Source organism: Pseudomonas fildesensis (assembly GCF_001050345.1).
In the GTDB taxonomy this organism is placed as follows: Bacteria; Pseudomonadota; Gammaproteobacteria; order Pseudomonadales; family Pseudomonadaceae; genus Aquipseudomonas; species Aquipseudomonas fildesensis.
Window position 1 is genome coordinate 115,344 of the sequence record NZ_LFMW01000005.1, and the last position, 57,671, is coordinate 173,014.

A 57,671-nucleotide genomic window follows, 5' to 3' on the forward strand; every position below is an offset into this window, starting at 1 on the left:
CCGCCGCTGCCTGAAAAAAACCCGACCCTGACCTTGCCCTTGCAACTGCACGTGCAGCGCCTTATGGACGGCCAGAGCCAGGACTGGCTGCTGGTGATCCAACGCGAAAGCGGTGGGATTCGCTGGTCGATGATGGACCCGCTGGGCATCCCCCTGGCCCGGCAAAAATTGATCAATGGTCAGTGGCAAGCCGACGGCTTGTTGCCGCCCAACCCCCAGGCGCGCGAACTGTTTGCCGCCTTGCTGTTTGCCCTGACCTCGGCGGATGACGTGCGCGCGCTCTACCCGAGTGCCCAGGCGATGGACCTGACCCGCACCCTGCCGGGCCATTGGCAAATCGTTTATCAGTCTTCAGAAGTGTTCAGCGTGAACATCATCGGGCAGCCGTTGAGCTATCGCATTACTCCGCTGGGAGCCGCACGGTGACTGCCTATCTCAATGCGCTGGGCGTGATCTGCGCCCTGGGCCGGGGCCAGGCCGACGTCAGCCGCAGCCTGTTTGCCGGCGACTGCTCGGGCATGCGCGCCGAAAGCGGCTGGGTGCCGGAGCGTATATTGCCGGTGGGCGGCGTGCACGGCGAGCTGGCGACTATCCCGCCCGAGTTGGGCCAGCAGAGTAGCCGCAATAACCAGTTGCTGCTGGAGGCGGCGCTGCAGATTGAGGATGAGCTGCGCCAGGCGATCCACACCTACGGTGCATCGCGGGTCGGCGTTGTGCTGGGCACCAGCACCTCGGGCATCGACGAAGCCAGTCACGGCATTGCCCACTACCTGCGCGATAACCAGTTCCCCAGCGACTACGACTACCAGCAACAGGAACTCAGCGCCCCGGCCAACTTCCTCGCAGACTGGCTGCAACTGAGCGGCCCGGCCTACGTGATTTCCACCGCATGCACCTCCAGCGCCCGCGCGCTGATGAGTGCCCAGCGCCTGCTGGACCTCGGCGTGTGCGATGCGGTGATCTGCGGCGGCGTCGACAGCTTGTGCAAGTTGACGCTCAACGGTTTTACCTCGTTGGAAGCCGTGTCCAGCGAGCGCTGCAATCCGTTTTCGGCGAACCGCAACGGCATCAATATCGGCGAAGCGGCGGTGCTGTTTCTGATGAGCCGTGAGGCAGCGCCCATCGCGCTGTTGGGCAGTGGCGCAAGTTGCGATGCGCACCATATCTCGGCGCCAGAACCCACCGGCAAAGGCGCGTTGCAGGCGATGCGCAAGGCCCTGGCCAGCGCACAACTTGCACCCGAACAGATCGGCTACCTGAACCTGCACGGCACCGCCACCCAACACAACGACGCCATGGAAAGCCTCGCCGTCGCCAGCCTGTTCCCAGGTGGCGTGGACTGTTCGTCGACCAAACCCATGAGCGGCCACACCCTGGGCGCCGCTGGCGCACTGGAAGCGGCGTTTTGCTGGCTAAGCCTGACCCACCGTTTGGTGCCCCCGCACCTATGGGATGGCCTAGCTGACCCGGCGCTGCCCGCGTTGCAATGGGCACTGCCAGGGAACGTTCTGGAAAAACGCTGCCTGATGAGCAACTCGTTTGCCTTCGGCGGCAACAACGTCAGCCTGATTATCGGAGAGGCTCCATGATCCCTTGGCCACTCGCCGAACTGCTGCCGCATGCAGGCGACATGATCCTGATCGACCAGGTGCTGTCGTACGATGAAGAGCAGATTCACACCCGCGTCACCGTCAAGCCTGGCGGCCTGTTCAATCGCCCTGACGGCAGCCTGCCGGCCTGGGTCGGCATCGAGCTGATGGCGCAAAGCGTCGCCGCCTACGCCGGTTGCCGCGCGCGCCGCAAAGGCGAAGCGGTGGAACTGGGCTTCCTGCTGGGCACACGTAAGTTCGAGTGCAACGTCGAGCACTTCCCGGCGGGCGCCGAGCTGGTTATCCACGGCCTGCGTTCCCTGGAAGACGACAACGGCATGGGTGTGTTCGAATGCCACCTCACCGGGGACGGTATTCGGGCCAGCGCGCGCTTGAACGTATTTCGACCGCCCCAGGCGGCCAACTATTTAGAAGAATCGAAGGACGAAACGCCATGACTGAATCCGTACTGGTCACCGGCTCCAGCCGTGGCATCGGCCGCGCCATTGCCCTGCGCCTGGCCCAGGCAGGGCATGACATCGTGCTGCATTGCCGCAGTGGCCGCGCTGAAGCCGACGCGGTGCAGGTCGAGATCCAAGCGCTGGGGCGCAAGGCGCGTGTCCTGCAATTCGACGTGGCGGACCGCGCGGAGTGCAAGGAAATTCTCGAAGCCGATGTGGAAGAACACGGCGCCTACTACGGCGTAGTGCTGAATGCCGGCCTGACCCGTGACGGCGCGTTCCCGGCCCTTTCGGAAGACGATTGGGACGTGGTGATGCGCACCAACCTCGACGGTTTCTACAACGTGCTGCACCCGGTGATGATGCCGATGATTCGTCGTCGCGCCGCCGGGCGTATCGTGTGCATCACCTCGGTTTCCGGGTTGATCGGCAACCGTGGCCAGGTCAACTACAGTGCCTCGAAAGCCGGCCTGATCGGCGCCGCCAAGGCCCTGGCCATCGAGCTGGGCAAGCGCAAGATCACCGTCAATTGCGTCGCGCCCGGTTTGATCGACACCGCCATGCTCGATGAAAACGTGCCGGTGGAAGAGTTGATGAAAATGATCCCCGCGCAGCGCATGGGCACCCCGGAAGAAGTGGCCGGTGCGGTGAATTTCCTGATGTCGGCCGAGGCCGGCTATATCACGCGCCAGGTATTGGCCGTGAACGGAGGCCTGTGCTGATGAAGCGCGTAGTGGTAACCGGCATGGCCGGCATGACCTCCCTGGGCAGCGATTGGGACACCATCGCGGCCAACTTTCGCGCCAACCGCAGCGGCATTCGGCGCATGGACGAGTGGGACCGCTTTACCGAATTGAACACGCGCCTGGCCGGGCCGATCGACGATTTCGTCGTGCCCGCGCACTGGACGCGCAAGCAACTGCGCAGCATGGGCCGCGTCTCGCGCCTGGCGGTGTGGGCGGCGGAGCAAGCCCTGAAGGACGCTGGGTTACTCGGTGATGCGTCGATCAAGGACGGGCGCATGGGCGTGGCCTGCGGCTCGTCCACCGGCAGCACCGATGAGATCAAGGCGTTCGGCAATATGCTGCTGAACTCGGTGGCCGAGGGGCTCAACGCCAACTCGTATGTGCGCATGATGCCGCACACCACGGCGGCGAATATCAGCATCTTCTTTGGCCTCACCGGGCGGCTTATCCCGACGTCCAGTGCCTGCACCAGCGGCAGCCAGGGCATCGGTTATGCCTACGAGGCGATCAAGTTCGGGCGCCTGCCGTTGATGCTCGCCGGCGGCGCCGAAGAGCTGTGCCCCACCGAAGCCATGGTGTTCGACGCGCTCTACGCCACCAGCCTGAAAAACGATGCGCCGCAGACCAGCCCACGCCCTTACGACAGCGGCCGTGATGGCCTGGTAATCGGCGAAGGCGGCGGCATGCTGGTGCTCGAAGAACTCGAACACGCCCTGGCGCGCGGTGCGCATATCCACGCCGAGCTGGTCGGTTTTGGCAGCAACGCCGACGGCCAGCACACCACCCGCCCGGAACAGAAAACCATGCGCCGCGCCATGGAGCTGGCCCTGGAAGACGCCGGGCTAGAGGCGTCCGCCATCGGCTACGTCAACGGCCATGGCACGGCTACCGACCAGGGTGATATCGCCGAGACGCTGGCAACCAGCAGCCTGTTCGGCAGCCGTATGCCGATCAGCTCGCAGAAGAGCTTCCTCGGTCACACGTTGGGCGCCTGCGGGGCGCTGGAGTCCTGGTTCAGCATCGAAATGATGAACCGCGACCAGTACGTGCACACCTTCAACCTGGATTCAGTCGACCCGCAGTGCGGCGAACTGGATTACCTGCAGGGTGGGTTTCGCGAGATGCACCACGACTACGTGATGAACAACAACTTTGCCTTTGGCGGCGTCAACACGTCGCTGATTTTCCGCCGCTGGTCCTGACTTTTTAATTGATTGGAGAAAACGGAATGTCTTCCTTGCTACGCGCCACCCTGATCACCCTGGCCCTGCTGACCACCGCCGGTTGCACCAGCAAACCGGTGCTCAACACCCAGCACGACCTGCCGGCGAACGCCCAGGTCAGCGAAGAAAAAATCAAGCAGGTGATCGTCGCCGCCCTGCAAAAACGCGAATGGACCGTGCAACGCCTCAGCCCGCAACTAGTGCAGGCCGAGATCACCGTGCGTAATCAGTTCTACGCGGCAATCGACATTCGCTACACCCGCAACAGCTACGCCATCACCTACCGCGACAGCCGCGACCTGGGCTACAAGGACGGCAAGATCCATCGCAACTACAACCGTTGGATCAACATGCTGGACCGGGATATTTTGGCGGGGTTGCGTAACTATGGGGTGAATGAAGCGAATACTTCGCCGCAGAATTGAAACCTTCCAAACTGATGCAGTACCTGTGGCGAGCGGGCTTGCCCCGCGTTGGGGGGCGAAGCCGCCCCAATAAACTCACCGCGTTGCTTCAGGCAGAATGGGGGTGTTTGGTTTTGGGGCGGCTTCGCCCCCCAACGCGGGGCAAGCCCGCTCGCCACAAAAGCCCTGCTCGCCACAAGAATCAACTCACCACAGGGAGCTGGATCGCCACAGGTTATTGAACGGCCTTGCGCGTCAGCAGCTCCACAAACGCTTTCGCCATCGGCGTTTGCGCGCCTTTGCGCTGCACCAGCCATACCGCCGTCACCGCCTCCTGATCCAGCAAGGTGCGATACACCACGCCATCGATCCGTATGCGCTGGTAAGACGCCGGCAACACCGACACCCCCAACCCCGCCGCCACCAAACCGATAATGGTCATCGCTTCCCCTGCTTCCTGGGCGAAGTGCGGGCTGAAGCCGGCATCGCGCGCCAGGTTGAGTAACTGCGCATACAAGCCGCTGCCGTAGCTGCGCGGGAAAAACACAAACGGTTCCTGCGCCAACTGCGCCAGGTGCAACCCGCGCTCGCTGCCCTGCACCAGCGGATGACCGGCGTTCAATACGGCCACCAAAGGTTCGCGCATCAACTCGACGACACTCAACGAATCCGGCAACGGCAGCGGGCGCATCAGACCGACCTGGATGGACTCGTCTACCAGCGATTCGGCCACCTGAGTGCTGCTCATTTCCTGCAAATGCAGATGCACCGCCGGGAAGGCCTGGCGAAAGGCAAAGATCGCCTGGGGGATGCTGGAATTGAACGGCGCGGAAGAAGTGAACCCTATCTTCAATTCCCCCAACTCCCCCAACTGCGCCCGCCGCGCCACATCCGCCGCCTTGTCGACCTGCGCCAACACCAAACGCGCCTCGTGCAGGAACAACCGGCCCGCCTCGCTCAGCTCGACCCGACGATTGGTCCGCTCAAACAAACGTGCTCCCACTTCATGCTCCAGCGCCTGGATCTGCTGGCTCAGCGGCGGTTGCGAGATGCCAAGCACCTTCGCCGCGCGACCAAAATGCAGCTCTTCGGCGACGGCGATGAAGTACCGCAGGTGACGTAATTCCATGCAAGCCCCATTAGGTCGTAAAAGCTATCAAACAGGTCGAACAATATATTGGAAAGAATCATTAGGCAGCTATATTCTTTTTTGCATTGCCGGTCCTGGCACGCTCTTCCTCCCCGAGGTCCCCGTGAAGTCTGCTGTCGCTCCATACGCTCAAGAAGTCCCGCCTACCGCCCTGGATGAGGTGGTAGCCCAGCTCAACGAGCAGTACATCGAAAAAGGCACGCCGATGTTCATGCGCACGGTGCTGGCGCTGTTCTCCGGCGGCTTCGCGACGTTTGCCCTGCTGTATTGCGTGCAACCGATGATGCCCGCGCTGTCCCACGAATTTTCCATCAATGCCGCGCAAAGCAGCCTGATTCTCTCTGTAGCGACGGCGATGCTCGCGTTGGGCCTGTTGATCACCGGACCGATTTCCGACACCTTGGGGCGCAAGCCAGTGATGGTCGCCGCGTTGTTCTGCGCCGCCCTCGCTACCATCGCGAGCGGCTTGATGCCTTCCTGGGAGGGCATCCTGCTGATGCGCGCATTGGTGGGCTTGTCACTGAGCGGCCTGGCCGCCGTGGCAATGACCTACCTGAGCGAAGAGATCCACCCGCAGCACATCGGCCTGGCCATGGGCCTCTACATCGGCGGTAACGCGATTGGCGGCATGAGCGGGCGCTTGATCATCGGCGTGCTGATTGATTTCGTCAGCTGGCACACCGCGATGCTGATCATCGGCGCCCTGGCGCTGATCGCGGCCACGGTGTTCTGGAAGATCCTCCCCGAGTCGCGCAACTTCCGCGCCAGCAGCCTCAAGCCGCGCAGCCTGATGGACGGCTTTGTCATGCACTTCAAGGACGCGGGCCTGCCGTGGCTGTTCCTCGAAGCCTTCCTGCTGATGGGCGCGTTCGTGACGATGTTCAACTACATCGGCTACCGCTTGCTGGCCGACCCGTATGACCTGAGCCAGGCCGTTGTCGGCCTGCTGTCGCTGGTGTACCTCTCGGGCATCTACAGCTCGGCGAAAATCGGCTCCCTGGCCGACCGCCTCGGCCGCCGCCGCGTGTTGTGGGCCACCATCGTGCTGATGCTCGCGGGCATGGCCCTGACCTTGTTCACCCCGCTGTGGCTGGTGGTGCCGGGCATGTTGATCTTCACCTTCGGCTTCTTTGGCGCCCACTCGGTGGCCAGCAGCTGGATTGGCCGCCGCGCGGTCAAGGCCAAGGGGCAGGCGTCATCGCTGTATCTGTTTTGTTATTACGTGGGATCAAGTGTTGCCGGGACGGCGGGCGGGTTCTTCTGGCACTTCGCCGGGTGGAACGGGATTGGCGCGTTTATCGTCGCGTTGTTGATCGGCGCGCTGTTGGTAGCGTTGAAGCTGGCGAAGTTACCGCCGCTCAAAACGGCATGACATACAAAAACGCCCGGCATAAGCCGGGCGTTTTTTATCGGGCAGCGATCACTCGTGATACTGCGCCGACAACTCATGCACCGCCTGCAGGAACGCACCAGCGTGGTCCGGGTTCACTTCCGGCGTAATGCCATGACCCAGGTTGAAGACGTGCCCTGTGCCCTTGCCGTAGCTGGCCAGGATGCGGCCGACTTCGGTGCGGATCGCTTCCGGTTTGGCGTACAGCACGGTCGGGTCCATGTTGCCTTGCAGCGCAACCTGATTACCGACGCGACGGCGGGCATCGCCGAGGTCGCAGGTCCAGTCCAGGCCCAGTGCATCCGCACCGGCATCGGCGATGCTTTCCAGCCACAGGCCGCCACCCTTGGTGAACATGATGACCGGTACTTTGCGGCCTTCGTGTTCGCGGATCAGGCCGCTGACGATCTTGCGCATGTAGGCCAGGGAGAATTCCTGGTACGCCGCGGCCGACAGGTTGCCGCCCCAGGTATCGAAGATTTGCACGGCTTGTGCGCCGGCCATGATCTGGCCGTTGAGGTAGGAGGTGACCGACTGCGCCAGCTTGTCGAGCAACAGGTGCATGGCTTGCGGGTTGTCGTAGAGCATGGCCTTGGTCTTGCGGAAGTCTTTCGACGAGCCGCCTTCGACCATGTAGGTGGCCAGGGTCCAAGGGCTACCGGAGAAGCCGATCAGCGGCACGCGACCGTTAAGCTCGCGGCGGATGGTGCTGACGGCGTCCATCACGTAACCGAGGTCTTTGTGCGGATCGGGGATCGGCAGGGCTTCGATGTCGGCCAGGGTGCTGACGACTTTCTTGAAACGCGGGCCTTCGCCGGTCTCGAAGTACAGGCCTTGGCCCATGGCGTCAGGGATGGTCAGGATATCGGAGAAGAGGATGGCCGCATCCAGTTGTGGGTAGCGGTCCAGCGGTTGCATCGTGACTTCGCAGGCGAACTCCGGGTTCATGCACAGGCTCATGAAGTCGCCGGCGTGGGCGCGACTGGCGCGGTATTCCGGCAGGTAGCGACCGGCTTGACGCATCATCCACACGGGCGTGACGTCTACGGGTTGCTTGAGCAGGGCACGAAGGAAACGGTCGTTCTTGAGGGCAGTCATGTCGGCATCCGCAAAAAAAGTGCGGGCATTTTCTCAGAGCGCGACGCAAAAGGCACGGAGTGTGCCGTGCCTTTTGTCTATCGGGTCAATTTGTCGCGGCTGATCGTTCCCACGCTCTGCGTGGGAATGCATCCTGTGACGCTCGGCGTCACGCCCCTAGAAGCAGACGTGGAGCGCCCTGGGCGGCATGCCCACGCAGAGCGTGGGAACGATCTATCGGTTAGACGCCCAGGTAATCCAGTATGCCTTCGGCGGCGTTACGACCTTCGAAGATCGCAGTTACCACCAAGTCAGACCCGCGCACCATATCGCCACCGGCGAAGATTTTCGGGTTGCTGGTCTGGTGCTTGTACTGGCCTTGTTCCGGGGCTACAACGCGGCCCTGGCTGTCGGTCTGGATTTCGAACTGCTCGAACCACGGTGCCGGGCTTGGGCGGAAACCGAAAGCGATGACCACGGCGTCGGCCGGGATGATCTCTTCGGAGCCCGGGATCGGCTCGGGGCTGCGACGGCCACGGGCGTCCGGCTCGCCGAGACGGGTCTCGACTACCTTCACTCCTTCAACGCGATCTTCACCGACGATAGCGATCGGCTGGCGGTTGTAGAGGAATTTCACGCCTTCTTCCTTGGCGTTCTTCACCTCTTTGCGCGAGCCGGGCATGTTGGCTTCGTCACGGCGATACGCACAGGTCACCGACTTGGCGCCCTGACGGATCGACGTCCGGTTGCAGTCCATCGCAGTGTCACCACCGCCCAGCACCACGACCTTCTTGCCTTTCATGTCGACGAAGTCTTCCGGCGACTTTTCAAAGCCCAGGTTGCGGTTGACGTTGGCGATCAGGAAGTCGAGCGCGTCGTACACGCCCGGCAGGTCCTCACCGGCAAAGCCGCCCTTCATGTAGGTGTAGGTGCCCATGCCCATGAACACGGCATCGTATTCTTCGAGCAGTTGCTCCATGGTCACGTCATTGCCGATTTCGGTATTAAGACGGAACTCGATACCCATGCCGGTGAAGACTTCACGACGGTGGCTCAGTACGGTTTTTTCCAGCTTGAACTCGGGGATGCCGAAGGTCAGCAGACCACCGATTTCCGGGTTCTTGTCGAACACCACCGGCGTCACGCCGCCACGCACCAACACGTCAGCACAGCCCAGGCCCGCCGGGCCCGCACCGATGATCGCGACGCGCTTGCCGGTCGGCTTGACCTTGGACATGTCCGGGCGCCAGCCCATGGCGAACGCGGTGTCGGTGATGTACTTCTCGACCGAACCGATGGTCACCGCGCCAAAACCGTCGTTAAGGGTGCAGGCACCCTCGCACAGACGGTCCTGCGGGCACACCCGGCCGCAGACTTCCGGCAGGGTGTTGGTCTGGTGCGACAGCTCGGCAGCGGCGAGGATGTTGCCCTCGGCAACCAATTTGAGCCAGTTGGGAATGAAGTTATGCACCGGGCACTTCCATTCACAATACGGGTTACCGCACCCCAGGCAGCGGTGGGCCTGGTCGGCCGAGTGCTGGGGTTTGAAGGGTTCGTAGATTTCCACGAACTCTTTCTTGCGTTGACGCAACAGTTTCTTCTTCGGATCTTTGCGCCCGACATCGATGAACTGGAAGTCGTTATTCAGACGTTCAGCCATGTTAAAACCTCATCAAATCTTCAGGCGCATATCACTGCGGGTTGGCACGGATGCTGGAAAGCAACGATTTCAGGTTGGCAGCCTTGGGCTTGACCAGCCAGAAACGACGCAGGTAATCATCGAGGTTCTCGGCGAGGTTACGGCCCCATTCGCTGCCGGTCTCCTCAACGTACTCGTCCAGCACGTGCTGCAAGTGGTTCCGGTAGGATTCCATCGCTTCGCCGCTGATCCGCTGGATCTCGACCAACTCATGGTTGACCTTGTCGACGAAGGTGTTGTCCTGGTCGAGCACGTAGGCGAAACCACCCGTCATGCCCGAACCGAAGTTGTAACCGGTCTTGCCCAATACCGCGACAAAGCCCCCGGTCATGTACTCGCAGCAGTGATCGCCAGTGCCTTCCACCACAGTGTGGGCCCCGGAGTTACGCACGGCGAAACGCTCACCGGCAGTACCGGCGGCGAACAGCTTGCCACCGGTGGCGCCGTACAGGCAGGTGTTGCCGATGATCGCGCTTTCCTGCGACTTGTAGACGCTGCCTACAGGCGGAACGATCACCAGCTTGCCGCCGGTCATGCCCTTGCCCACGTAGTCGTTGGCATCACCTTCCAGGTACATGTGCAGGCCACCGGCGTTCCACACGCCGAAGCTCTGGCCTGCAGTGCCTTTGAAGCGGAAGGTGATCGGCGCCTTGGCCATGCCTTGGTTGCCGTGCTTGCGCGCGATTTCGCCGGAGATGCGTGCGCCGATCGAACGGTCGCAGTTGCAGATATCCAAGGCGAATTCGCCACCGCTGGCGTCGTTGATCGAGGAGCCGGCCATGTCGACCATCTTCTCGGCCAGCAGGCCTTTGTCGAACGGCGGGTTGCGCTCCACCTGGCAGAATTGTGGCTTGTCTGCCGGGATGTGATCGCTGCCCAACAGCGGCGTCAGGTCCAGGTGTTGTTGCTTGGCGGTCTGGCCCTGGAGAATGTCCAGCAGATCGGTACGGCCGATCAGCTCTTCGAGGGAGCGCACGCCCAGCTTGGCCAGCCACTCACGGGTTTCTTCGGCGACGTAGGTGAAGAAATTCACCACCATGTCGACGGTGCCGATGTAGTGATCCTTGCGCAGCTTTTCGTTCTGAGTCGCGACGCCGGTGGCGCAGTTGTTCAGGTGGCAGATGCGCAGGTATTTGCAGCCCAGGGCGATCATCGGTGCGGTACCGAAGCCGAAGCTTTCGGCGCCGAGGATCGCGGCCTTGATCACGTCGAGGCCGGTTTTCAGGCCGCCGTCAGTCTGCACCCGGACTTTGCCACGCAGGTCGTTGCCACGCAGGGTCTGGTGGGTTTCCGCCAGGCCGAGTTCCCACGGTGCACCGGCGTACTTGATCGAGGTCAGCGGCGAAGCGCCGGTGCCGCCGTCGTAGCCGGAGATGGTGATCAGGTCGGCATAGGCCTTGGCCACACCGGCGGCGATGGTGCCCACGCCGGCTTCCGCGACCAGTTTCACCGAGACCAGGGCCTGCGGGTTGACTTGTTTCAGGTCGAAAATCAGCTGCGACAAATCTTCAATCGAGTAGATGTCGTGGTGCGGCGGAGGCGAGATCAGTGTCACGCCCGGCACTGCATAACGCAGCTTGGCGATCAAACCGTTGACCTTGCCGCCTGGCAGTTGGCCGCCTTCACCGGGCTTGGCGCCCTGGGCCACCTTGATCTGCAGCACTTCGGCGTTGACCAGGTATTCCGGGGTCACCCCGAAACGGCCGGTCGCCACCTGCTTGATTTTCGAGCTCTTGATAGTGCCGTAGCGCGCCGGGTCTTCGCCGCCTTCGCCGGAGTTGGAACGCGCACCCAGGCGGTTCATGGCTTCGGCCAGGGCTTCGTGAGCCTCAGGCGACAAGGCGCCCAGGGAAATACCGGCGGAGTCGAAGCGCTTGAGGATCGATTCCAGCGGCTCGATTTCGCTGATGGCCAGCGGCGTGTCCAGGGTTTTCACCTTGAACAGGTCGCGAATCATCGACACCGGGCGGTTATCCACCAGCGCGGTGTATTCCTTGAACTTGGCGTAGTCACCCTGCTGCACAGCGGCTTGCAGGGTGCTGACCACGTCCGGGTTGTAGGCGTGGTACTCGCCACCGTGCACGAACTTGAGCAGGCCGCCTTGCTGGATCGGCTTGCGCGCGCTCCAGGCTTCGGCTGCCAGGGCTTTTTGCTCGGCTTCGATGTCGACGAAACGCGCGCCCTTGATGCGGCTCGGCACACCACGGAAGCTCAGGTCGCACACTTCTTCCGACAGGCCGATGGCTTCGAACAGCTGTGCGCCACGGTACGAGGTGACGGTGGAGATACCCATCTTCGACAGGATCTTCAGCAGGCCCTTGGTGATGCCCTTACGGTAGTTCTTGAACACCTCATAGAGGTCGCCCAGCACTTCACCGGTACGGATCAGGTCACCCAGCACTTCGTACGCGAGGAACGGGTACACCGCCGAGGCGCCGAAACCGATCAGCACCGCAAAGTGGTGCGGGTCGCGGGCGGTAGCGGTTTCCACAAGGATGTTGGAGTCGCAACGCAGGCCTTTTTCGGTCAGGCGGTGGTGCACCGCGCCGGTGGCCAGCGAGGCGTGGATCGGCAGCTTGCCCGGCGCAATATGGCGGTCGGTCAGCACGATCTGGGTACGACCGGCGCGCACGGCTTCTTCGGCCTGGTCGGCGACGTTACGCACTGCGGCTTCAAGGCCGAGGCTCTCGTCGTAGTTCAGGTCGATGATCTGGCGGTCGAAGCCCGGGCGTTCCAGGGTCATCAACGAACGCCACTTGGCCGGGGAAATGACCGGCGAGCTGAGGATCACGCGAGAAGCGTGCTCCGGCGATTCCTGGAAGATGTTGCGCTCGGCACCGAGGCAGACTTCCAGCGACATCACGATGGCTTCGCGCAGCGGGTCGATAGGTGGGTTGGTCACCTGGGCGAACTGCTGGCGGAAATAGTCGTACGGCGTGCGCACACGCTGGGACAGCACGGCCATCGGCGTGTCATCGCCCATGGAACCAACCGCCTCATAGCCTTGCTCGCCGAGCGGGCGCAGCACCTGGTCGCGCTCTTCGAACGTGACCTGATACATCTTCATGTACTGCTTGAGCTGGTCGACGTCGTAGAAAGCCGAGCCGTGGTCGTTGTCTTCCATGGTCGCCTGGATGCGCAGGGCGTTCTTGCGCAGCCATTGCTTGTAAGGGTGACGCGACTTCAAGCGGTTGTCGATGGCGTCGGTGTCGAGGATCTGCCCGGTTTCGGTGTCCACGGCCAGGATCTGGCCAGGGCCGACTCGGCCTTTGGCAATGACGTCTTCCGGCTGGTAGTTCCACACGCCGATTTCCGACGCGAGGGTGATGAAACCGTTGGTGGTGGTGACCCAACGCGCCGGGCGCAGACCGTTACGGTCGAGCAGGCACACCGCGTAGCGTCCGTCGGTCATGACCACGCCGGCCGGACCGTCCCACGGCTCCATGTGCATCGAGTTGTACTCGTAGAACGCACGCAGATCCGGGTCCATGGTTTCGACGTTCTGCCACGCAGGCGGAATGATCATGCGCACGCCACGGAACAGGTCGATGCCGCCGGTGACCATCAGTTCGAGCATGTTGTCCATGCTGGAGGAGTCGGAACCCACACGGTTGACCAGCGGGCCGAGCTCTTCGAGGTCCATCAAATCGTTGGCGAACTTGGTGCGACGGGCCACGGCCCAGTTACGGTTGCCGGTGATGGTGTTGATCTCGCCGTTGTGGGCGAGGAAGCGGAATGGCTGGGCCAGCGGCCATTTCGGCAGGGTGTTGGTGGAGAAGCGCTGGTGGAACACGCAGATTGCGGTTTGCAGGCGCTCGTCGCTCAGGTCTGGATAGAAGGCGGTCAAATCCGCCGGCATCATCAGGCCTTTATAAATGATGGTCTTGTGGGAAAAGCTGCAGATGTAGTGGTCGGCGTCGGCGGCGTTGGCCACAGACGAGCGACGACGGGACGTGAACAGCTTGATCGACATGTCCTGGTCGCTCAGGCCGTCGCCTGCGATGAACACTTGTTCGATCTGCGGCAGGCGCTCCAGGGCCAGGCGGCCGAGCACGCTGGTGTCGATCGGCACTTTACGCCAGCCGACGAGTTGCAGGCCGGCGGCCTGGATCTCGCGGTTCATATTCTCGCGAGCGGCTTCGGCTTTCACAGGGTCCTGGTTGAAAAACACCATGCCCACGGCGTACTGCTTGGGCAGATCGGCGCCGAAATGCTCCTTGGCGACAGCGCGCAGGAACTGGTCGGGCTTTTGAATCAGCAAGCCGCAACCGTCACCGGTCTTGCCGTCGGCGTTGATCCCACCGCGGTGGGTCATGCAGGTCAGGGCCTCGATGGCCGTTTGCAAAAGGGTATGACTGGGCTCGCCCTGCATATGGGCTATCAGGCCAAAACCGCAGTTATCCTTGAATTCATCGGGTTGGTACAGACCTGCTTTCATAGACACTTTCTCACCAGGCTGCCTCTTATTTCGAGGCAAATTTCTTTTCAATTCAACCGGTTACCTTCCACGCCGAACGTACGCCGGCTTAGCGGGGGCAAAAGGGAGGTCATTGTACACACCGACACAGACGCTCACAAATTTAGCGACGAAATGTCGCAAATCTATGTCGCATTTATGAAAGGTTTAAAGCGATATGCTGTGCTAGTCAAAACTTTTTTAATTCTGACCGCTACGACTCAAAAGCTACTATGACGCAGACACCACAAAGCGCGCGGCCTGGAGGGGCTGCACGCCTTGCGATCTTTTTTGAGGTGCCGGGAGGGCGGCCTGGGTAAGGCCGCCGGATCTTCAGCGAGTTGTTGCGAGTTCTTGTTGAACGCTGGCAACAGTGCGAGGCCAAGGTTTACCAGCCTGAACCTTCGCTGGCAAGGCTTTGATCGCGGAATCGGCGGCTGCACGGCTGGAGAAGTTGCCGTAGGTGATCACGTAGAGAGGCTTGCCGTTGAGCACTTTCTTGAAATAACGGTACTCGCCGCCCTGCTCTTTCACGAACGCCTGGGCGTTGGCTTCGGAGCTGGTGCCGAGGATCTGCACCACGAAGTTACCGGTGGGCTGGCTGGCGTACCAGCTGCTGCCAGAGGCGCCGGCTTTAGCGACGGCCACAGGTTTTTCAGCAGGCTTGGCGGCGGCTACCGGGGCTGGCTTGGCGGCTGGCGCTGGCGCGACAGGCTTGGCGGTGGCTACAGTCGGCGCTGGTGTTGGCGCTGGTGTTGGTTTTGCAGCAGGCTGGCCTGCCGGTACGCCAGCAGGCGGCGCGGTCGTGGTCACGGTCGGCGGTGTGGCGCTGGAGCCTTCCACCGGAACGCCGTCGTCACCTTCGGAAATACCACCGGCTTCTTCGGCGAGTGGGCCGCGCATCACAGGCTGGCCGACCATCGGCAGGCTGGTCGGTTGACCGGAGTTGGCGAACTCAACGTTCGGCGTGGGTTTGCCCAGTGGCAACTGCGCCTGTTCGGTTGGCGCGCCGGCCGTGGTCGGTGCCTTGCTGCGACCTGGAATCAACCAGGCGGCGGCGACAGCGACCACCACAACGGCGGAAATAGCCAATACGTGCTTCTTAGGCATAGTAAACCCCATCTTTGGACGCTTCACCGCAGAGCGGCTGGCAATCATGGCTTCGATCATTGCATCGCGGGCAACCTGGTTGATGGTGCCAGGCCAGCCGTCGGAGCTTTCGTGAATATCAGAGATCTGCGAAGCGGAGAAAAGTTCGATGCCGGCCCCGGCGCCTTCGAGGCGTTGAGCCAGGTATTCGCGGGTTTCTTCCTCTTCGTACGGCTGCAATTCGATGACGTGGAACAGCTCTTGATCGCCACTGATCTGCTCAAGATCGGCGATCAACGACGACTCACCGAACAGGAACACATGGGGACGGCCTTCGGGCGTACCCGCCGCCAGCGCAAGCAGCGCTTCGAGAGCAGATTCGTCGAGCTGCTCCGCGTCGTCCACCAGCAGGTAGACTTCCTGGCCGGTCAGGCCCAGTTGCACCACTTGCTTGAGGATCGCGCTCGGCTCGGCGTTGGACACGTTCAGCGCTTGGGCAACCTGGCGCAGAACGCCCGCAGCATCACCGGCACCACGGGCCGACACCACCACGCTTTGGACCGATTGCTTGTTAGTGCTGGCGACCAGCGCCTGGCGCAGCAAGGTCTTGCCGCTGCCCAACGGGCCAGTCACCACCAGCAACAGCTGGCTATAGCGCGCGAGGTGATGCAACTGCCCGAGCACCGGCTTGCGCTGGGCAGGGAAAAATTTGAAACCAGGCACCCTTGGAGCAAATGGGTCGTGGCTTAACTGGTAATGGCCGAGGAACGCCTCGTCGGCATGCAAACTAGTCATCGGGATCTTATTAACCTTTAAGCTGGGCCAGGGCGCGGTAATCCGCTCCCAGCGTGGCCTGTAAAATCTCTTTCGGATAATCGTCGGTCACTATCGCTTCGCCCATGTGGCGCAGCAACACCAGTCGCAGTCGACCGTCGATCACTTTCTTGTCTATCGCCATATGTTCGAGGAAATCCGCCTCGGTCATCTCCTCAGGTGGGATGACCGGCAAGCCGGCGCGCTGGAACAGGCGGATACCGCGATCCCGCTCCTGGGCGCTGATCCAGCCCAGGCGTTGCGACATCTCCAATGCCATCACTGTGCCAGCCGCTACGGCCTCCCCATGCAACCACACACCATAGCCCATGTGCGTTTCGATCGCATGGCCGAAGGTGTGGCCCAGGTTCAGGGTGGCCCGTACACCGGACTCCCGCTCGTCGGCATTCACCACCAGCGCTTTGGCGGCACAGGAGCGTGAAATGGCTTCGGTGAGCGCCACCTGGTCGAGGGCGCGCAGGGCGTCCACATGTTCTTCCAGCCAGCTCAGGAAGGGCTCATCGCAGATCAGCCCGTACTTGATGACTTCCGCCAGGCCCGCCGACAACTCGCGCGGCGGCAGAGTGTTGAGGGTCGCGGTGTCGATCAGTACGGCTTGCGGCTGATAAAACGCACCCACCATGTTCTTGCCCAGCGGGTGGTTGATGCCGGTCTTGCCGCCCACCGACGAATCGACCTGGGACAACAGGGTAGTCGGCACCTGGATAAAGTCCACGCCCCGCTGGTAGCAGGCGGCGGCAAAACCGGCCATGTCGCCGATCACGCCACCACCCAGGGCGACCACGGTGGTGCGGCGGTCATGGCGTGCGGTCAGCAGGCCATCAAAGATCAGTTGCAGGGTTTCCCAGTTCTTGTGGGCTTCGCCATCCGGCAGGATCACGGAGATCACCGAGTACGCCGCCAGGCTGCGGCTCAGACGCTCAAGATACAGCGGCGCAACCGTTTCGTTGGAGATGATCGCCACTTGCCGCCCGGCAATATGCGGTGCGAGCAACTCGGGCTGGTCCAACAGACCTTCGCCAATATGGATCGGGTAGCTGCGCTCGCCTAGATCGACCTTAAGTGTCTGCATGTGTCCCCGCGTTGAAGATGTATTGACGACCGGCAACGTCGAGATCCGACGCTGCCTGATGGCTCTACGCCACACCTCAGAGGGTGATGGCGCGCCGCCGAGAATAGCGCATTTCGGGCCTCGCTTTAACGGGGTGGCAGCCGTTGCAGGCGCTCAAGAATGTCGAGCACCACCATCCGGGGTGGCCGCTCATCGGTTTCTACCACCAGATCGGCGATTTCCCGATACAGCGGATCGCGCAGCGTCAGCAGATCCCGCAGGGTTTTGGCCGGGTCGGCGGTACGCAGCAGCGGACGATTGCGATCGCGGGCCGTGCGGCCTACCTGCTGCTCGACCGACGCATGCAGGTACACCACCCGACCACCGGCATGCAGCGCCCGCCGGTTCTCATCGCGCATCACCGCGCCGCCGCCGGTCGCCAATACCACGCCATCGCAGCCGCACAGCTCGGCAATCATTGCCTGCTCGCGGTCGCGAAAGCCCAGCTCGCCTTCCTTATCGAAGATCCATGGGATATTGGCACCCGTGCGCAATTCAATTTCCTTGTCGGAATCTTTGAATGGCAGGCGCAGCTCTTTGGCCAGCAATCGGCCGATGGTGCTTTTTCCAGCCCCCATCGGTCCTACAAGAATCAAATTTCGCACAGAATCAACGACTCACAGCAATCGCCTGGTTATTCATAATACGCGGAGTCAGGAATACCAGCAGCTCGGATTTTTTCTCCGCCAGCACATCGCGCCGGAAAAGGCGGCCAAGATACGGCACATCGCCCAAAAATGGCACTTTATCTACCACTTTGCTTTGGGTATTGGAGAAAACCCCGCCGATGACGATGGTCTCGCCATCCTTGACCAGCACCTTGGCATTCACCTCGTTTTTCTTGATCGGCGGTACGTCGTTGAGTTTGTTCAGGTAGTCGGGCTCATCCTTGGTGACCTTGACCTCCATGATCACGTAGTCATCAGGGGTGATTTGCGGGGTAACCTCCAGTGACAGCGAGGCCTCCTTGAACGACACCGACGTTGCACCACTGGCGCTGGATTCCTGGTAGGGAATCTCGGTGCCCTTGAGGATGCGCGCGGTTTCCTTGTCGGACGTAACCACCTTGGGCTGCGAGACGATTTCCCCATTGCCGGTTTTTTCCATGGCGGTGAGTTCCAGGTCCAGCAGCAGGTTATCGGTGATGAAGGCGATGCCCAGGCCAGAGGTGCCAGCGACAGAGCCCATGTCGACAAACGGCGAGCTGGGCGGATTTTCCAGCGGCTCCGCGCCTTCAGCCGTTGGCTTGCTGATACCGCCAGCACCCCAGTTGCCACGATTAAGCCGCCCGCCCCATCGCACGCCCAGGCTTTTGTCGTAGTCCACATTGGCCTCGACGATTCGCGCCTCGATCATCACCTGGCGCACCGGGATGTCCAACTGCGCCACGATTCGTCGAAGCTCTGCCAACCGCTCGGTGGTCTGGTAGGCAATGATGTTGTTGGTGCGATCATCCACTGCCACCGAACCGCGCTCATCGGTGACGCCTTCAAGCCCGGTCACCGACTGAAACAGCTTGGCCAGGTCCGCCGCCTTGGCGTAATTGACCTGCAGCAGTTCGCGGCGCAAAGGCGCCAGCTCGGCCATCTGCCGCTGCGACTCCAGCGTCAGTAGTTCGCGGGCGGCCAACTCATCGGCCGGCCCCACCAGCAACACGCCGGCCTTTACTCTCTTGTCCAACCCTTTGCTTTGCAGCACCAGGTCAAGCGCCTGATCCCAGGGAACGTCCTTTAGCCGCAGGGTGATCGAACCCTGCACCTCATCACTGGCGACGAGATTGAGGCCCGCAATATCGGCTATTTGCTGCAATACAGCGCGTAGCTCGATGTTCTGGAAGTTGAGATTCAGTTTGTCGCCGGTGTAGCCGCCGGGCGATACACCGCCAGGCGGCGGCAGTTGAATCAGGTCGACACGATTGGGCACAGCAACAGCCATCGGTGCCGTGAACGCTATCCATAGCGCCACACCGAAGGACGAGAAAGTCCTTTTCATTGTTTGATTCCGTTATGAGTTGACGTTTAGCAGGAGGGTTTGCGGGCGTTCCAGCCATGCGCCCCGCTCATCCGGGAACAGCTCGACCAGTTCGACATGATCGTCATAAATGGCGGTCACCCGACCGTGGTTCGGGCCCAGATAGTCACCGACTTCCAGCCGATACACAGCTGACGTGGCACGCAGCAGGGCGTATTTCTGCACCCCTCGGGACAGTGTGCCGACCATTTGGAACTGCTCGACGGCGAGACCTTCAAGCACGCCTCGTGGCCGGGTGAGATCGGGCGCGAGGGCCAGCCGGCCTCGCGTGTGACTTGTCTGCAACGCGGGCGACCGGAACGGATCGCGCAGGCCGGACGAATCGTAGACAAAGCGCGGCCCTTGCTCGACGGGTGGACCAGACTCATCCGGCTGGGCACCTTGCGAAGTGCGCCGATAGGTCTTGGCCATTAGATCAAGGCGCAGCAGCTCTCCGTCAGTTCGAAGCGCAACCTCATGCACCGTGACGAGTCGCGACAGCCCAGCCATGGCGCTCAAGAACGTCGCCAGGTCGTGATACTCCCCCGTGACAGCCATCTGCAAAGGCTGCTCGATATACAGTGGCCGAGGTTGCTCATCCAGCAAGACGATACCGTCCATGGCCAAACCGCTGGCAGCCCCTAACCGGGCAACGTCCTCAAGCAGTGCCGGCACTTCGGAGGCGACGGACAACGACCGCAAGAGCCCGGCAAAGCGCTGTTGCGTCACCTCAAACGAGTGGGTTCGTGCCTCAAGGCTGGCGACCCGTTCGACCTTTTCCAGGCGTTGCTGCTCCAGGGCCATTTCCTGCTTCTCGAGCGCTTGTAACCGCTCCCGTGACGAGCTCAGGTACAAAACGTCACCCACCACCAGTACCAGCCCGGCCAGCGCGCAGCCGAGCAGTACCCTGCCAGGCAAGGGCCATTTTGCAGCGTGGTGAGAGATCGCAGAAAATTCGAGCCTGGGCAGGCTCAAGGTTGGGCCTCGGTGGACTCTCCCTGGCGCACCATCAATTGGAACGCGTTGCCGCCCCGCTCGCCTTCCGCCCGTACATGCTGCAGACGGGTGGCGTGGCCGCCTTGGGATGCTTCCAGGCGGCGCATGAGCTGGGCGATATCCTGGCTGGATTCAGCACTGCCGCTGATACTCACGGTATCGCCTTTGGCCACGACTTCATGCAGGTGCACCCCATCGGGCACCGCGCGGGCCAACTGATCCAATAGCTGGGCACTGGCCGGGCGGGCATCGTGCAAATCCTGCACAACCTTCATGCGCTCCGCCAGTTGCTGGCTTTGCTCCTGCAGATCGTCAATGGTCTTGATACGCGAGTCGAGGACGGTGACTTCCTTGCCCACGTGATTGTTACGCGTCACCTGCCGGTCGATCGCCTGGTCGATCACTTGATCGGCCAGCCACACGGCCGCGAGCGCCACGCAGGCAAACGCCAGCAGCAGCATCAGGAAATATTTGCGCCGCCGTTCCGCCAGCGCCTGGCGCCAAGGTAAAAGATTGATTCGTGTCATCCAGCGAAACTCCTCAGGGCCAACCCGCAAGCCACTCCCATCACTCGGGCATCCACGGCCCATTGCGCACCGTCAACTCGAAGGCCCAGCGTGAAGCTGGCGAAATCCTGACGGCAAGCGCGCTCCAATGCAAACCCTTCCACATCCACCACCCGCGGCACCAGCCCGGCCAGGGCCAAAACCGCCTCGCGGGCCTCGACCTGCTCCTTAAGGCATGCCGCCAGCAACACCTCGACCCGAGCCGGGTCCTGGGCAGACGGCCCGCGTACCTGAAAGTCCAGGGCCACCTCGTCCAACGGGTAAGGAATGTACTGGTCGGCCTCCATTTGGATCATCCAGGTCATCTCTTCGTCGGTGAGCCCGGCGTCCATGTCGATCACCCGTACGATAACCGAAGGGCCCGCGACGGCAATCGCCGCTTGCCTGGCCGACGTGCGCAATCGGGAAAACGCCTGGTGTAATGCCTGGCCTATACCTTCGAGGTCGAGCATTGTGCCATCGACCACCGCATGGGCCGGCAGCGCCTGTGTGGCATAGCTTTGCACGCTGTAACCGCTGGCTGAACGCCCTAATTCTATAAGCCTGATGCCCGTATCATTGATGTCGACACCGAGTACGGTGTCGACTTTTCGCCTGAAAAATCCCTTTCTCATAAAACTCCCCAAAACTTTCTCTGTCATACCGCCTGATTGCCGCTGGCGAACCGTGCATTCGGTCGACTTGTTTAAGCCGCGCCAATGACGCCCCAAGGCGAAAAATGCTTTAATGCCCAGCGTTTTTTCCCGCTTTTTTCTGCAGCTCGGGTCGATCCATCGTTTGCCATGCATGCCCCGACGCCTAACTCATTCTTTTCTCTGGAAATCCAAAAGCCTTGATTCGTCTGCTGAAGTTTTTCGGGTACTCCATTGTCGCCGTCGTCTGCGGGCTGATGCTCGTCCTCAGCGGGGCTTACCTCTACCTTAGTCCGGGTTTGCCCTCCGTAGAGGCCCTGAGAAGTATCCAGTTGCAGATTCCTTTGCGGGTCTACAGCAGCGATGAAAAACTTATCGCGGAGTTCGGCGAAATGCGCCGCACACCGATTCGTTTCGCCGACATTCCACCCAATTTCATCAGCGCGCTGCTGTCGGCCGAAGACGATAATTTCGCCAACCACTACGGCGTCGACCCCAGCAGCTTGGTGCGCGCCGCGACACAGCTGGTAAAAAGCGGACACATTCAGTCCGGTGGCAGCACTATCACCATGCAGGTGGCGAAGAACTTCTTCCTCACCAGCGAGCGCAGTTTTTCGCGTAAAGCCACCGAGATTCTGCTGGCCCTGCAGATCGAACGTCAGCTGACCAAGGACGAGATCCTTGAGCTGTACGTCAACAAGATCTACCTCGGCAACCGTGCCTACGGGATCGAAGCCGCCTCCCAGGTGTACTACGGCAAGTCGATTCGCGACGCCAGCCTGGCGCAGATGGCGATGATTGCCGGCCTGCCCAAGGCCCCTTCACGCTTCAACCCCCTGGCCAACCCGGCGCGCAGCAAAGAACGCCGCGACTGGATCCTCGGCCGCATGTACAAGCTCGGCAAGATCGACCAGGCCGCCTATGAAAGCGCAGTGTCCGAGCCGTTGAACGCCAGCTACCACGTGCCGACGCCGGAAGTGAACGCGCCGTATATCGCCGAAATGGCACGGGCCGAAATGGTTGGCCGTTATGGCAGCGAGGCCTACACCGAAGGCTTCCGCGTGACCACGACCATTCCGAGCGACTCGCAGGAAATCGCCAACACTTCAGTGCACTCCGGCCTGATCACCTACGACCAGCGCCACGGCTACCGTGGCCCTGAATCGCGCCTGCCGGGCAAAACCCTGAGCGCCTGGACCACCGAGCTGGGCAAACAGCGCCCGATCAGCGGCCTCGAACCGGCCATCGTCACCCAAGTGAAGAAAGACGGCGTGCAGGTGCTGACCCGCACCGGCGAAGCGCAAGTGGCGTGGGACAGCATGAAGTGGGCGCGCCCGTTCCTGAACACCAACAGCATGGGCCCGATGCCCAAGCAGCCATCAGACGTGGCGCAGGTGGGTGACTTGATCCGCGTGCAACGCCAGAAGGATGACAGCCTCAAATTCAGCCAGGTGCCGGTCGCCCAGGGCGCCCTGGTGTCGCTGGACCCGCAGAACGGTGCAATCCGCGCGCTGGTCGGCGGCTTTGCGTTCGAGCAGAGCAACTACAACCGCGCTACCCAGGCCAAGCGCCAGCCAGGTTCGAGCTTCAAGCCGTTCATCTACAGCGCCGCGCTGGATAACGGCTACACCGCCGCCAGCCTGGTCAACGATGCACCGATCGTGTTTGTCGACGAGTACCTGGACAAGGTCTGGCGCCCGAAGAACGACACCAACACCTTCCTCGGCCCGATCCGTATCCGCGAGGCGCTGTACAAGTCGCGTAACCTGGTATCGATCCGCTTGCTGCAGGCGATGGGCGTAGGCAAAACTATCGATTACATGACCCGCTTTGGCTTCGCCAAATCGGACTTGCCGCCGAACCTGTCCCTGGCGCTGGGCACCGCGACCCTCACGCCGATGGAAATCGCCACCGGCTGGAGCACCTTTGCCAACGGCGGCTACAAGATCACGCCGTACTTGATCGACAAGATCGAGAGCCGCAACGGCGACACCCTGTTCACCGCCAACCCGCCACGCGTGCCGGGTGACGTGGTCAACGGCGTGGCGGCAACCGATGGCGTCGCTGCACCGAGCAACGGCGGCATCACCATCGAGCCGACCCCTGGCACCGCGCCAACCCCGACCAGCGCGGCTGCAACCGAGCCACAAGCGCCAGCCGTGGCCGAGCGCATCGTTGATGGCCGTACCACGTATATCCTCAACAGCATCCTCGAAGACGTAATCAAGAAGGGTACCGGTCGCCGCGCCTTGGCCCTCGGTCGCGCGGATATCGCCGGCAAGACCGGTACCACCAACGAATCCAAGGACGCCTGGTTCTCCGGCTACAACGCCGACTACGTGACCACCGTGTGGACCGGTTACGACCAGCCGGAAAGCCTTGGCCGCCGCGAATTCGGTGGCACCGTCGCGCTGCCGATCTGGATGAGCTACATGGGCGCTGCCCTGAAGGACAAGCCGCTGCACACCCAGCCGGAACCGGAAGGCATCCTCAGCTTACGGATCGACCCGGTCAGTGGCCGTGCCGCATCGCCAAGCACGCCGAATGCGTACTTCGAGCTGTTCAAGAGCGAAGACACGCCACCGTCGGTCAACGAGCTGGGTAACGGCGTTGCACCGGGCAGCCCGCTGCCGGCGGATGAGGCGGCGCCGATCGATTTGTTCTAACCGCGACCTTAAGTCAATGAGGTTCAAACTGTGGGAGGGGGCTTGCTCCCGATTGCGGACTGTCAGTCAATGCATCTTGTGACTGGTACACCGCTATCGGGAGCAAGCCCCCTCCCACATTTGGATCTCCACAAGACTCAAGTGAATCGCCAGCCACAAAAAAGCCCCGACTCAACCGAGCCGGGGCTTTTTGTTGGTGCGCTACAACAGCTTAGCCGCCGAACACATCATCCACGCTTTGCAGCGGGTAGTTCTTCGGATACGGCAGGGTGGCCACACCGGTCTCGATTGCGGCTTTGGCCACGGCGTCGGAGATCAGGGTGATCAGGCGCTTATCCATTGGTTTCGGAATGATGTACTCACGACCGAATTCCAGTTTGGCGCCACCGTAGGCATCGCAAACATCCTGAGGCACAGGCAGCTTGGCCAGTTCACGCAGGGCGTTGGCCGCAGCTACTTTCATCTCTTCGTTGATGCGCTTGGCGCGAACGTCCAGAGCGCCACGGAAGATGAACGGGAAGCCCAGTACGTTGTTGACCTGGTTCGGGTAGTCCGAACGGCCGGTGGCCATGATCACGTCGTCACGGGTGGCGTGCGCCAGTTCCGGCGCGATTTCCGGGTCCGGGTTGGAGCAGGCGAACACGATCGGGTTGGCCGCCATGGCCTTCAGGCCTTCAGCGCTCAGCAGGTTCGGGCCGGACAGGCCGACGAACACGTCAGCACCGTCAAGGGCATCAGCCAGGGTGCGCTTGGAGGACGGGTGGGCAAACATTGCCTTGTACTGGTTCAGGTCGGTACGCTCGGACTGGATCACGCCCTTGCTGTCGACCATGTAGATGTTTTCCAGCTTGGCGCCCATGCTCACGATCAGCTTCATGCAGGAAATGGCCGCAGCGCCGGCACCCAGGCAGACGATCTTCGCGTCAGCCAGGGTTTTGCCTGCGATTTCCAGGGCGTTGATCATGCCGGCGGCGGTAACGATCGCGGTGCCGTGCTGGTCATCGTGGAATACCGGAATGTCGCACTGCTCGATCAGGGCCTTTTCGATCTCGAAGCACTCAGGTGCCTTGATGTCTTCCAGGTTGATGCCACCGAAGGTGATGGAAATGCGTTTGACGGTGTCGATGAAAGCCTGCGGGCTCTCGGAATCGACTTCGATGTCGAATACGTCGATGCCGGCGAAGCGCTTGAACAGCACGCCTTTACCTTCCATGACTGGCTTGGAAGCCAATGGGCCGAGGTTACCCAGGCCGAGAATCGCGGTGCCATCGGAAATCACTGCAACCAGGTTGCCTTTGCCGGTGTACTTGTACGCCAGCTCAGGGTCACGGGCGATTTCACGTACGGGCTCGGCAACGCCAGGGCTGTAGGCCAGCGACAGGTCGCGGGCGGTGGCAGTGGCTTTGGTGAGCTCTACACTCAGCTTTCCTGGACGAGGATGGGCATGATATTCGAGAGCGGCAGTTTTCAAATCAGACATATCGGCATTCCGCTTTTACTGTTGGTCGACGGACCGCCGAGGATACTCGTGTCGCAAAGTCCCCACAAGACTGGGCAGTCACAGGTGTCAAGGGCCCTGCGCTACGACTTTCGGCCAAGAGCCACGGTATACAAGGGCTTAACTGTTCACAATCGACTTAAAAAATGTCTACAATTTTTATCAAAGCGTCGATTTGAGCATGCCGGGATCGGTCAGCGGCATCAACCATCGCGCCTGACCGCTTTTCAAGCCACCGCGTCGAGACCGATCCTGTACCCAGCCACGCGCCTCGATAACGCTACCTTGCAGACCACTGAGCATTGCACTGTCGAATTGACCGGCGAGGTTGGGTGCAATACGTAATACCAGTGAGCCCTGCAGCTCAATCCAGACTCCGCCACGATTGCGTTCGATCTTGCTCACGCGGCCGCTCACCAGCGCAAAGCCGGATTGCTTGAGTTGTGCCACGGTCTGCACCGGCGATTGCCGCCAGAGCCCCAGCCGCGCCTGGCGGGCTGTATTTTCCGCAGCCTGCTGACAGGCAACCAGATCGACATTTGGCGCGACGCCCACCTGAAACCCCAGGCCTTCGGCCAGCAACTGCGCCTCCAGGTTCTCGCCGTTGGCGCCATAGAGGTGGGCCAGGGTGCGGCCGTAATGATCCTTGCGCTCGCGGCCCGGCACCAGGCCGAGCTTACCGTCGCTGGCCGCCACCAACGCCTGAAGGCGCTGGCGAGCGGCGACGGCGAAAGGCTCGTCGGCACGGCCTTTTTTACCGGTTTCCGGGGTATTGAGACCGATCATCCGCACGCTGCGGCCATCCTTGAGGCGCACCGTGTCGCCATCCACCACGCGCTGCACCTCTACACGGGCGATGGACGCCGGCGCGGGGCAAAACACCTGGGCCTGCGCAGCCGACAGCCAAATCGCAGGCACAAAAAAGGCGCCCGCTAGGGACGCCTTTTTCAACAGCTGGGAAAAGCCCAAGAGGCTCTTCAGCCTTACTCTGCAGCAGCAGGAGCTTTCTTGCCGAAAGCACCGAAACGGTCTGCGAAGCGCTGTACACGGCCGCCGGTGTCCAGAGTTTTCTGCTTACCGGTGTAGAACGGGTGGCACTCGTTGCATACGTCAGTACCCAGTGGCTTGCACAGGTTCGAACGCGTTTCGAACTTGTTGCCGCAGCTGCAGGTAACTGCAATGGTTTCGTACGCTGGATGGATATCGGCTTTCATGGAGACTTCCTCGGGGCTAGCGTGCCGCCACACGACACTATTGTCGAATACCGCACGTAATTAGGCCGCGGATTCTACCAGACCTTTTTAATCGCGCAAGCTCCGCCTCCCGCCGTTTCCCCACATAAAAGCCCCTTTCATCAGAAAACTATCGGCTACCCCAAGCCTTCCCCTGTCTGCTAGGCTCCCGCCCCTGCGCCACCGCCTGCCTTTATATGAGACCCCCCGCGTGCCCGACGCCATTTTGCGCCTAGCCCTGCCCTCGCCTCTGCGCCGCCTGTTCGACTACCGGGCCCCGGCCGGCGTGCTGCGGGCGCAATTGCAGCCGGGTATGCGCGTGCGCGTGCCGTTCGGGCGCCGGGAGATGATCGGCATCCTGGTGGAAGTTGCCGACCACAGCGAAGTGCCTGCCGAAAAACTCAAACCGGCCGTGGCCATCCTGGATATCACGCCGCCACTGCCACCCGCGCTGTTCAAGCTCTGCCTGTGGACCTCCCAGTATTACCAGCACAGCCTGGGCGACACCTTGAGTTGGGCGCTACCGGTGCTGTTGCGTCAGGGTGAACTGGCTGAAGCGCGCCAGGAACGCTTCTGGTCGACGGTGCCCGGCGCACGCCTCGACGACCCGCGAATCGCCCGCGCCCCGCGCCAGCGTGAAGCCCTGGCGACCCTGGCCCAGCACCCCCATGGCGTCGCGCATCAGCTATTAAGCAAGCTGATGCTGAGCAAGGACAGCCTCGACCTGCTGCTGGCCAAGGGCCTGGTGCAGGTGGAAATCCGCAAGCACGCCCCCGACCCGCGCCACGAGCACTGGCTGGCCCAACCGGAATTGCCGCTGAACCCCGAACAACACGCCGCCTATGAAGCCATTCGTGCCGGCTTCGACAGCTTCCACGCATTCCTGCTGGCCGGCGTCACCGGCAGCGGCAAGACCGAAGTCTATTTGCAGTTGATTCGCGAAACCCTGCAGGCCGGCAAACAGGCGCTGGTGCTGATCCCCGAGATCAACCTCGGCCCGCAGACCCTGGCGCGCTTCGAACAGCGCTTCAACGCACGCATCGCCCTGGTGCACTCGGCGGTCAACGACCGTGAGCGCCTGGAGTCCTGGCTGGCGGCGCGGGATGGCGAGGCCGACATTATTATCGGCACCCGTTCGGCGCTGTTCACCCCGATGAAAAACCCCGGGCTGATCATCATCGACGAGGAGCACGACGGCTCCTATAAACAGCAGGAAGGCCTGCGCTACCACGCCCGCGACCTGGCGCTGGTGCGGGCGCGCCAGGAAGACATCCCGATTGTACTGGGCTCCGCCACACCATCCCTGGAAAGCCTGCACAACGCCTACACCGGCCGTTACGGGCTCCTACGCTTAAATGAGCGCGCGGGTGGCGCCAAGCAACCACGGTTCCTGCGCCTGGACGTAAAAAGTCGTCCGCTGGACAGCGGTATTTCCGGGCCGATGCAGCAAGCCATCGGCCAGACTCTCGCCGCCGGCCAGCAGGTACTGGTGTTCCTCAACCGCCGGGGCTTCGCGCCGACGCTGCTGTGCCATGACTGCGGCTGGATGTCCGAGTGCGAGCGCTGCGATGCGCGCATGACCGTACACCAGCGCCACGGCGAGTTGCGCTGCCATCACTGCGGCCATGTGGAACGCGTGCCACGCCACTGCCCACAATGCGGCAAAGTCGACCTGCGGCCAGTGGGCGCGGGCACCGAGCGCGCGGAAGAGCGCCTGGGCATTCTGTTCCCCGATTACCCGGTGCTGCGGGTCGACCGCGACAGCACTTCGCGAAAAGACGCGATGAACCAGTTGTTTGCCACTATCCAGAAAGGCCAGCCGTGCATTTTGGTGGGCACGCAGATGCTCGCCAAAGGGCATCACTTTCCACGGGTGACCCTGGTGTCGATCCTGGATGCCGACGGTGGATTGTTCTCCGGGGATTTCCGCGCCAGCGAGCGCATGGCGCAGCTGATCGTGCAGGTCGCAGGCCGCGCCGGGCGTGCCGAAGAACCGGGCAGGGTAATCATCCAGACGCACCTGGCCGACCACCCTTTGCTGATTCAACTGACAGAACAAGGCTACTTTGCCTTCGCCGAACAGGCCTTGAGTGAACGCCGCTCCGCCGGGCTGCCGCCCTTTGCGCACCTCGCGCTGTTGCGCGCCGAGGCCCATAAACCGGGGCAGGCCGAAGGTTTTCTGGATGAAGCCTGCAGCGCCGCCGAACGTTTGCTCGGCGAACTGGGGCTGACCGGCATCGAATTGCTCGGCCCGGTGCCTGCGCCCATGGAGCGCCGCGCCGGGCGTTATCGCGCTCAGCTACTCTTGCAGGCGACATCGCGGGCACCGTTGCATCGGCTATTAAGCAGCTGGTTACTTGCGCTGGAGCAAATGCCCGGCGGTCGCCAAGTGAGATGGTCGTTGGATGTAGACCCGGTCGATTTATATTAGATAACCCTTGTGGCGAGGGAGCTTGCTCCCGTTGGGCTGCGCAGCAGCCCCAAGGTTTTTGGGAGCGCTTCGCACTCCAGCGGGAGCAAGTTCCCTCGCCACAGGTTAATCGTCCGTGAAGGTCCGACGAAGGTTGGCAAGCCCGCCCTCGCCACGGATAATACCCAGTTTTTCCACCTGCGCATCGCGCGCCGCCGCTTGCGGTCGAAAGAGAACACCATGAAAGACACCATTCGCCAGCTGATCCAACAAGCCCTCACCCAACTCGTCAACGAAGGTGTGTTGCCTGAAGGCCTGACGCCGGCGATCCAGGTGGAAAACACCCGCGACAAGACCCACGGCGACTTCGCCAGCAACATCGCGATGATGCTGGCCAAGCCTGCGGGCATGAAGCCGCGCGACCTGGCGGAAAAAATCATCGCCGCGCTGCCGTCGGACGAAAGCGTCACCAAGGCCGAAATTGCCGGCCCGGGCTTTATCAATATCTTCCAGAACACCCAGGCCCTGGCTTCGCGCCTGGACGCCGCCCTCGCCGACGCAAAAATCGGCGTGCGCAAGGCCGGCCCGGCGGAGCGCGTGGTCATCGACCTGTCGGCGCCCAACCTGGCCAAAGAGATGCACGTCGGCCACCTGCGTTCGACCATCATCGGTGACGGCGTGGCGCGGGTGCTGGAATTTCTCGGCGACACCGTGATCCGCCAGAACCACGTCGGCGACTGGGGCACCCAGTTCGGCATGCTCATGGCCTATCTGCAGGAAAACCCGATCACCAGCAACGAGCTGTCGGACCTGGAGAACTTCTACCGCGCCGCCAAGAAGCGCTTCGACGAATCCGAAGAGTTCGCCGACCGTGCCCGTGGCCTGGTGGTCCAGCTGCAAGCCGGCGACGCCGAATGCCTGGCGCTGTGGGGTCGCTTCCGCGAGATCTCGCTGTCCCACTGCCAGGAAATCTACGAACTGCTCAACGTCAAATTGACCATGGCTGACGTGATGGGCGAAAGCGCCTACAACGACGACCTGATCAACGTGGTCAACGACCTCAAGTCCAAGGGCCTGCTGGTCGAAAGCAACGGCGCGCAGTGCGTGTTCCTCGAAGAATTCAAGACCGCCGACGGCGACCCGCTGCCGGTAATCATCGTCAAGGCCGATGGCGGCTACCTCTACGCCACCACCGACCTGGCGGCCGTGCGCTACCGCAGTGGCGTGCTCAAGGCGGACCGCGCACTGTATTTCGTCGACCAGCGCCAGGCCCTGCACTTCCAGCAGGTGTTCGAAGTGGCGCGCCGCGCCGGTTTCGTCACCCACCCGATGCACATGGAACACATGGGTTTCGGCACCATGAACGGCGCCGATGGCCGCCCGTTCAAGACACGCGACGGCGGCACCGTGAAGCTGATTGACCTGCTGAACGAAGCCCAGGAACGTGCCTACAACCTGGTGAAGGAAAAGAACCCGGAACTGGCCGACGCCGACCTGCGCAACATCGCCCGCGTGGTGGGGATTGGCGCGGTGAAATACGCCGACCTGTCCAAGCACCGCACGAGCGACTACAGCTTCAACTTCGAACTGATGCTCAACTTCGAAGGCAACACCGCGCCGTACCTGTTGTATGCCTACACCCGTGTGGCGGGCGTGTTCCGCAAGCTGGGCAAGGACTTCAGCGAAGTCCAGGGCCAGATCAACCTTGAGGCACCACAGGAGCAGGAACTGGCGGCCAAGCTGGCGCAGTTCGGCGAAGTGCTGAACAGCGTCGGCGAGAAAGGCACGCCGCATATCCTCTGCACCTACCTGTACGAAGTCGCCGGTCTGTTCTCCAGCTTCTACGAGAACTGCCCGATCCTCACCGCCGACGACGAAGCCCAGAAGCAGAGTCGCCTGCGCCTCGCCGCGCTGGCTGGACGGACCCTCAAGCAAGGCCTGGAACTGTTGGGCCTGGAAACTCTGGAGCGTATGTAAGTTGGCTGCCAAGAAAAAACCTGCACCCAAGCGCGGCGCGAGCCGTTACCAGGCACCGGCGAAGAAGCCTATTCCGGGCTGGTTATGGATGGCGATCGGCCTCACGGTCGGTGCATTTATCGTGTTCCTGATGAAGCTGGACCCGGGCCAGGGCGATGACGTCAAACGCGTCAAACAGGAGCAGCAGAAAGCCTCGAGAATGGCCGAAGCCAACAAGACCGCTCCGAGCCCGACCGCACCGGTGAAGCCCAAATACGACTTCTACACGCTGCTGCCGGAATCGGAGGTGATCGTGCCGCCCGACGCCGTGCCGGAGAAAACCCTGCCGACGCCGCAAGTCCCGACTACCCCGGTGACGCCGGCGGAAGCTGCGAAAATCGACACCGCACGGGCCCAGGCTGCACTGGCCGGGATCACCCCGCCACCGCCGCCACCGGTCGCTGCCACCAAGGCGGCGCCGGTGACCAAGTTTTTCCTGCAAGCGGGCTCGTTCCCGAAACAGGCGGATGCGGATCGCGTGCGAGCGCAGATCATTCTGCTGGGCCAGGCGGTGACGGTGGAATCCGGCACGGTAAAGGAAGCGACCTGGTACCGCGTACTGGTGGGGCCGTTCAGCAACCGCGAACAGCTGACCGTGGCACAGAAACAGCTCGCTGGCGCAGGGTTTAGCAACCTGTTGTTACAACAACGCCAGAGCCGCTGATTCACGCTCAACGCCGATCAAAATGTGGGAGGGGGCTTGCCCCCGATAGCGGTAGATCAGTCAATATTTTCAGCGACTGATACACCGCAATCGGGAGCAAGCCCCCTCCCACATTGGTTTTTGGGTGTTCTCGAAAGTGTGTCAGACCGATAAACACCACTCGTCCGCCATAAACCCCTACGGTTGAAATCCCCCCCACCACCCCCATATGAGTTCCATCAGGGCATTTTCGCCCCGCTGCGTGGAGACTCTCCCCTTGACCACCATCGTTTCAGTACGTCGCCACGGCAAAGTCGTCATGGGCGGCGACGGCCAGGTTTCCCTGGGCAATACCGTGATGAAAGGCAACGCGAAAAAAGTGCGTCGCCTGTACCACGGCCAGGTTCTCGCAGGTTTTGCCGGCGCCACCGCCGACGCCTTCACCCTCTTCGAGCGTTTTGAAGGCCAGCTGGAAAAACACCAGGGCCACCTTGTACGCGCCGCCGTCGAACTCGCCAAAGAATGGCGCACCGACCGCTCCCTCAGCCGTCTCGAAGCCATGCTCGCGGTCGCCAACAAAGACGCGTCCCTGATCATCACCGGTAACGGCGATGTGGTTGAGCCCGAGAACGGCCTGATCGCCATGGGTTCCGGCGGTGGCTACGCACAAGCGGCGGCCAGCGCACTGTTGAAGAAAACCGACCTGTCGGCCCGGGAAATCGTCGAGACCGCCCTGGGTATCGCCGGCGATATCTGCGTGTTCACCAACCACAATCTGACCATTGAGGAGCAGGACCTCGCCGAGTAAGCCGTAGGCTTATTCCCGCTTGAGGACCGCCAAACACTATGTCCATGACTCCCCGCGAAATCGTCCATGAACTCAATCGCCATATCATCGGCCAGGACGATGCCAAGCGCGCCGTTGCCATCGCGCTGCGTAACCGCTGGCGCCGGATGCAACTGCCCGAAGAACTGCGCGTTGAAGTAACGCCGAAGAACATTCTGATGATCGGCCCGACCGGCGTCGGTAAAACCGAGATCGCCCGGCGCCTGGCCAAGCTGGCCAATGCCCCGTTCATCAAGGTCGAAGCTACCAAGTTCACCGAAGTCGGCTACGTCGGCCGTGACGTTGAGTCGATCATTCGTGACCTGGCCGATGCCGCGCTGAAACTGCTGCGCGAACAGGAAATGACCAAGGTCAGCCACCGCGCCGAAGACGCCGCCGAAGAGCGCATCCTCGACGCCCTGCTGCCACCGGCACGCATGGGTTTCAACGAAGACGCCGCGCCGTCCTCGGATTCCAACACCCGCCAGCTGTTCCGCAAGCGCCTGCGTGAAGGCCAGCTGGACGACAAGGAAATCGAGATCGAAGTCGCCGAAGTCTCTGGTGTCGACATCTCCGCACCGCCTGGCATGGAAGAAATGACCAGCCAGTTGCAGAACCTGTTCGCCAACATGGGCAAGGGCAAGAAGAAAAGCCGCAAGCTCAAGGTGAAAGACGCGCTGAAACTGGTGCGTGACGAAGAAGCCGGGCGCCTGGTCAATGAGGAAGAGCTCAAGGCCAAGGCCCTGGAGGCGGTCGAGCAGCACGGCATCGTGTTTATCGACGAGATCGACAAAGTGGCCAAGCGCGGTAACTCCGGCGGCGTCGATGTATCCCGCGAAGGCGTACAACGCGACCTGCTGCCGTTGATTGAAGGCTGCACGGTCAACACCAAGCTGGGCATGGTCAAGACCGACCACATCCTGTTTATCGCCTCCGGTGCTTTCCACCTGAGCAAGCCAAGCGACCTGGTGCCGGAGCTGCAAGGCCGCCTGCCGATTCGCGTGGAGCTCAAGGCACTGACGCCGGGCGACTTCGAGCGCATCCTCAGCGAGCCGCACGCTTCGCTCACCGAGCAGTACCGTGAGCTGCTGAAAACCGAAGGCCTGGCCATCGAGTTCCTGCCGGACGGTATCAAGCGCCTGGCGGAGATCGCCTGGCAGGTCAACGAGAAGACCGAGAACATCGGTGCCCGTCGCCTGCATACCCTGCTGGAGCGCTTGTTGGAAGAAGTGTCCTTCAGCGCCGGCGACATGGCGGGTTTGCAGAATGGCGAGTCGATCAAGATCGACGCTGAGTACGTCAATAGCCACCTGGGCGAATTGGCGCAGAACGAAGACTTGTCGCGGTATATTCTGTAAGCCTCACACAGAACTGCTTTGCTTCAAATGTGGGAGGGGGCTTGCCCCCGATAGCGGTGGATCAGTCAGCTTATCTATAGCTGCCCCACTGCAATCGGGGGCAAGCCCCCTCCCACATTTTTAAGCCGGTTTATTCAAGAGCACCTCATATGGCCAAGTTTCCTACCGCTGTAAACCTGCACAAAGCCTCCAAGACCCTCGGCTTGACCTACGGCCCCGACGAGGTCTACCAGCTTCCCGCTGAATTCCTGCGCGTGCATTCCCCCTCTGCCGAGGTCCAGGGCCACGGCAAACCGATCCTGCAATTCGGCAAGCTCAACGTCGGCCTGACCAAGATAGAACCGGCCGGTCAGTACGCACTGAAATTGACCTTCGACGACGGCCATGACAGCGGGCTGTTCACCTGGGACTACCTCTACCAACTGGCCGTGCGTCAGGAAGCACTGTGGGCCGATTATCTTGCCGAGCTTAAGGCCGCCGGCAAAACCCGCGATCCAAGCCAGTCAGTCGTGCGGCTGATGCTCTAGCACAGGCCTCTCGCTCTTTAGAGGGCATTTTCTAATTTCATCTGTTTGAATGCCCTGTCTCGCGGCCAACGACTGGCCCGCTTGCGAAAAAAATTAAACTCGGGTAACCAATGGAACTGGCAAGTTCCCTGCATTTGACGATGCGGTATCAACGGTCACCCGAGTCGCAGTACCAGGCTTGTGTTGTGTATCGAAATGGGGTGCACAGCGGTACCCGGTACTCGTCTTTCGGACAATGGAGCGTCGTAGATGAGTAACAAGAATAACGATGACTTGAAACGCCAGGCCTCGGAAAACACCCTGGGGCTGAACCCGATCATCGCGTTACGAAAAAAGGATTTATTGGCCTCGGCGAAGATGGTGCTGACCCAAGCCATCAAGCAACCGTTGCACAGCGTCAAGCACGTCGCCCACTTTGGCGTCGAATTGAAGAACGTGATGTTCGGCAAATCGAAGCTGGTACCCGAAGGCGACGACCGTCGCTTTCACGACCCGGCGTGGAGCCAGAACCCGCTCTACAAACGTTACCTGCAAACCTACCTGGCGTGGCGCAAGGAACTGCACGACTGGATCGGCGACAGCAACCTGTCGGCGCAGGACATCAGCCGCGGCCACTTCGTGATCAACCTGATGACCGAAGCCATGGCCCCGACCAACAGCGCTGCCAACCCGGCGGCGGTCAAACGCTTCTTTGAAACCGGCGGCAAAAGCCTGCTCGACGGCCTGTCCCACCTGGCCAAGGACATGGTGCACAACGGCGGCATGCCGAGCCAGGTCAACATGGACGCCTTTGAAGTGGGCAAGAGCCTGGGCACCACCGAAGGCGCAGTGGTGTTTCGCAATGACGTGCTGGAGCTGATCCAGTACAAGCCGATCACCGAACAGGTGCACGAACGCCCGCTGCTGGTGGTACCGCCGCAGATCAACAAATTCTATGTCTTCGACCTGAGCCCGGAAAAAAGCCTGGCGCGCTTCTGCCTGCGTAACGGTCAGCAGACCTTTATCGTCAGTTGGCGCAACCCGACCAAGGCCCAGCGAGAGTGGGGCCTGTCGACCTATATCGAGGCGCTCAAGGAAGCGGTCGATGTGGTCACGGCGATTACCGGCAGTAAAGACATCAACATGCTTGGCGCCTGCTCCGGCGGCATTACCTGTACCGCCCTGCTCGGCCATTACGCGGCGCTGGGCGAGAAGAAGGTCAACGCCCTGACCCTGCTGGTGAGCGTGTTGGACACCACCCTGGACACCCAGGTGGCGCTGTTTGTCGACGAGCAGACCCTGGAAGCGGCCAAGCGCCATTCCTACCAGGCCGGAGTGCTGGAAGGCCGCGACATGGCCAAGGTGTTTGCGTGGATGCGCCCCAACGACCTGATCTGGAACTACTGGGTCAATAACTACCTGCTGGGCAACGAGCCGCCGGTGTTCGACATCCTGTTCTGGAACAACGACACCACGCGCTTGCCGGCGGCCTTCCACGGCGACCTGATCGAGTTGTTCAAGAACAACCCGCTGGTACGCGCCAACGCCCTGGAGGTGTGCGGCACGCCGATCGACCTCAAGCAGGTCACCGCCGACATCTACTCCCTGGCGGGCACCAACGACCACATCACGCCGTGGCAGTCGTGCTACAAGTCGGCGCAGCTGTTTGGCGGCAAGGTGGAGTTTGTGCTGTCCAGCAGCGGGCATATCCAGAGCATTCTCAACCCGCCGGGCAACCCCAAGGCGCGTTACCAGACCAGCGACAGCATGGCGGGCAAGGCGCTGGAGTGGCAGGAAAATGCGACCAAGCACACCGATTCCTGGTGGCTGCATTGGCAGGTGTGGCAGGCGGAGCGGGCGGGGAAGTTGAAGAAGGCGCCGACGAGTTTGGGTAACAAGACTTACGCAGCAGCTGAAGCAGCGCCGGGGACGTATGTACACGAACGCTAGAACACACTTTTTTTGGATTGAAATGGGATCAAATGTGGGAGGGGGCTTGCTCCCGATGGCAGTGTGTCAGTATCAGACGTGCTGACTGACACACTGCCATCGGGAGCAAGCCCCCTCCCACATTTGGAGTGCATTCCAGCTGTAACACTTCACAGGGCTTGAGCATGCCGCAACCGTTCATCTTCCGCACCATCGACCTGGATGGCCAAGCCATCCGCACGGCGGTACGACCGGGCAAGCCTCACTTGACGCCGCTGCTGATCTTCAACGGCATCGGCGCCAACCTTGAGCTAGTGTTTCCGTTCGTCCAGGCACTGGACCCGGACCTGGAAGTGATCGCCTTCGATGTGCCGGGCGTCGGCGGCTCGTCCACGCCCAAGCGGCCGTATCGCTTTCCCGGCCTGGCCAAACTGACCGCGCGCATGCTCGATTACCTCGACTATGGCCAGGTGAACGCGGTGGGGGTGTCGTGGGGCGGCGCACTGGCGCAGCAATTCGCCTATGACTACCCGGAGCGCTGCAAGAAGCTGATCCTCGCCGCCACTGCGGCCGGGGCTTTTATGGTGCCGGGCAAGCCGAAGGTGCTGTGGCTGATGGCAAGCCCCAGGCGCTACATCCAACCGTCCCACGTGGTGCGCATCGCGCCGATGATTTATGGCGGCTCGTTTCGCCGCGACTCGAAACTCGCCGCCGAACACGCGAGCAAAGTGCGCTCGGTCGGCAAGCTGGGCTACTACTGGCAGCTGTTCGCCGGGCTGGGCTGGACCAGCATCCACTGGCTGCACAAGATCCGCCAGCCCACGCTGGTGCTGGCAGGGGACGACGACCCGCTGATCCCGTTGATCAACATGCGCATGCTCGCCTGGCGCATTCCCAACGCTCAGTTGCACATCATCGATGACGGCCACCTGTTCCTGATCACCCGGGCAGAAGCTGTAGCACCGATCATCATGAAATTCCTTGAGGAGGAGCGCCTGCGGGCGGTGATTCACCCGCGACCGGCGATGTAAGGACTGCACCGCCGCGCAACTTGCCGAGAACCGACTATGGTTCTGGATTGGCGTGCCCGTTGATGGTTTGACGAAGGAGTGTTGACTCATGCGAGAAAGACCCGTGACGAACCCGGCGCCCACCCCCGCCGCGTTTATCAATGCGCAAAGCGCGATCACCGGCCTGCGCGGTCGTGATTTGCTGTCGACCCTGCGCAGCGTCGCAGCCCACGGCCTGCGCAACCCGGTGCATACCGCCCGCCATGCCCTGGCCCTGGGCGGTCAACTGGGCCGCGTGCTGCTGGGTGAGACCGTGCATCAACCCAACCCCCACGACAGCCGTTTCGTCGATCCCACCTGGACCCTCAACCCGCTCTACCGGCGTAGCCTGCAAGCCTATTTGAGCTGGCAGAAACAGACCCGCCACTGGATTGAAGACAGCTCGCTGAGCGCTGACGACCGGGCCCGTGCGCAGTTTGCCTTTTCCCTGCTCAACGATGCGGTTTCACCCTCCAACACCCTGCTCAACCCGCTGGCGATCAAGGAGCTGCTCAACTCCGGCGGCAACAGCGTGGTACGCGGGGTGAGCAACCTGTTCGACGACCTGCTGCACAACAATGGCCTGCCACGCCAGGTCAGCAAACAGGCCTTTGAAGTCGGCAAGACAGTGGCCACCACGCCAGGTTCGGTGGTGTTTCGCAACGAACTGCTGGAGTTGATCCAGTACAAGCCCATGAGCGAAAAGCAGTACGCCAAGCCCCTGCTGATCGTGCCGCCGCAAATCAACAAGTACTACATTTTCGACCTGAGCCCGGCCAACAGCTTTGTGCAATACTCGCTGAAAAACGGCCTGCAAACCTTTGTGGTCAGCTGGCGCAACCCGGACGTGCGGCACCGCGAATGGGGCTTGTCCACGTACGTCGCGGCGCTGGAGGAAGCGCTCAACGTGTGCCGGGCGATCACCGGCGCCCGCGAAGTCAACCTGATGGGCGCGTGTGCCGGCGGCTTGACCATCGCTGCCTTACAGGGCCATCTGCAAGCCAAGCGCCAACTGCGGCGTATCTCCAGCGCCAGTTACCTGGTGAGCCTGCTGGACAGTCAGATCGACAGCCCCGCCATGTTGTTCGCCGACGAGCAAACCCTCGAAGCCGCCAAGCGCCGCTCCTATCAGCAAGGCGTGCTGGACGGCCGCGACATGGCCAAGGTGTTCGCCTGGATGCGCCCCAATGACTTGATCTGGAATTACTGGATCAACAACTACTTGCTGGGCAAAGAGCCGCCCGCGTTCGACATCCTGTACTGGAACAACGACAACACGCGCTTGCCCGCCGCGCTGCATGGCGACCTGCTGGACTTCTTCAAGCACAACCCCCTGAGCCATCCCGGCGGCCTGGAGGTGTGCGGCACGCCCATCGACTTGCAGAAGGTCACGGTGGACAGCTTCAGCGTGGCCGGGATCAACGACCACATCACGCCGTGGGACGCGGTGTACCGCTCCACGCAATTGCTCGGTGGCGACCGACGCTTCGTGCTGTCCAACAGTGGGCATATTCAGAGCATCCTCAACCCGCCAGGCAACCCCAAGGCCAACTACGTCGAAAACCCCAAGCTGAGCAGCGACCCGCGCGCCTGGTACTACGACGCCAACCACGTCGAAGGCAGCTGGTGGCCACAGTGGCTGGAGTGGATCCAGCAACGCTCGGGCGTACAACGCGAAACCCTCACCGCCCTGGGCAACCAGAATTACCCTCCAATGGAAGCGGCGCCAGGCACCTACGTGCGGGTGCGCTGAGCTCGACGATCAGATTAAGAAGACTGGATGAAGACCCGCGACCGTATCCTTGAATGTGCCCTGCAATTGTTCAACCGCAAGGGCGAACCGAACGTCTCGACCATGGAGGTGGCCAATGAAATGGGGATCAGCCCCGGCAACCTCTACTACCACTTCCATGGCAAGGAGCCGTTGGTGCTCGGGCTGTTCGAGCGCTTTCAATGTGAACTGGCGCCCCTGCTCGACCCACCGGCGGACGCGCAACTGGAGGCCCAGGATTACTGGCTGTTCCTGCACCTGATCGTCGAGCGTATGGCCCATTACCGGTTTCTGTTCCAGGACCTGTCGAACCTGGCCGGGCGTCTGCCAAAACTCGCCAAGGGTATTCGCAACCTGCTCACGGCACTCAAGCGCACCCTGGCTTCATTGCTGGCACGGCTGAAGGCGGCGGGGCAATTGGTCAGCGACACCCAGGCACTTGGGCAGTTGGTGGAACAGATCACCATGACCCTGCTGTTTTCCCTGGATTACCAGCGGATTCTCGACCGTGAAGGTGAAGTGCGGGTGGTGGTGTACCAGATCATGATGCTGGTGGCGCCGCACCTGTTGTTGCCGGCGCGGCTGGCGACCGAGCGGCTGGCGCTGCGTTATCTGGACGACCAGGTCTGAGGGTCAGCCAGGCTCGCCAAATTGGTGAGTGAACTTGAACAGTTCGCTATCGCTCCTTATGCCCAGTTTTCGATAAGCCGATTGTTTTTGCGTACTAATGGTACTTGCACTGCGCGAAAATTTTGCCGCAATTGAATTCACTGACATCCCATCCAGAAAACAACGCAACACTTCTTGCTCCTTGGGTGTGAGGCAGGCGTTCAACTGCAAAGGACTCGAAAAGTCCATTTTCGACTTTACATTTGTGGCATCAAGTATTGATTGCATACCTTGCAGTGCCGGCACCATACAAGGTTGCAAGTAGATCCGTCCTTGGGCGACCGTTCGAATCGCCGCAATCAATTCAGTCATGTTTTGGGTTTTCCCAAGGATCCCCCAACATCCGGCCTTCAAGGACAATGAGACGGTCGCAGGCGTGTAGTGCGAACACACAACCAAGGGCCTGCACTGACTGAAACGTCTATTCAGCGACTGGAGCAAGTTGAGGCCGTCACTGTCAGAGGGCGCCAGTACAAAGTCCATTACCACCACATCCGCCGGCCGCCGGGCAAGCGCTTCCAGCAATTGTGCTCCCGTCCCGAAGGAGCCGATTACAGTGAGGTCGGACTCTTGGCTCAAACCCAACTCGAGCCCCTGCCGGACCATTTCATGGTCATCTAACAGCATGACAGTATGTAAATTGGAAGTTGAAGCAGGCATAGAAAACCCGAATAAGTTATACAACGAACCAACAACCCCTACTGTTGCGATCACGGTATACCCAGCCTTACACATGGATCAATACAGAAGAACAATAAGCTGTAATTCTTCAGAACTATCCTACGGAAAAATCCACGCGCAATAAGAACCTTCCTACAGAAACTCCGCCATGCAACTAGAACCACCCACACTTAAAAACAAATCTTTCGAACAATCACGAGACAAAACTCGCTGGCGCTCTATAGATGCTCTTCACGTTAAAAGACCACTATAAGGCTGCCCGCCAATCGAGACGAATTCGAAATAAAAGACAGGCACAGCGCTTTACCTGCGGCGGGCCACACCGATAAATCACCACTGGGATTACCATGAAAGTCAACGCTCTATCCAAGATAGCGGCCGCTCTGGCCTTGACCGCCGCTGTATCGCACTCTGCGTACGCCAACGATGGCACCATCAATTTCAGCGGCCTGGTGACCGACGTGACCTGCACGATCGAAGGTTCAGCGCCGGGCACTGGCGCCGTGGTCAAGGACGTTAACCTGGGCGGTGTTTCCGCCGCGCGCCTGGACACTGCGGGTAAACGCGCCAACCTGACCGGCTTCACCATTCGCATTGGCTCGCCAGGCGAGGGCAGTTGCACCAACGGTCGCACCGCAATGGTTGCCTTTGACCCGACCAGCCCGGCCATTGATGTAGCAACCGGACGCTTGAACATCGACGGCTACGATGACCCGACCGACACCACTAACGCCAAAAACGTACAGGTCGAAGTGACTAACCGCGGTGGCACCCCGATTAACGTCTACACCGAAAAATCCGAAGGCGTGGTGATTGTCGACAACCAGGCCGTCATCCCCCTGGCCGCGCAAATGTACGCCAGCGCGCCCGCTACCGAAGGTACGGTCAGGACTCGTGTCGGCTTTCTAGTCGAGTACGCCGAGTAAGGGAGCCGCAGGCCTGCACCGTCAAGCCTTGCATGCTACGGACCTGCGCTAGCTGCGCAGGTCCCTCCTGATGAGAAGAGACCCTCTGACTATGAAAAGAATGGCCCGCCTGGCGCTTGCCATCTGCGCTTGCGGATTTTTATCACTGCCGACGCTTCCCTCCCATGCAGGCGTGATTATTCATGGCACGCGCGTGATCTACCCTGCTCAACAGCAGGAGGTTACGGTGCGCCTGGAGAATAAGGGCCCCCGTCCCGCGCTGGTGCAAACCTGGTTGGATACTGGCGACCGGCAATCGACACCTGCCACGGCGCAAACACCGTTCACCCTTTCGCCTCCGATCTTTCGGATTGAGCCTCACCAGCAACAAGCCTTGCGCTTGCGCTATTCCGGCGAACCATTACCCACCGACCGCGAAAGCCTGTTCTGGCTGAACGTTCTGGAAGTACCACCGCTCTCTACCGATGCCGCGCAACAAAACCAGATCGAGTTATCGTTCCGCACCCGCTTGCGCGTATTTCTACGACCCCAGGCACTGCCCTACCCTGTCGGCGACGCCCCGGCAAAACTGCAATGGAAACTGGTGGCCCACGAACAAGGCTTCGCCCTGCAAGCCAGCAACCCCACGCCGTATCACATATCCCTCGCCTCGATCGACTTGCTGAGCGACAGCAAACGGTTCAGCAAAGCACCAAACAAAGCCGCCGACGACAGCCTGCTGATGCCGGCCGGTGGCGTGAAACTGTTTGTGTTACCCCTGCTGCGCAATCGCCCCAACGGCGAGAGCAAAATCGAATTCACCACGGTCAGCGACTTTGGTGCCCGCGTGCGCCATTCGGCAGGCCTTACCCCTTCATCCGCAGGATGACCCTTGCATGAATTCGACGTCCAGTTCACACCTGCCCGCCAGGCTCATGGCAATGATGTTTGCGCTGTTTGGCGCCGTCTCCGTACAGGCGAGCGTTGTTATCAACAGCACTCGAATTGTCTACCCGCAAAACGACAAGGAGGTGACGGTCAGGCTTGAAAGCAAAAACCAGACACCGGTGCTGGTCCAGACGTGGCTGGACGACGGCGATGAACACTCGACGCCGGATCTGGCAGGCATACCCTTCGTCGTCACGCCGCCGATCTTTCGCATGGAGCCGGGAAAACAACAGGTAGTGCGCCTGGCCTTTACGGGCGAAACCTTGCCGTCAACGCAGGAAAGCCTGTTCTGGTTCAACTTGCTGGAGGTGCCCTCACAGTCGCAGGACGCCCAACAGGGCAACCAGTTGCAACTCGCATTCCGCTCCCGGATCAAGTTGTTTTTCCGCCCGCAGAGCCTTCCCTACAGCGTCGAGGCCGCGCCTGGAAAACTGAACTGGCGGCGCGTCTCGACCGAGCAGGGCCTGGCACTGGAAGTCCACAACCCGACCCCGTATCACGTGACGTTCGAGCAGATCGACGTGCTGGCGGCAGGGCAGCGTCATGTCCGCGAACCGGCGGCCTCAGGCGCTGAGAATATGGTGCCCCCAGGCGGTCGCAACCGCTTTGAGTTTCCCCGCCTCGAAACACCGCTGAACACCCCGGTAACCATAGAGTTCCAGGCGCTCGACGACTTTGGCGTAAAGGTTCCTCACAGCGCCAAGGTTTCCCCATGACAGCCCGGACACTCTGCCGTCCACCGTAGCTTTCCGGCATCCAGCCAGCGCCGCACCACACACCTTCGGTCGATGCCCTTTTTTCAGGGCAGGGACTCTCTATGCCGAAATTCGGACAGTACCCTTTTTGTGAGAATGGTAAACATGAGTTTGAACACGCGAGCCAGGGTAAGTAGCGGGTCCCTGCCACGTCATCGCTTGAAACCGATGGTACGTAGCCTGCTGCTGGTGAGTGGTGCCTATGCCATGGGCGCCCACAGTGCCGAGCAGGTCGAGTTCAACCCGGCTTTCTTTCCGGATAGAGCGGCCGGCCTGCAGGTCGATATTTCAAAATTCAGCCAGGGTAACGTCGTACTGCCCGGCAGCTACCGCACTGACGTCCACCTCAACGGCCAGTGGATCGGGCGCGAAACCTTGACCTTCGTCGCGGTCAATGGCCAAAAGGCAGCGCAGCTGTGCCTGGAGCGTGACGCGCTACTCAGGTTTGGCATCGACCTGGACACTGTCGAACAGCAGTCCGCTGAAGCCGGTGAAACACCCTCGTCTGCATTCGACAATTGCGCCGATATTGCAGGCTACTTGCCAGGCGCAAACAGCCAGTTTGACCCAGGCGAAAACCGCCTGGACTTGCAGGTTCCGCAGATTTACCTGGCGCGCAAGGTGCGCGGCTATGTCGACCCGCAGCATTGGGACGGAGGAATCGATGCCGCCTTTGTGCGCTACAACGCCAATACCTTTGCTACCCAGGCCAATGGTCGCTCGCTCGGCTCCAACTACCTGGGCCTCAACACCGGGCTCAATCTGGGTGACTGGCACTGGCGCCACAATGGCAGCTACAGCCAATCCACTTCAGGGTCCGGCTATCAAAGCAGCGCCACCTATGTGCAGCGCGAACTGAGCAAGCTGCAGTCACAGTTGATGGTGGGCGAGATCTACACCCCTGGCGAACTGTTCGACAGCGTGCGCCTGCGCGGCGCAAGCCTGTTCAGCGACGACCGGATGTTGCCCGACTCCCAGACCGGTTTTGCGCCGGTTGTGCGAGGCTTCGCAGAGACCAACGCACGTGTCACCGTGCGTCAGCGCGGCGTGCTATTGGATGAAGTGTCGGTGGCCCCTGGCCCTTTCGTTCTCAACGATTTGTTCCCCACCGGCTACGGCGGTGACCTGACCGTCACGGTCACCGAGGCCGATGGTCGCCAGCGTGAGTTCATCGTACCGTTCGCCGCCAACGCCAACCTGCTGCGTCCCGGCTACAGCCGCTACTCGTTGAGCATTGGCCAACTGGATGAAATTGGCCTGCGGCATCCACCCACGCTGATGCAGGCAACTTACCAGCACGGCCTGAACAACCTGCTGACCGGGTACACCGGCGCGGTGGTCGGCGACGACTACCAGTCGCAGTTGCTGGGCACGGCGTTCAATACCCCACTCGGTGCGTTATCTTTTGACCTGACCCACTCGAACGCCCAGTTGCCGGGTCACGGTACACGTGAGGGGCAAAGCGTGCAGGTGCGCTACAGCAAGAACTTCGCGGACACCGGCACCCACTTTGCCCTGGGGGCGTACCGTTACTCCACCGAAGGGTTCCTGAATGTGGGCGATGCCGCGCGCGTTCGCGACCTCGCCATCGACGGTCTGAGCCTGGACAACGTATCGCGCGTGCGCGACAGGATGGACATCAGCCTCAACCAGAGCCTGGGTAAAGGCTCGATGTACCTGACCGGCTCCCGGCAGAATTACTGGAACCGTACAAATGGCAACCTGACCTTCACCGCGGGTTACAGCAACAGTTGGAAGGGGCTTCACTACACCGTCAGCGCACAGCGTACCCGTGACCTGCTGAGTGACCGGGTCGACAAGCAAGTTGACTTTACCTTGAGCCTGCCGCTGGGCAGCGACGCACGCTCGCCGACCCTGACCACCATGGCGTACCGCGGCGATCAAAGCAGCGGCGAGCGCGTCACGTTGGGCGGCAGCCTCGGCGAGCGCAATGAGTTCAGCTACGGCCTGGGGGCCAGCCGGGCGCACGGCAGCGGTAATTCAACGAGTGCGGACGTGAAATACCAGGCAAACCATGCCGTGCTGTCTGCCGGTTATGGACAGAGCAACGACTACCGCTCAGCTTCATTTGGCGTGACGGGAGGTATTGTCGCTCACGCCGGCGGCGTGACCTTCGCCCCGGAGCTGGGCGATACCCTCGGCATCGTCCAGGCACCCGAAGCCGAGGGCGCGCGAATCAATGGCAACCACAGTGCACAAGTCGGCAAGAGTGGCTATGCCGTGGTGCCACACCTCACCCCTTATCGACAAAACGTCGTCGAGTTGGACCCCAAGGACTTGTCCGTCGACGTGGAGCTCAAGACGGCTTCGCAAAATGTGGCGCCGCGCGCGGGTTCGGTGGTGAAGCTGCAATTTGAGACGGTCAGCGGCCAGGCCCTGTTGATTACGGCGCTGCGCGAGGACGGCAGCCTGCTGCCATTCGGTTCGGATGTATTCGATGAGGACGGCGCGAGCGTCGGGATAGTTGGCCAGGGCGGTAAAGCGTTTGTCCGCGTGTCTCACCCACAGGGGCAACTCACCGTGAAGTGGGGCTCAACTACTAACGCTACCTGCCGGTTCCACTACGACTCAAGCGCACAACCGGATGCCGATGGCGCCAACCGCTTGCGGCATCTGAACGCAGGTACTTGTCAGGCCGACGCACCCATTGCGGCAGAGGCAGTGCCGCCATCCGACGAGCGCAGTTCGCCTATCTAAGGGGTTGATGCGGCGCTGTCCGGTCGGGCACGCCGCATTCCTTGCCTACAAACGCCCTATTTCCGTATGGGACTCATGATGAAGCACTCTATTAGATTCATTTCCGCACTGCTGGTATTTGGGGTGCCCATCGCAGCTCAAGCCGCGTGCGACACTTACATGAACTCAGAACATGGCCTCACTCTGCCGGCCGTTATCACCGTACCCGACAGCCTTCCTGTGGGAGCTGAAATCATCCGCCGGCCCTTCAGCAACGTTGTTCCTGCCCGTTACATGAATTGCGACACCCCCACCCTGATATCGCTTTACGGGCGTTACAGCGGGATGCAGGAAACGACCTACCCGTATGCCTATCGCACCGAAGCGCCAGGCGTTGGCATTCGTATAACCATCACCGACGCCCGCCCAGGGACCAGTTTCTATGCGTTCCAGACTGTTCAAGCCACTCTATTCGCCGGAAGGCATCCCATCTACACGAATGCGGAAGCGGTCTTCTACAAAATCGGGCCGATTACAGGCGGGACAGTGCCTGCCGCAATCATCTGGCAATCCACCATGCGGAATGCCGGCCCCCCCGTGGGTACCTTTCGGCTGAGCATCACCAGCCCGATACGCTTCGTCAGCCCCGCCACCACGTGCGACCTCGCGGCAGGTGACGTCAACCGCACCATTACACTCCCTCCGATACGCGTCGGTGACTTAAGAAACGCCGTCTCCGCAGGCGCATACAATTTCGAGCTGACGGCCAATTGCACCGGTGCTACGAACGTCACCTACCGTTTTTCCGGTACACCCGCCGCAGGAAACGCCGTGCTCTTCGCCAATACGGGCACTGCCGGCAATGTCGGTCTGTGGCTGTATTCACGCATCAACGGGGCTAACCAGAACATTGGCGCGAACAACACCAGCCACACGCGCACGCTGGTTGTTTCCGGCAACCGTGCAGTCCTGCCACTCGGCGCTGCCTATCACAGAACTGGCACGGTCACCCAAGGCACGTTAGTCAGCACCGCAACGGTCAACATTACCTACAACTGAAACCTTGAGGATCATTGAATGAGCATCCGAACCCTGCCGATACTGCTGGCAATCACGGCGAGCCTGGCCGCCAATGCGGTGCAGGCCGCTACCACGGGTACCCTGCGCTTTGCCGGTGTGGTCAACGCCGGCACGTGTAACCTGGCCGCCGGCGACTTGAATCGCACAATCACACTACCGCCCATCAAGATTTCAGACTTTGGTGCGAGCCCCAGCGCCGGATCGTTCGATTTCGACATCTCTGCCGACTGCGAATCGGACCTTCGCAACGTAATTTTCCTGTTCACCGGCCCACCGTCCGCAGGGAATGCCGCGCTGTTTGCCAACACAGGTACATCGGGCGGCACTGCCCTTTGGCTGCTACACCGGGCGCCCACCCTTTATACCATCCCTGCTAACGGCACCGCTGCCCAGCGCAGTCGTACGATTGCGACGAGTAGCAACAGGGCGGTGATACCGCTTCGAGCGTCGTACCATAAGACCGGCGCCGCGATCACCCAAGGCACCCTGGCCAGCGCTGTCACCGTTTCGATCACTTACAACTGACAGGCCCTTGGGCAGCGCCCAGGTTGTGATCGCGCAAAAAAATGCCCGACCTTTGCAGGCCGGGCATTTTTTGTACGTCCCGGAAAATCAGGACTGACTGGATGGCGCCGGGGTCGCAGGCGTTGCAGTCGGGGCAGCAGCAGGCGTTGGCGCGGAGACCGAGTTGGCGCTCGAAACTGCAGGCGCCGGGGTGGCAGGCTTGGCGGCAATGGCTGGCTTTGGCGCTGCTGGTTTCTTCGCTACAGCGGGCTTTTTCGCAGCGGCTGGCTTGGCTGCAGGTTTCGCAGCGGCTGGCTTGGCAGCGGGCTTCGCGGCAGCGGTTTTGGCCGCGGGCTTGGCAGCGGGTTTCGCTGCTGGTTTCGCGACTGCCTTGGCTGCAGGTTTAGCCGCAGGTTTGGCGGCGGTTTTAGCCGCCACGGGTTTAGCGGCAGGCTTGGCGGCCGGTTTGGCAGCTGCGGTTTTCGCCGCGGGCTTGGCAGCCGGTTTAGCGACGGCTTTGGCTGGAGCCTTGGCAGCAGGTTTGGCAGCCGCTTTCACCAGTGGCTTGGCGGCAGTTTTCGCAGCCGGTTTGGCGGCAGCGGTTTTAGCAGCAGGCTTGGCGACAGGCTTGGCAGCTGCGGCCTTCGCCGGAGCGACTTTGGCGCCGGTGAGTTTTTCGATTTGCTTGGTCAGGGTATCGACCTTGCTGTGCAGCGTCTTCAATTCAGCTTTGCTAGGCACGCCCAGTCGCGCAATGGCACTGTTGAGGCGTTTGTCGAAAGTCTCTTCCAACTTGCCCCAGGTGTCAGAAATAGTCGACTTGGCGGAACCGGCAGTTGCCTTGGCCGCTTCAACTTTTTTACCAACCGTGCTTTTGGTCAACTTCTCGGCCTTCTCGCCGTCCTTGACCAAAGTCTCGAAGTATTTACCGCCGTCACTGCTAACCTTCGAGTACACGCCTAAACCAGCAAGCCAGATCTTACGGGAATATTTTTCAACTTCCCCGACCCACGAGCTGCCTTCTTTCTGAGTAGTCTTTTTAACAGCCATCCCGATGTCTCCTTAGTGTTTACGCGCGACACGTTCGAGCAATGCCGTCAGCTCTTCGAGCTTAGCAGAGAGTGTCTCCACGTCATGTTTAGACGCAATGCCGATTCGATTCAAGGCACTTGCAACACGCGTGTCAAAAGCTTTTTCAACTTTATCCAGCTGAACTTCTACCAGACCTTTGACGGAGGAGACATTACTCTTTACTTGGTCAATCTGACTGTTGGCAGCATCAAGTTGTTCAATGGCAACTTTTTTGCCTTTACTTTCAACATGTTGACCGCTCTTAACCAGCGCTTTGAAGTACTCGCCGCCCTCGCTTCCGACCTTGGCGTAGGCACCAAGACCTGCCAGCCAGATCTTGCGGGCGTAGGTTTTAACGTCACTCAGGGCGGTGGTCTGGGTGTCGATTTTTTTCTTCAAGATAACTTTGGCCATGGTGCACCTCACGCAAAAAAGGGGGGAGGAACGGCCCGCAGGAGTTGAGGGCTTGGGCACAAAGTAGGTTGAAAAATTAGAATCGGCACCCTAAGAACTGTCGGATCAAGCCAGCGCCTTATCCAGGGCCTTCTCGATTTCGGACTTGATCGTGCCACTCATGGCCGACATCAACAGGCCCAATTCAACATCGATGCGCAGCGAAGCATCCGCCACTAACACCGTACCTTTAACCCCTGACCGCTTGAGGTTCAAGGTGTCGCCGGACCACGAAGGCTCCAGGCCATATTGCTCTTTAAGTTTTTGCGCCAACTTGTCTGCCTTCTCCCGTGCCCCTTCTTTACCCAGGGAATGTGCACGTTCAACGGTAATACGGGCCATTGCAATGACTCCTCTTTATAGCGACTTGAAGACCCGCACTGCGGCAAAAGGTCTCGGTGACCGCGTATCTTACCTTCAGCCTTGCCAAGACAAAGCAGGCCTTGGGGATTATCATGTCTCGCATTCTCTTTTGGTGACAGCGATATGACTGATCAGCGCAAAGGCAGCGATGCCGAACCCACCACTCACTTCGGCTTCAAGAACGTCCCGGAAAGCCAGAAAGCGGAAAAAGTCGCTGAGGTGTTCCACTCCGTAGCCGCCAAGTACGACCTGATGAACGACGTGCTCTCCGGCGGCATGCACCGCCTGTGGAAGCGCTTTACCATCGAGTTGTCGGGCGTACGCACCGGCAACCGCGTGCTGGACATCGCCGGCGGTACGGGCGACCTCGCGGCCAAGTTCTCCAAACTCGTCGGCCCTACCGGCCAGGTTGTATTGGCAGACATCAACGGCTCGATGCTCAAGGTCGGCCGCGATCGCCTGCTCGACAAAGGCGTGGCCGGCAATATCGAATTCGTCCAGGCCGACGCTGAAAAGCTGCCGTTCCCCGACAACCATTTCGACTGCGTGACCATCGCCTTCGGCCTGCGCAACGTCACCCATAAAGAAGACGCGATCCGCTCGATGCTGCGCGTGCTCAAGCCGGGTGGCCGCCTGTTGGTGCTGGAGTTCTCCAAGCCGACCAACGCGCTGATGTCCAAGGTCTACGACACCTACTCGTTCGCCTTCATGCCGCTGATGGGCAAGCTGATCACCAATGACGCCGAAAGCTACCGCTACCTGGCCGAATCGATCCGCATGCATCCCGACCAGGAAACCCTGAAGTCGATGATGGTGGAAGCCGGTTTTGACCGCGTGACCTACCACAACATGACTTCAGGCATCGTCGCCCTGCATCGCGGCATCAAGCCCTGATGCTGTTCGCAGGTCTTCTCGCCAGCGTCGAACACGGCCTCAACCGTGTGCTGCGCCTGGACAGCACCGCCCTGGCGCGGCTCGCGCACCTGAACGGCAAAGTCATCGCCGTGGACTGCACCAGCCCCGCCTTGCAGCTGTTTATCCTGCCCAGCGATGAAGGCCTGCTGCTCGCCAGTCAATGGGCCGCCGACGCCGACTGCACCCTGCGCGCGCCGGCATCGAGCCTGTTGCACCTGGCGTTGAGCCGCAACAAGACCGCCATCCTCCACGGCCCTGAAGTGCACCTGGAAGGCGACAGCGCAGTGCTGATGGACCTGGCCGCCGTGCTGCAAGACCTGGAACTGGACTGGGAATACGAGCTGTCCCGCTGGATCGGCCCCGTCGCCACCCAGTTGATCAGCGGGCACCTGCGCAGCCGCACGCGCTGGTACCAGCAAGGGTTCGCCAGCCTCAACCAGAACCTCGCCGAATACCTGAGCGAAGAATCGCGCACCCTAGTCGGAGAACGAGAAGCGCAAGCGCGCTTTCGCGAACTCGACAAGGCCAAAATCGACCTGGAACGCCTTGAGGCGCGCTTCGAGCGCCTGAGCCGTTCCCTTGATCCAAGCGATAACGCATGAAGCTTCTCGCCGTCCGCCGTTTGTTTCGTATCCAGCGCGTCGTAATCCGCTATCGCCTCGATGACCTGCTGTTCGCCCTGCCCTTGCCGTGGTTCCTACTGGCGGTGCGCTATGTGCTGCCGTGGCGCTGGTTCCCGCGCAAACCGCTGGAGCTGAGCCGTGGCGCGCGCCTGCGCATGGCCTTGCAAGACCTGGGGCCGATCTTTATCAAGTTCGGGCAGATCCTCTCCACCCGTCGCGACCTGTTGCCGGAAGACATCGCCGACGAGTTGATGCTGCTGCAGGACCGCGTGCCGCCGTTTGATTCCCAGCAGTCGATGAAGCTGATCGAAGAGCAGCTGGGCAAAAAGATCAGCGAGGTATTCAGCCGCTTCGACGTCGAACCACTAGCCTCCGCCTCCGTGGCGCAAGTGCACGCGGCGCAGTTGAAGACCGGCGAAGAAGTGGTGGTGAAGGTGATCCGTCCGGGCCTCAAGCCGATCATCGGCCAGGACCTTGCGTGGCTGTTCATTCTCGCCCGCGCCGCCGAGCGCTTCTCCGCCGACGCGCGCCTGCTGCACCCGGTGGACGTGGTCGCCGACTACGAAAAAACTATCTACGACGAACTCGACCTGCTGCGCGAAGCGGCCAACGCCAGCCAGCTCAAACGCAATTTCGAAGGCTCGCCTCTGCTGTACGTGCCGCAGGTTTACTGGGACTGGTGCCGGCCGAAAGTGCTGGTGATGGAGCGCATCTACGGCGTGCAGGTCACCGACCTTGCGACCCTGGCCGATCAGCGCACCGACATGAAAATGCTCGCCGAGCGCGGCGTGGAGATCTTCTTCACCCAGGTGTTCCGCGACAGCTTCTTCCACGCCGACATGCACCCGGGCAACATCTTCGTCAGCACCGTCAACCCGTGGAGCCCGCAGTACATTGCGATCGACTGCGGCATCGTCGGTAGCCTGACCCCGCAAGACCAGGATTACCTGGCGCGCAACCTGTTCGCCTTCTTCAAGCGCGACTACCGCCGCGTGGCGCAGTTGCACATCGATTCGGGCTGGGTGCCGGCGGAAACCAAGCTCAACGAATTCGAAGCCGCGATCCGCACCGTGTGCGAGCCAATCTTTGAAAAACCGTTAAAAGATATTTCCTTCGGCCAGGTGCTGATGCGTCTGTTCCAGACCGCGCGGCGCTTCAATATGGAAGTGCAGCCGCAACTGGTGCTGTTGCAGAAAACCCTGCTCAACATCGAAGGCCTTGGCCGTCAGCTGTACCCGGACCTCGACCTGTGGAACACCGCGCAGCCGTTCCTCGAACGCTGGATGCGTGAGCGTGTCAGCCCGAAAACGCTGTTCGGCAACCTGCAAAGCCAGGTGGAACAGCTGCCGCACCTGGCCAACATGACCCGCGATTTGCTCGAGAGGATGTCGCAACCGCACGCCAAGGACCCCGCACCGCCGTGGCAGAAACGCAAGGATGACTGGTTCCTGCGTCTGTTAGGCGCCGCGCATCTGGTCGGCGGCGTGATGCTGGCCATCGGTGGGCCGCTGAATCAACTGGGCCACTGGCCGGCAGGCATCATGGTCGCCGTGGGTATCTATCTGATCGTGCGTCGATAGCCAATCCGGTTATACACTGTCGCAAATTGCCGGAGCCGAAGATGAAAGACTGGCTGGACGAGATCAAGTGGGACAGTGACGGCCTGGTGCCGGCCATTGCCCAGGACTACAAGACCGGGCGCGTGCTGATGATGGCCTGGATGAACCGCGAGGCCCTGAGCCTCACCGCCACTGAGCAGCGCGCCATTTACTGGTCACGTTCGCGTGGCAAACTGTGGCGCAAGGGCGAAGAGTCGGGGCACGTGCAAAACCTGCACGAAATGCGCATCGACTGTGACGCCGATGTGGTGATCCTCAAGGTCGAGCAGATCGGCGATATCGCCTGCCACACCGGCCGTCACAGCTGCTTCTATCGCGTATTCGAAAACGGCGAATGGAAGGTTGTGGAGCCGGTGCTCAAAGACCCGCACGCCATTTACTCGGCAGGACACTGAACATGAGCGATACCCTGAACCGCGTGGCCCAGGTGCTGGAAGACCGCAAAGGTGCGGACGCCGACAGCTCCTACGTCGCCAGCCTGTACCACAAGGGCCTGAACAAGATCCTTGAAAAACTCGGCGAAGAATCCGTCGAGACCATCATCGCGGCCAAGGATGCCGAAATCAGCGGCGATTACAGCGATGTAATCTACGAAACCGCCGACTTGTGGTTCCATAGCATGGTAATGCTCGCCCAACTGGGGCAGCACCCACAGGCTGTGCTGGATGAACTGGACCGTCGCTTCGGCTTGTCCGGGCATGCCGAAAAGGCCTCGCGCCCGTCCGCCTGAATAACTATTACTGAGGATTTGCAGCATGGGCATTTTTGACTGGAAACACTGGATCGTCATTCTGGTGGTGGTGGTTTTGGTGTTCGGCACCAAGAAACTCAAAAACCTCGGCACCGACGTGGGCGAGTCGATCAAGGGTTTCCGTAAAGCCATGAACGATGACGAAAAACCCGCTGACCCTGCTGCCAACCCAGTACCGCCGGCCCAGCCTGTGCACCCGCAGGCCGCCCAGCCGATCACCGAGCGTCGCACCTTCGACGTGCAGGCTGAGAAAGTCGAAGAGCCGATCCGCAAAGACTCGTGAGCACTGAATAATGTTTGGTATCAGCTTCTCTGAACTGCTCCTCGTCGGCCTCGTGGCCTTGCTGGTACTGGGGCCGGAACGCCTGCCCGGTGCCGCACGCACGGCCGGCCTGTGGATCGGGCGCCTGAAGCGCAGTTTCAACGCCATCAAACAGGAAGTTGAACGGGAAATCGGCGCCGACGAGATCCGCCGACAACTGCACAACGAGCATATTTTATCGTTGGAGCAGGAAGCGCGGAAGATTCTGAGCCCGGTGCAGGAACCGGCCAAACCGGTGGAACCTGTGGCCGAGCACAGCATCGCGCCGACGCCCGTGGCCGACGCCACACCCGTCACCCCTGCGCCTACCGTGCCCACCCCGACAGAGCCAGCGCCGGCGCCCGTTGCGTCGCCCGCTCCCCATGACCCTACATTGCCGCCGCGAGCCCCATGAGCGCTGATAAACCGGAAAACGACCAGCATATGCCGCTGGTCTCGCACCTCACCGAGCTGCGTACCCGCCTGCTGCGTTGCGTGGCGGCGATCTTCGTGATCTTTGCCGGGCTGTTCGCCTTTACCCAGCAGATCTACACCTTCGTCTCAACGCCCTTGCGCCAGTACCTGCCGGTAGGCGCGACGATGATCGCCACCGACGTGTCGTCGCCGTTCCTGACGCCATTGAAGCTGACGATGATGGTCTCGCTGTTCCTGGCGATCCCGGTGATCCTGCATCAGATCTGGGGCTTTATCGCGCCTGGCCTGTACAAGCATGAGAAGCGCATCGCCGTACCGTTGTTAGTGTCGAGCATCCTGCTTTTTTACACCGGCATGGCCTTCGCCTACTTCCTGGTGTTCCCGCTGATCTTCAAGTTTTTCGCCGCCGCCACCCCGGCCGGCGTGGAAATGATGACCGACATCACCAGCTACCTCGACTTCGTGATGACACTGTTCTTCGCCTTTGGCGTGGCCTTCGAAATTCCCGTGGCCGTGGTGCTGCTGGTGTGGATCGGCGTGGTCAACGTTCAGTACCTGAAGAAGATCCGACCGTACGTGATCATCGGCTGCTTTGTGGTCGGTATGATCCTGACCCCGCCGGACATCTTCTCCCAGACCCTGCTGGCCGTGCCGATGTGGATGCTGTTCGAGGTCGGCATCCTGTTCAGCGGCCTGATCAGCAAGCGTGGCGAGCACCCGGATGACCAACCCGCCGACGACGAACAGCCGCCAGCGACCCAGCCGTGAACCTGCTGTTGCTTGAAGAGGCTGACTTTATCGCGGCCGACCGGGTGATCTTGCGTGATCGGCGGCTGGTGCATATGCAGGAAGTCCACCGCGCCGCCGTAGGCGACAGCCTGCGCGTGGGGTGCATTGGCGGGCTGATGGGCAGCGCGCAACTACTGCGCCTGGAAGCCAGCGAGGCCGAGCTGCAGGTCAGCTTCGACCAGCCGCCCCCAGCCAAACTGCCGCTGACCCTGTTGCTGGCCCTGCCGCGCCCGAAAATGCTGCGCCGCGTGTTGCAGACCGTGGCGGCCATGGGCGTGCCAAAAGTGGTGCTGGTCAACAGCTACCGGGTGGAAAAGAGCTTCTGGCAAACCCCGTTCCTGGAACCCGAGGCGATTCGCGAGCAGTTGATCCTCGGCCTCGAACAGGCGCGGGACACCGTGCTTCCGGAGATCGTCATCGAAAAACGTTTCAAGCCGTTCGTAGAAGATCGCCTGCCGGCCATGACCGCAGGCACCCTGGGCCTAATCGGCCACCCCGGCGATTACCCACCCTGCCCGCGCGGGCTGGATGAACCGGTCACCCTGGCTATTGGTCCGGAAGGCGGCTGGATCCCTTACGAAGTTGACCTGCTGGCCAAAGCCGGCTTGCAGCCGGTACAACTCGGCGCACGCATCCTGCGCGTCGAAACCGCCGTCACCGCCCTGCTCGCCCGTCTTTTCTAGCCGACCAACCTTGCTGGCTGAAGGACCTTTCTGTGGCGAGCGGGCTTGCCCCGCGTTGGGCTGCGAAGCGGCCCCCAAACCAAACGCCGCGATTCTGCCTGAAGCAACGTGGTGAGTTTATTGGGGCGGCTTCGCCCCCCAACGCGGGGCAAGCCCGCTCGCCACAAAGTTTGCATTTCCTTCAGATATTTCTTTGACAGCCGATAACCCCGGAATAAGTTCAAGCCTTGCTCCAGGGGAGTTCGCAGCATGTATCGTTGGTTAGCCGAAAAGCTGGGGAATGTCAGCGTCAAAACCAAACTGGCCGTAGGCTTTGGCCTGGTGTTGTTCCTGACGTTAATGATCACCTTCACCGGCTGGACCGGCCTGGGCGATGTGATCAGTCGCGGTGACAAGTTGGGGTATATCTCCAGCCTCAACGGGCTGACCAAAGACCTGCGCCTGGCGCGCCTGGACTATGAAATGCGCCGTGGAGAACAAGGCCCGAGCGCCGTCAACGACCTGCTGACGCAGCTGGACAATGGCCTCAAGACTGCCCGTACGCTTATCGAACAACCGGCTGACGTCACCCTGATCGACGAGCAGCTTGCGGCGGTAGACCAATACAAACGCGCGTTCAACGACATGGTTCAAGCCGGCGCCAACCGCGAAAACGCCCGCAGCAAGCTGGGTGATACCGCCGACAATGCGGTGCTCAAGGTGGGCGAAGTCGAGAAATCCCTGCTGCAAGGTGACAGCGTCACCCAGTTCAACAGCGTGGTCGACCTGAGCAAGCTGATCCAGCAGTCGCGCTTCCAGGTGCGCGGCTACACCTACAGCGGCAAGGTCGAAGCCGAAAAACCCGCCCTCGATGCCATCGACAATGCCCTGAAGAGAATCACCGAACTGCAAGGCCAATTGCCGGAGCAGTACCAGGCCAACCTGCAGCAGGCCGGCGTGTCGCTGCAAGCCTACCGCGCCGCCGTCAGCCAGTACCGGGACTCCCAGGTCGCCAGCGCAGCAGCGCTCAAGGCCATGATTGCCCAAGGCGACATACTGCTCGGCAACGCCGACAAACTCACCACCTCCCAAACCGTGGTGCGCGATACCGACACCGCACACGCCAAACAATTGTTGCTGCTGTCCACCGTGCTGGCGCTGATCTTTGGCCTGGTCGCCGCCTGGGCCATCACCCGTCAAATCATCATCCCGCTGAACCAGACCCTCCAAGTGGCTGAACGCGTCGCCTCGGGCGACCTGAGCCACAACCTGAAGTCCGAGCGCCAGGACGAGCTGGGCCAGCTGCAACGCGCCATGCAAAGCATGACCGTCGGCCTGCGCGAGTTGATCGGTGGCATCAGCGAAGGCGTCACCCAGATCGCCAGCGCCGCCGAGCAACTGTCGGCCGTGACCGAACAGACCAGCGCCGGGGTCAACAGCCAGAAGGTCGAGACCGACCAAGTGGCCACCGCCATGAACGAGATGGCCGCGACCGTGCAGGAAGTGGCGCGCAATGCCGAGGAAGCCTCGGAAGCTGCCGTGGCCGCTGACCAGCAGGCCCGCGAAGGCGACAAGGTAGTGGGTGAAGCCATCGCACAGATCGAGCGCCTGGCCGCTGAGGTCGGCAACTCGACCGAAGCCATGGGTCATCTCAAGCGCGAAAGCGATAAGATCGGCAGCGTGCTCGACGTGATCAAATCCGTGGCCCAGCAAACCAACCTGCTGGCCCTGAACGCCGCCATTGAAGCCGCACGTGCCGGTGAAGCCGGGCGCGGTTTCGCGGTGGTTGCCGACGAGGTGCGCAGCCTGGCCCAGCGCACCCAGAAGTCCACCGAAGAGATCGAAGAGTTGATCGTTGGCCTGCAAAGCGGCACCCAGCAGGTAGCGACCATCATGGACAACAGCCGTGGGCTGACCGACAGCAGCGTCGAGCTGACCCGCCGGGTCGGCAACGCGCTGGGCAATATCACCCGCACGGTCTCGACCATCCAGGCGATGAACTCGCAGATCGCCACCGCCGCCGAACAACAGAGCGCAGTGGCCGAAGAGATAAACCGCAGCGTGCTGAACGTGCGTGATGTGTCTGAACAAACCTCTGCCGCCAGTGAAGAAA

At 61.2% G+C, this 57,671-nt stretch carries 51 protein-coding genes and 2 pseudogenes (2 of these 53 cut by a window edge); 35 read left to right on the forward strand and 18 right to left on the reverse strand.

Going from position 1 to position 57,671, the window contains the following annotated elements:
• The 6 genes in view from ACR52_RS09085 to ACR52_RS09110 are tightly spaced (at most 26 nt apart) and all read left to right on the forward strand, a layout consistent with a single transcriptional unit that may run on beyond the window.
• On the forward strand, positions 1–426 hold the 3' portion of the coding sequence (locus tag ACR52_RS09085) for a hypothetical protein (RefSeq protein WP_048723204.1). Its footprint begins 57 nt before the window's first position; the window shows 426 of its 483 coding nt (coding positions 58–483); the start codon falls outside the window, past its left edge; its stop codon occupies positions 424–426.
• Positions 423–1,589, forward strand: coding sequence for a beta-ketoacyl-[acyl-carrier-protein] synthase family protein (locus ACR52_RS09090; protein WP_048723206.1), 1,167 nt, complete (start codon positions 423–425; stop codon positions 1,587–1,589). The genes ACR52_RS09085 and ACR52_RS09090 overlap by 4 nt, the downstream gene beginning before the upstream one ends.
• On the forward strand, positions 1,586–2,047 hold the full coding sequence (locus ACR52_RS09095) for an ApeP family dehydratase (RefSeq protein WP_048723208.1): 462 nt from the start codon (positions 1,586–1,588) through the stop codon (positions 2,045–2,047). The genes ACR52_RS09090 and ACR52_RS09095 overlap by 4 nt, the downstream gene beginning before the upstream one ends.
• Positions 2,044–2,772, forward strand: coding sequence for a 3-oxoacyl-ACP reductase FabG (gene fabG / locus ACR52_RS09100; protein WP_048723210.1), 729 nt, complete (start codon positions 2,044–2,046; stop codon positions 2,770–2,772). Before ACR52_RS09095 ends, fabG begins: the two co-directional genes overlap by 4 nt.
• Positions 2,772–3,998 carry a beta-ketoacyl-ACP synthase gene (locus ACR52_RS09105; RefSeq protein WP_048723212.1) on the forward strand — a complete coding sequence of 409 codons (1,227 nt, stop codon included), beginning with the start codon at positions 2,772–2,774 and terminating at the stop codon, positions 3,996–3,998. The genes fabG and ACR52_RS09105 overlap by 1 nt, the downstream gene beginning before the upstream one ends.
• A 26-nt stretch (positions 3,999–4,024) precedes the next feature.
• Positions 4,025–4,444 carry a hypothetical protein gene (locus ACR52_RS09110; RefSeq protein ID WP_048723214.1) on the forward strand — a complete coding sequence of 140 codons (420 nt, stop codon included), beginning with the start codon at positions 4,025–4,027 and terminating at the stop codon, positions 4,442–4,444.
• Positions 4,445–4,658: 214 nt separating this feature from the next.
• On the opposite strand, the gene ACR52_RS09115 is transcribed toward ACR52_RS09110, so the two are convergent.
• The gene (locus ACR52_RS09115) at positions 4,659–5,552 is read right to left on the reverse strand and encodes a LysR family transcriptional regulator (RefSeq protein ID WP_048723215.1); all 894 of its coding nucleotides are present in this window, start codon (positions 5,550–5,552) and stop codon (positions 4,659–4,661) included.
• Between the two features lie 172 nt (positions 5,553–5,724).
• Here ACR52_RS09115 and ACR52_RS09120 point away from each other — a divergent pair, with 172 nt between their 5' ends.
• Positions 5,725–6,945 carry an MFS transporter gene (locus tag ACR52_RS09120; protein WP_406956531.1) on the forward strand — a complete coding sequence of 407 codons (1,221 nt, stop codon included), beginning with the start codon at positions 5,725–5,727 and terminating at the stop codon, positions 6,943–6,945.
• A 48-nt stretch (positions 6,946–6,993) separates the two neighbouring features.
• Here the strand turns inward: ACR52_RS09120 and hemE are convergent, their stop codons facing one another.
• The 10 genes and pseudogenes from hemE to pilM all read right to left on the reverse strand — a co-directional run bounded on the left by hemE (position 6,994) and on the right by pilM (position 21,415).
• Positions 6,994–8,061, reverse strand: a complete 1,068-nt coding sequence (gene hemE / locus ACR52_RS09125; protein WP_048723219.1) for a uroporphyrinogen decarboxylase — start codon at positions 8,059–8,061, stop codon at positions 6,994–6,996.
• 220 nt (positions 8,062–8,281) lie between these two features.
• A complete protein-coding gene (locus tag ACR52_RS09130) occupies positions 8,282–9,700 on the reverse strand; it encodes an FAD-dependent oxidoreductase (protein ID WP_048723221.1) in 1,419 nt (472 codons plus the stop codon).
• Positions 9,701–9,731: 31 nt separating this feature from the next.
• Positions 9,732–14,177, reverse strand: coding sequence for a glutamate synthase large subunit (gltB, locus tag ACR52_RS09135; protein ID WP_048723224.1), 4,446 nt, complete (start codon positions 14,175–14,177; stop codon positions 9,732–9,734).
• A 351-nt stretch (positions 14,178–14,528) separates the two neighbouring features.
• Positions 14,529–16,079, reverse strand: a complete 1,551-nt coding sequence (locus tag ACR52_RS09145; protein WP_048723228.1) for an SPOR domain-containing protein — start codon at positions 16,077–16,079, stop codon at positions 14,529–14,531.
• Positions 16,080–16,089: 10 nt separating this feature from the next.
• A complete protein-coding gene (gene aroB, locus ACR52_RS09150) occupies positions 16,090–17,190 on the reverse strand; it encodes a 3-dehydroquinate synthase (RefSeq protein ID WP_048723230.1) in 1,101 nt (366 codons plus the stop codon).
• 125 nt (positions 17,191–17,315) lie between these two features.
• On the reverse strand, positions 17,316–17,834 hold the full coding sequence (gene aroK, locus ACR52_RS09155) for a shikimate kinase AroK (RefSeq protein ID WP_034105907.1): 519 nt from the start codon (positions 17,832–17,834) through the stop codon (positions 17,316–17,318).
• Positions 17,835–17,838: 4 nt separating this feature from the next.
• Positions 17,839–19,092 (reverse strand): annotated as a pseudogene (locus ACR52_RS09160) (type IV pilus secretin PilQ); the annotation flags it as partial.
• 141 nt (positions 19,093–19,233) lie between these two features.
• On the reverse strand, positions 19,234–20,214 hold the full coding sequence (locus tag ACR52_RS09165) for a pilus assembly protein PilP (protein ID WP_048723235.1): 981 nt from the start codon (positions 20,212–20,214) through the stop codon (positions 19,234–19,236).
• A complete protein-coding gene (locus ACR52_RS09170) occupies positions 20,211–20,762 on the reverse strand; it encodes a PilN domain-containing protein (RefSeq protein ID WP_048723237.1) in 552 nt (183 codons plus the stop codon). The genes ACR52_RS09165 and ACR52_RS09170 overlap by 4 nt, the downstream gene beginning before the upstream one ends.
• The gene (pilM, locus tag ACR52_RS09175) at positions 20,759–21,415 is read right to left on the reverse strand and encodes a type IV pilus assembly protein PilM (protein WP_048723441.1); all 657 of its coding nucleotides are present in this window, start codon (positions 21,413–21,415) and stop codon (positions 20,759–20,761) included. The genes ACR52_RS09170 and pilM overlap by 4 nt, the downstream gene beginning before the upstream one ends.
• 221 nt (positions 21,416–21,636) lie before the next feature.
• Here pilM and ACR52_RS09180 point away from each other — a divergent pair, with 221 nt between their 5' ends.
• On the forward strand, positions 21,637–24,099 hold the full coding sequence (locus ACR52_RS09180; protein ID WP_408003333.1) for a penicillin-binding protein 1A: 2,463 nt from the start codon (positions 21,637–21,639) through the stop codon (positions 24,097–24,099).
• A 211-nt stretch (positions 24,100–24,310) separates the two neighbouring features.
• On the opposite strand, the gene ACR52_RS09185 is transcribed toward ACR52_RS09180, so the two are convergent.
• The 3 genes from ACR52_RS09185 to rpmE form a co-directional block, all read right to left on the reverse strand.
• Positions 24,311–25,579 (reverse strand): malic enzyme-like NAD(P)-binding protein, encoded by a 1,269-nt coding sequence (locus ACR52_RS09185; RefSeq protein ID WP_048723240.1) that lies wholly within the window; start codon positions 25,577–25,579, stop codon positions 24,311–24,313.
• Between the two features lie 180 nt (positions 25,580–25,759).
• Positions 25,760–26,566 (reverse strand): thermonuclease family protein, encoded by an 807-nt coding sequence (locus ACR52_RS09190; protein ID WP_048723243.1) that lies wholly within the window; start codon positions 26,564–26,566, stop codon positions 25,760–25,762.
• Between the two features lie 14 nt (positions 26,567–26,580).
• Positions 26,581–26,811 (reverse strand): 50S ribosomal protein L31, encoded by a 231-nt coding sequence (gene rpmE / locus ACR52_RS09195; RefSeq protein WP_048723245.1) that lies wholly within the window; start codon positions 26,809–26,811, stop codon positions 26,581–26,583.
• A 229-nt stretch (positions 26,812–27,040) separates the two neighbouring features.
• Here rpmE and ACR52_RS09200 point away from each other — a divergent pair, with 229 nt between their 5' ends.
• The 10 genes from ACR52_RS09200 (at position 27,041) to ACR52_RS09245 (ending at position 39,967) form a co-directional block, all read left to right on the forward strand.
• Complete coding sequence (locus tag ACR52_RS09200; protein WP_048723246.1) at positions 27,041–29,260, forward strand: primosomal protein N'; 2,220 nt, start codon at positions 27,041–27,043, stop codon at positions 29,258–29,260.
• A gap of 219 nt (positions 29,261–29,479) precedes the next feature.
• The gene (argS, locus tag ACR52_RS09205) at positions 29,480–31,216 is read left to right on the forward strand and encodes an arginine--tRNA ligase (RefSeq protein ID WP_048723247.1); all 1,737 of its coding nucleotides are present in this window, start codon (positions 29,480–29,482) and stop codon (positions 31,214–31,216) included.
• Position 31,217: 1 nt separating this feature from the next.
• The gene (locus ACR52_RS09210; protein ID WP_048723249.1) at positions 31,218–31,919 is read left to right on the forward strand and encodes an SPOR domain-containing protein; all 702 of its coding nucleotides are present in this window, start codon (positions 31,218–31,220) and stop codon (positions 31,917–31,919) included.
• A gap of 256 nt (positions 31,920–32,175) precedes the next feature.
• The gene (gene hslV / locus ACR52_RS09215) at positions 32,176–32,706 is read left to right on the forward strand and encodes an ATP-dependent protease subunit HslV (RefSeq protein ID WP_017738857.1); all 531 of its coding nucleotides are present in this window, start codon (positions 32,176–32,178) and stop codon (positions 32,704–32,706) included.
• Positions 32,707–32,744: 38 nt separating this feature from the next.
• Entirely contained in the window at positions 32,745–34,082 is a 1,338-nt protein-coding gene (hslU, locus tag ACR52_RS09220) for an ATP-dependent protease ATPase subunit HslU (protein WP_048723252.1), read from the forward strand.
• A 149-nt stretch (positions 34,083–34,231) separates the two neighbouring features.
• Positions 34,232–34,609 (forward strand): gamma-butyrobetaine hydroxylase-like domain-containing protein, encoded by a 378-nt coding sequence (locus ACR52_RS09225; RefSeq protein ID WP_048723254.1) that lies wholly within the window; start codon positions 34,232–34,234, stop codon positions 34,607–34,609.
• A 249-nt stretch (positions 34,610–34,858) separates the two neighbouring features.
• The gene (gene phaC, locus ACR52_RS09230; protein ID WP_048723256.1) at positions 34,859–36,538 is read left to right on the forward strand and encodes a class II poly(R)-hydroxyalkanoic acid synthase; all 1,680 of its coding nucleotides are present in this window, start codon (positions 34,859–34,861) and stop codon (positions 36,536–36,538) included.
• Between the two features lie 164 nt (positions 36,539–36,702).
• The gene (gene phaZ / locus ACR52_RS09235) at positions 36,703–37,548 is read left to right on the forward strand and encodes a poly(3-hydroxyalkanoate) depolymerase (protein WP_048723257.1); all 846 of its coding nucleotides are present in this window, start codon (positions 36,703–36,705) and stop codon (positions 37,546–37,548) included.
• Between the two features lie 88 nt (positions 37,549–37,636).
• Positions 37,637–39,319: a class II poly(R)-hydroxyalkanoic acid synthase gene (gene phaC / locus ACR52_RS09240; RefSeq protein ID WP_048723259.1), complete on the forward strand. Its 1,683-nt coding sequence runs from the start codon at positions 37,637–37,639 to the stop codon at positions 39,317–39,319.
• Between the two features lie 27 nt (positions 39,320–39,346).
• Positions 39,347–39,967, forward strand: coding sequence for a TetR/AcrR family transcriptional regulator (locus ACR52_RS09245; protein WP_048723262.1), 621 nt, complete (start codon positions 39,347–39,349; stop codon positions 39,965–39,967).
• Positions 39,968–39,970: 3 nt separating this feature from the next.
• Here the strand turns inward: ACR52_RS09245 and ACR52_RS09250 are convergent, their stop codons facing one another.
• On the reverse strand, positions 39,971–40,633 hold the full coding sequence (locus tag ACR52_RS09250) for a response regulator transcription factor (RefSeq protein WP_048723443.1): 663 nt from the start codon (positions 40,631–40,633) through the stop codon (positions 39,971–39,973).
• Positions 40,634–41,034: 401 nt separating this feature from the next.
• On the opposite strand from ACR52_RS09250, the gene ACR52_RS09255 reads away from it, so the two are divergent.
• From ACR52_RS09255 to ACR52_RS09280, 6 genes are all read left to right on the forward strand, one after another.
• Complete coding sequence (locus ACR52_RS09255; RefSeq protein WP_048723265.1) at positions 41,035–41,613, forward strand: fimbrial protein; 579 nt, start codon at positions 41,035–41,037, stop codon at positions 41,611–41,613.
• Between the two features lie 91 nt (positions 41,614–41,704).
• Positions 41,705–42,481 carry a fimbrial biogenesis chaperone gene (locus ACR52_RS09260; RefSeq protein ID WP_048723267.1) on the forward strand — a complete coding sequence of 259 codons (777 nt, stop codon included), beginning with the start codon at positions 41,705–41,707 and terminating at the stop codon, positions 42,479–42,481.
• A 7-nt stretch (positions 42,482–42,488) separates the two neighbouring features.
• Positions 42,489–43,256: a fimbrial biogenesis chaperone gene (locus ACR52_RS09265; RefSeq protein WP_048723269.1), complete on the forward strand. Its 768-nt coding sequence runs from the start codon at positions 42,489–42,491 to the stop codon at positions 43,254–43,256.
• 144 nt (positions 43,257–43,400) lie between these two features.
• Positions 43,401–46,013 (forward strand): fimbria/pilus outer membrane usher protein, encoded by a 2,613-nt coding sequence (locus ACR52_RS09270; RefSeq protein WP_048723272.1) that lies wholly within the window; start codon positions 43,401–43,403, stop codon positions 46,011–46,013.
• 78 nt (positions 46,014–46,091) lie between these two features.
• Positions 46,092–47,051, forward strand: a complete 960-nt coding sequence (locus tag ACR52_RS09275; protein ID WP_048723274.1) for a fimbrial protein — start codon at positions 46,092–46,094, stop codon at positions 47,049–47,051.
• Between the two features lie 18 nt (positions 47,052–47,069).
• Positions 47,070–47,597, forward strand: a complete 528-nt coding sequence (locus ACR52_RS09280; protein ID WP_048723276.1) for a fimbrial protein — start codon at positions 47,070–47,072, stop codon at positions 47,595–47,597.
• A gap of 87 nt (positions 47,598–47,684) precedes the next feature.
• Here the strand turns inward: ACR52_RS09280 and ACR52_RS09285 are convergent, their stop codons facing one another.
• The 3 genes from ACR52_RS09285 to ACR52_RS09295 form a co-directional block, all read right to left on the reverse strand.
• Entirely contained in the window at positions 47,685–48,626 is a 942-nt protein-coding gene (locus tag ACR52_RS09285) for a phasin family protein (RefSeq protein WP_048723278.1), read from the reverse strand.
• A 12-nt stretch (positions 48,627–48,638) separates the two neighbouring features.
• Positions 48,639–49,061, reverse strand: a complete 423-nt coding sequence (locus ACR52_RS09290; protein WP_048723279.1) for a phasin family protein — start codon at positions 49,059–49,061, stop codon at positions 48,639–48,641.
• 105 nt (positions 49,062–49,166) lie between these two features.
• A complete protein-coding gene (locus ACR52_RS09295) occupies positions 49,167–49,442 on the reverse strand; it encodes a polyhydroxyalkanoic acid system family protein (RefSeq protein WP_048723281.1) in 276 nt (91 codons plus the stop codon).
• Between the two features lie 144 nt (positions 49,443–49,586).
• Here ACR52_RS09295 and ubiE point away from each other — a divergent pair, with 144 nt between their 5' ends.
• The 11 genes and pseudogenes from ubiE to ACR52_RS31700 form a co-directional block, all read left to right on the forward strand.
• Positions 49,587–50,357, forward strand: a complete 771-nt coding sequence (ubiE, locus tag ACR52_RS09300; RefSeq protein ID WP_003171186.1) for a bifunctional demethylmenaquinone methyltransferase/2-methoxy-6-polyprenyl-1,4-benzoquinol methylase UbiE — start codon at positions 49,587–49,589, stop codon at positions 50,355–50,357.
• On the forward strand, positions 50,357–50,980 hold the full coding sequence (locus ACR52_RS09305; RefSeq protein WP_048723286.1) for a ubiquinone biosynthesis accessory factor UbiJ: 624 nt from the start codon (positions 50,357–50,359) through the stop codon (positions 50,978–50,980). Before ubiE ends, ACR52_RS09305 begins: the two co-directional genes overlap by 1 nt.
• Positions 50,977–52,581: a ubiquinone biosynthesis regulatory protein kinase UbiB gene (gene ubiB, locus ACR52_RS09310; RefSeq protein ID WP_048723288.1), complete on the forward strand. Its 1,605-nt coding sequence runs from the start codon at positions 50,977–50,979 to the stop codon at positions 52,579–52,581. Before ACR52_RS09305 ends, ubiB begins: the two co-directional genes overlap by 4 nt.
• A 41-nt stretch (positions 52,582–52,622) precedes the next feature.
• On the forward strand, positions 52,623–53,015 hold the full coding sequence (gene hisI / locus ACR52_RS09315; RefSeq protein WP_048723290.1) for a phosphoribosyl-AMP cyclohydrolase: 393 nt from the start codon (positions 52,623–52,625) through the stop codon (positions 53,013–53,015).
• Between the two features lie 2 nt (positions 53,016–53,017).
• Positions 53,018–53,350: a phosphoribosyl-ATP diphosphatase gene (locus ACR52_RS09320; RefSeq protein WP_048723292.1), complete on the forward strand. Its 333-nt coding sequence runs from the start codon at positions 53,018–53,020 to the stop codon at positions 53,348–53,350.
• Positions 53,351–53,375: 25 nt separating this feature from the next.
• Positions 53,376–53,654 (forward strand): twin-arginine translocase TatA/TatE family subunit, encoded by a 279-nt coding sequence (locus ACR52_RS09325; protein WP_048723294.1) that lies wholly within the window; start codon positions 53,376–53,378, stop codon positions 53,652–53,654.
• 10 nt (positions 53,655–53,664) lie between these two features.
• Positions 53,665–54,087, forward strand: a complete 423-nt coding sequence (tatB, locus tag ACR52_RS09330; protein ID WP_048723295.1) for a Sec-independent protein translocase protein TatB — start codon at positions 53,665–53,667, stop codon at positions 54,085–54,087.
• On the forward strand, positions 54,084–54,875 hold the full coding sequence (gene tatC, locus ACR52_RS09335; RefSeq protein WP_048723297.1) for a twin-arginine translocase subunit TatC: 792 nt from the start codon (positions 54,084–54,086) through the stop codon (positions 54,873–54,875). The genes tatB and tatC overlap by 4 nt, the downstream gene beginning before the upstream one ends.
• Positions 54,872–55,579: a 16S rRNA (uracil(1498)-N(3))-methyltransferase gene (locus ACR52_RS09340; protein ID WP_048723298.1), complete on the forward strand. Its 708-nt coding sequence runs from the start codon at positions 54,872–54,874 to the stop codon at positions 55,577–55,579. The genes tatC and ACR52_RS09340 overlap by 4 nt, the downstream gene beginning before the upstream one ends.
• Before the next feature lie 339 nt (positions 55,580–55,918).
• Positions 55,919–56,887, forward strand: a pseudogene (locus tag ACR52_RS31695) (methyl-accepting chemotaxis protein); the annotation flags it as partial.
• Between the two features lie 144 nt (positions 56,888–57,031).
• Positions 57,032–57,671, forward strand: the 5' portion of a protein-coding gene (locus ACR52_RS31700; RefSeq protein WP_408003334.1) for a methyl-accepting chemotaxis protein. Its footprint extends 74 nt past the window's final position; 640 of the gene's 714 nt are visible here — the first part of the coding sequence; its start codon is at positions 57,032–57,034; its stop codon lies beyond the right edge, outside the window.

What these genes read in the sequence shown, in the direction of transcription:
- ubiB (WP_048723288.1), top strand. Translation starts at nt 50,977, where the DNA reads ATGAAGCTTCTCGCCGTCCGCCGTTTGTTTCGTATCCAGCGCGTCGTA.
- ACR52_RS09290 (WP_048723279.1), bottom strand. Translation starts at nt 49,061, where the DNA reads ATGGCCAAAGTTATCTTGAAGAAAAAAATCGACACCCAGACCACCGCC.
- argS (WP_048723247.1), top strand. Translation starts at nt 29,480, where the DNA reads ATGAAAGACACCATTCGCCAGCTGATCCAACAAGCCCTCACCCAACTC.
- ACR52_RS09115 (WP_048723215.1), bottom strand. Translation starts at nt 5,552, where the DNA reads ATGGAATTACGTCACCTGCGGTACTTCATCGCCGTCGCCGAAGAGCTG.
- ubiE (WP_003171186.1), top strand. Translation starts at nt 49,587, where the DNA reads ATGACTGATCAGCGCAAAGGCAGCGATGCCGAACCCACCACTCACTTC.
- ACR52_RS09260 (WP_048723267.1), top strand. Translation starts at nt 41,705, where the DNA reads ATGAAAAGAATGGCCCGCCTGGCGCTTGCCATCTGCGCTTGCGGATTT.
- ACR52_RS09305 (WP_048723286.1), top strand. Translation starts at nt 50,357, where the DNA reads ATGCTGTTCGCAGGTCTTCTCGCCAGCGTCGAACACGGCCTCAACCGT.
- ACR52_RS09225 (WP_048723254.1), top strand. Translation starts at nt 34,232, where the DNA reads ATGGCCAAGTTTCCTACCGCTGTAAACCTGCACAAAGCCTCCAAGACC.
- ACR52_RS09325 (WP_048723294.1), top strand. Translation starts at nt 53,376, where the DNA reads ATGGGCATTTTTGACTGGAAACACTGGATCGTCATTCTGGTGGTGGTG.
- gltB (WP_048723224.1), bottom strand. Translation starts at nt 14,177, where the DNA reads ATGAAAGCAGGTCTGTACCAACCCGATGAATTCAAGGATAACTGCGGT.
- pilM (WP_048723441.1), bottom strand. Translation starts at nt 21,415, where the DNA reads ATGAGAAAGGGATTTTTCAGGCGAAAAGTCGACACCGTACTCGGTGTC.
- phaC (WP_048723256.1), top strand. Translation starts at nt 34,859, where the DNA reads ATGAGTAACAAGAATAACGATGACTTGAAACGCCAGGCCTCGGAAAAC.
- ACR52_RS09275 (WP_048723274.1), top strand. Translation starts at nt 46,092, where the DNA reads ATGAAGCACTCTATTAGATTCATTTCCGCACTGCTGGTATTTGGGGTG.
- ACR52_RS09280 (WP_048723276.1), top strand. Translation starts at nt 47,070, where the DNA reads ATGAGCATCCGAACCCTGCCGATACTGCTGGCAATCACGGCGAGCCTG.
- aroB (WP_048723230.1), bottom strand. Translation starts at nt 17,190, where the DNA reads ATGCAGACACTTAAGGTCGATCTAGGCGAGCGCAGCTACCCGATCCAT.
- ACR52_RS09270 (WP_048723272.1), top strand. Translation starts at nt 43,401, where the DNA reads ATGAGTTTGAACACGCGAGCCAGGGTAAGTAGCGGGTCCCTGCCACGT.
- ACR52_RS09185 (WP_048723240.1), bottom strand. Translation starts at nt 25,579, where the DNA reads ATGTCTGATTTGAAAACTGCCGCTCTCGAATATCATGCCCATCCTCGT.
- ACR52_RS09285 (WP_048723278.1), bottom strand. Translation starts at nt 48,626, where the DNA reads ATGGCTGTTAAAAAGACTACTCAGAAAGAAGGCAGCTCGTGGGTCGGG.
- hisI (WP_048723290.1), top strand. Translation starts at nt 52,623, where the DNA reads ATGAAAGACTGGCTGGACGAGATCAAGTGGGACAGTGACGGCCTGGTG.
- fabG (WP_048723210.1), top strand. Translation starts at nt 2,044, where the DNA reads ATGACTGAATCCGTACTGGTCACCGGCTCCAGCCGTGGCATCGGCCGC.
- ACR52_RS09320 (WP_048723292.1), top strand. Translation starts at nt 53,018, where the DNA reads ATGAGCGATACCCTGAACCGCGTGGCCCAGGTGCTGGAAGACCGCAAA.
- ACR52_RS09105 (WP_048723212.1), top strand. Translation starts at nt 2,772, where the DNA reads ATGAAGCGCGTAGTGGTAACCGGCATGGCCGGCATGACCTCCCTGGGC.
- ACR52_RS09130 (WP_048723221.1), bottom strand. Translation starts at nt 9,700, where the DNA reads ATGGCTGAACGTCTGAATAACGACTTCCAGTTCATCGATGTCGGGCGC.
- ACR52_RS09245 (WP_048723262.1), top strand. Translation starts at nt 39,347, where the DNA reads ATGAAGACCCGCGACCGTATCCTTGAATGTGCCCTGCAATTGTTCAAC.
- ACR52_RS09255 (WP_048723265.1), top strand. Translation starts at nt 41,035, where the DNA reads ATGAAAGTCAACGCTCTATCCAAGATAGCGGCCGCTCTGGCCTTGACC.
- tatC (WP_048723297.1), top strand. Translation starts at nt 54,084, where the DNA reads ATGAGCGCTGATAAACCGGAAAACGACCAGCATATGCCGCTGGTCTCG.
- ACR52_RS09110 (WP_048723214.1), top strand. Translation starts at nt 4,025, where the DNA reads ATGTCTTCCTTGCTACGCGCCACCCTGATCACCCTGGCCCTGCTGACC.
- ACR52_RS09170 (WP_048723237.1), bottom strand. Translation starts at nt 20,762, where the DNA reads ATGACACGAATCAATCTTTTACCTTGGCGCCAGGCGCTGGCGGAACGG.
- ACR52_RS09250 (WP_048723443.1), bottom strand. Translation starts at nt 40,633, where the DNA reads ATGCTGTTAGATGACCATGAAATGGTCCGGCAGGGGCTCGAGTTGGGT.
- tatB (WP_048723295.1), top strand. Translation starts at nt 53,665, where the DNA reads ATGTTTGGTATCAGCTTCTCTGAACTGCTCCTCGTCGGCCTCGTGGCC.
- ACR52_RS09095 (WP_048723208.1), top strand. Translation starts at nt 1,586, where the DNA reads ATGATCCCTTGGCCACTCGCCGAACTGCTGCCGCATGCAGGCGACATG.
- ACR52_RS09265 (WP_048723269.1), top strand. Translation starts at nt 42,489, where the DNA reads ATGAATTCGACGTCCAGTTCACACCTGCCCGCCAGGCTCATGGCAATG.
- hslU (WP_048723252.1), top strand. Translation starts at nt 32,745, where the DNA reads ATGTCCATGACTCCCCGCGAAATCGTCCATGAACTCAATCGCCATATC.
- phaC (WP_048723259.1), top strand. Translation starts at nt 37,637, where the DNA reads ATGCGAGAAAGACCCGTGACGAACCCGGCGCCCACCCCCGCCGCGTTT.
- phaZ (WP_048723257.1), top strand. Translation starts at nt 36,703, where the DNA reads ATGCCGCAACCGTTCATCTTCCGCACCATCGACCTGGATGGCCAAGCC.
- ACR52_RS09295 (WP_048723281.1), bottom strand. Translation starts at nt 49,442, where the DNA reads ATGGCCCGTATTACCGTTGAACGTGCACATTCCCTGGGTAAAGAAGGG.
- rpmE (WP_048723245.1), bottom strand. Translation starts at nt 26,811, where the DNA reads ATGAAAGCCGATATCCATCCAGCGTACGAAACCATTGCAGTTACCTGC.
- ACR52_RS09145 (WP_048723228.1), bottom strand. Translation starts at nt 16,079, where the DNA reads ATGACTAGTTTGCATGCCGACGAGGCGTTCCTCGGCCATTACCAGTTA.
- hemE (WP_048723219.1), bottom strand. Translation starts at nt 8,061, where the DNA reads ATGACTGCCCTCAAGAACGACCGTTTCCTTCGTGCCCTGCTCAAGCAA.